Annotated in this window: 47 protein-coding genes and 1 riboswitch (1 of these 48 only partly in view); of the genes, 19 read left to right on the top strand and 28 right to left on the bottom strand. The window is 55.2% G+C overall.

The genetic code is table 11. The features are described from left to right. Positions 1–198 precede the first annotated feature (198 nt). Genes coaE through yacG form a run of 3 tightly spaced genes read left to right on the top strand, consistent with a single transcriptional unit; the run spans position 199 to position 1,766 of the window. Positions 199–819 (top strand): dephospho-CoA kinase, encoded by a 621-nt coding sequence (coaE, locus tag HV340_RS03560; RefSeq protein WP_059305749.1) that lies wholly within the window; start codon positions 199–201, stop codon positions 817–819. After that, positions 819–1,562 carry a cell division protein ZapD gene (gene zapD, locus HV340_RS03555; RefSeq protein WP_063925650.1) on the top strand — a complete coding sequence of 248 codons (744 nt, stop codon included), beginning with the start codon at positions 819–821 and terminating at the stop codon, positions 1,560–1,562. The genes coaE and zapD overlap by 1 nt, the downstream gene beginning before the upstream one ends. Before the next feature lie 9 nt (positions 1,563–1,571). Then, complete coding sequence (yacG, locus tag HV340_RS03550) at positions 1,572–1,766, top strand: DNA gyrase inhibitor YacG (RefSeq protein WP_020882580.1); 195 nt, start codon at positions 1,572–1,574, stop codon at positions 1,764–1,766. A gap of 1 nt (position 1,767) precedes the next feature. Here the strand turns inward: yacG and mutT are convergent, their stop codons facing one another. The 23 genes from mutT to leuO form a co-directional block, all read right to left on the bottom strand. Next, the gene (gene mutT / locus HV340_RS03545; protein ID WP_014168637.1) at positions 1,768–2,160 is read right to left on the bottom strand and encodes an 8-oxo-dGTP diphosphatase MutT; all 393 of its coding nucleotides are present in this window, start codon (positions 2,158–2,160) and stop codon (positions 1,768–1,770) included. A 57-nt stretch (positions 2,161–2,217) separates the two neighbouring features. Beyond that, positions 2,218–4,923 carry a preprotein translocase subunit SecA gene (gene secA, locus HV340_RS03540; protein WP_014168636.1) on the bottom strand — a complete coding sequence of 902 codons (2,706 nt, stop codon included), beginning with the start codon at positions 4,921–4,923 and terminating at the stop codon, positions 2,218–2,220. 60 nt (positions 4,924–4,983) lie between these two features. Beyond that, on the bottom strand, positions 4,984–5,487 hold the full coding sequence (gene secM, locus HV340_RS03535; RefSeq protein WP_073970991.1) for a secA translation cis-regulator SecM: 504 nt from the start codon (positions 5,485–5,487) through the stop codon (positions 4,984–4,986). Between the two features lie 283 nt (positions 5,488–5,770). After that, positions 5,771–6,688, bottom strand: a complete 918-nt coding sequence (gene lpxC / locus HV340_RS03530) for a UDP-3-O-acyl-N-acetylglucosamine deacetylase (protein WP_014168633.1) — start codon at positions 6,686–6,688, stop codon at positions 5,771–5,773. Positions 6,689–6,789: 101 nt separating this feature from the next. Further along, on the bottom strand, positions 6,790–7,941 hold the full coding sequence (gene ftsZ / locus HV340_RS03525; RefSeq protein WP_008501978.1) for a cell division protein FtsZ: 1,152 nt from the start codon (positions 7,939–7,941) through the stop codon (positions 6,790–6,792). A 63-nt stretch (positions 7,942–8,004) separates the two neighbouring features. Next, the gene (gene ftsA, locus HV340_RS03520) at positions 8,005–9,261 is read right to left on the bottom strand and encodes a cell division protein FtsA (protein ID WP_006173845.1); all 1,257 of its coding nucleotides are present in this window, start codon (positions 9,259–9,261) and stop codon (positions 8,005–8,007) included. After that, the gene (gene ftsQ / locus HV340_RS03515; RefSeq protein WP_014168632.1) at positions 9,258–10,100 is read right to left on the bottom strand and encodes a cell division protein FtsQ; all 843 of its coding nucleotides are present in this window, start codon (positions 10,098–10,100) and stop codon (positions 9,258–9,260) included. Before ftsQ ends, ftsA begins: the two co-directional genes overlap by 4 nt. A gap of 1 nt (position 10,101) precedes the next feature. Next, the gene (locus HV340_RS03510) at positions 10,102–11,022 is read right to left on the bottom strand and encodes a D-alanine--D-alanine ligase (RefSeq protein WP_068795209.1); all 921 of its coding nucleotides are present in this window, start codon (positions 11,020–11,022) and stop codon (positions 10,102–10,104) included. Further along, complete coding sequence (gene murC, locus HV340_RS03505; protein WP_014168630.1) at positions 11,015–12,490, bottom strand: UDP-N-acetylmuramate--L-alanine ligase; 1,476 nt, start codon at positions 12,488–12,490, stop codon at positions 11,015–11,017. The genes HV340_RS03510 and murC overlap by 8 nt, the downstream gene beginning before the upstream one ends. A gap of 58 nt (positions 12,491–12,548) precedes the next feature. Further along, on the bottom strand, positions 12,549–13,613 hold the full coding sequence (gene murG, locus HV340_RS03500; protein ID WP_059305750.1) for an undecaprenyldiphospho-muramoylpentapeptide beta-N-acetylglucosaminyltransferase: 1,065 nt from the start codon (positions 13,611–13,613) through the stop codon (positions 12,549–12,551). Beyond that, positions 13,610–14,854: a cell division protein FtsW gene (gene ftsW / locus HV340_RS03495; RefSeq protein ID WP_014168628.1), complete on the bottom strand. Its 1,245-nt coding sequence runs from the start codon at positions 14,852–14,854 to the stop codon at positions 13,610–13,612. The genes murG and ftsW overlap by 4 nt, the downstream gene beginning before the upstream one ends. Further along, the gene (gene murD / locus HV340_RS03490; RefSeq protein ID WP_059305751.1) at positions 14,854–16,170 is read right to left on the bottom strand and encodes a UDP-N-acetylmuramoyl-L-alanine--D-glutamate ligase; all 1,317 of its coding nucleotides are present in this window, start codon (positions 16,168–16,170) and stop codon (positions 14,854–14,856) included. The genes ftsW and murD overlap by 1 nt, the downstream gene beginning before the upstream one ends. 2 nt (positions 16,171–16,172) lie before the next feature. Beyond that, positions 16,173–17,255, bottom strand: a complete 1,083-nt coding sequence (mraY, locus tag HV340_RS03485; protein WP_008501985.1) for a phospho-N-acetylmuramoyl-pentapeptide-transferase — start codon at positions 17,253–17,255, stop codon at positions 16,173–16,175. Continuing rightward, positions 17,249–18,607: a UDP-N-acetylmuramoyl-tripeptide--D-alanyl-D-alanine ligase gene (murF, locus tag HV340_RS03480; protein WP_014168626.1), complete on the bottom strand. Its 1,359-nt coding sequence runs from the start codon at positions 18,605–18,607 to the stop codon at positions 17,249–17,251. The genes mraY and murF overlap by 7 nt, the downstream gene beginning before the upstream one ends. Next, entirely contained in the window at positions 18,604–20,091 is a 1,488-nt protein-coding gene (gene murE / locus HV340_RS03475) for a UDP-N-acetylmuramoyl-L-alanyl-D-glutamate--2,6-diaminopimelate ligase (protein ID WP_032679622.1), read from the bottom strand. Before murE ends, murF begins: the two co-directional genes overlap by 4 nt. Next, positions 20,078–21,844 carry a peptidoglycan glycosyltransferase FtsI gene (locus tag HV340_RS03470; protein WP_014168624.1) on the bottom strand — a complete coding sequence of 589 codons (1,767 nt, stop codon included), beginning with the start codon at positions 21,842–21,844 and terminating at the stop codon, positions 20,078–20,080. Before HV340_RS03470 ends, murE begins: the two co-directional genes overlap by 14 nt. Positions 21,845–21,859: 15 nt before the next feature. Next, positions 21,860–22,225 (bottom strand): cell division protein FtsL, encoded by a 366-nt coding sequence (gene ftsL, locus HV340_RS03465; RefSeq protein ID WP_008501989.1) that lies wholly within the window; start codon positions 22,223–22,225, stop codon positions 21,860–21,862. Next, complete coding sequence (gene rsmH / locus HV340_RS03460) at positions 22,222–23,163, bottom strand: 16S rRNA (cytosine(1402)-N(4))-methyltransferase RsmH (protein ID WP_059305607.1); 942 nt, start codon at positions 23,161–23,163, stop codon at positions 22,222–22,224. The genes ftsL and rsmH overlap by 4 nt, the downstream gene beginning before the upstream one ends. Positions 23,164–23,165: 2 nt before the next feature. Next, positions 23,166–23,624: a division/cell wall cluster transcriptional repressor MraZ gene (gene mraZ / locus HV340_RS03455; RefSeq protein WP_181216292.1), complete on the bottom strand. Its 459-nt coding sequence runs from the start codon at positions 23,622–23,624 to the stop codon at positions 23,166–23,168. A gap of 598 nt (positions 23,625–24,222) precedes the next feature. After that, positions 24,223–25,230 carry a catabolite repressor/activator gene (gene cra, locus HV340_RS03450; protein WP_014168621.1) on the bottom strand — a complete coding sequence of 336 codons (1,008 nt, stop codon included), beginning with the start codon at positions 25,228–25,230 and terminating at the stop codon, positions 24,223–24,225. Between the two features lie 179 nt (positions 25,231–25,409). Then, the gene (gene ilvN / locus HV340_RS03445) at positions 25,410–25,901 is read right to left on the bottom strand and encodes an acetolactate synthase small subunit (RefSeq protein ID WP_003856371.1); all 492 of its coding nucleotides are present in this window, start codon (positions 25,899–25,901) and stop codon (positions 25,410–25,412) included. A gap of 1 nt (position 25,902) precedes the next feature. Continuing rightward, entirely contained in the window at positions 25,903–27,627 is a 1,725-nt protein-coding gene (gene ilvI, locus HV340_RS03440) for an acetolactate synthase 3 large subunit (protein ID WP_014168620.1), read from the bottom strand. A 380-nt stretch (positions 27,628–28,007) separates the two neighbouring features. Beyond that, complete coding sequence (leuO, locus tag HV340_RS03435) at positions 28,008–28,952, bottom strand: transcriptional regulator LeuO (RefSeq protein ID WP_032669418.1); 945 nt, start codon at positions 28,950–28,952, stop codon at positions 28,008–28,010. A gap of 574 nt (positions 28,953–29,526) precedes the next feature. Between leuO and HV340_RS03430 the strand changes: the two genes are divergently transcribed. The 5 genes from HV340_RS03430 (at position 29,527) to leuD (ending at position 35,513) form a co-directional block, all read left to right on the top strand. Next, positions 29,527–30,450 carry an IS5-like element IS903B family transposase gene (locus HV340_RS03430; protein ID WP_001118619.1) on the top strand — a complete coding sequence of 308 codons (924 nt, stop codon included), beginning with the start codon at positions 29,527–29,529 and terminating at the stop codon, positions 30,448–30,450. Between the two features lie 381 nt (positions 30,451–30,831). After that, positions 30,832–32,403 carry a 2-isopropylmalate synthase gene (gene leuA / locus HV340_RS03420; protein ID WP_014168617.1) on the top strand — a complete coding sequence of 524 codons (1,572 nt, stop codon included), beginning with the start codon at positions 30,832–30,834 and terminating at the stop codon, positions 32,401–32,403. Continuing rightward, positions 32,403–33,494 carry a 3-isopropylmalate dehydrogenase gene (gene leuB, locus HV340_RS03415; RefSeq protein ID WP_020882572.1) on the top strand — a complete coding sequence of 364 codons (1,092 nt, stop codon included), beginning with the start codon at positions 32,403–32,405 and terminating at the stop codon, positions 33,492–33,494. Before leuA ends, leuB begins: the two co-directional genes overlap by 1 nt. Positions 33,495–33,496: 2 nt before the next feature. After that, positions 33,497–34,897 (top strand): 3-isopropylmalate dehydratase large subunit, encoded by a 1,401-nt coding sequence (leuC, locus tag HV340_RS03410; RefSeq protein WP_059306541.1) that lies wholly within the window; start codon positions 33,497–33,499, stop codon positions 34,895–34,897. Positions 34,898–34,907: 10 nt separating this feature from the next. Then, positions 34,908–35,513 carry a 3-isopropylmalate dehydratase small subunit gene (leuD, locus tag HV340_RS03405; RefSeq protein ID WP_014168614.1) on the top strand — a complete coding sequence of 202 codons (606 nt, stop codon included), beginning with the start codon at positions 34,908–34,910 and terminating at the stop codon, positions 35,511–35,513. Positions 35,514–35,714: 201 nt separating this feature from the next. On the opposite strand, the gene HV340_RS03400 is transcribed toward leuD, so the two are convergent. Both HV340_RS03400 and sgrT read right to left on the bottom strand, forming a co-directional pair. Further along, complete coding sequence (locus HV340_RS03400) at positions 35,715–36,893, bottom strand: sugar efflux transporter (protein ID WP_020882570.1); 1,179 nt, start codon at positions 36,891–36,893, stop codon at positions 35,715–35,717. A gap of 119 nt (positions 36,894–37,012) precedes the next feature. Continuing rightward, positions 37,013–37,165 carry a glucose uptake inhibitor SgrT gene (sgrT, locus tag HV340_RS03395; RefSeq protein WP_059306542.1) on the bottom strand — a complete coding sequence of 51 codons (153 nt, stop codon included), beginning with the start codon at positions 37,163–37,165 and terminating at the stop codon, positions 37,013–37,015. A gap of 88 nt (positions 37,166–37,253) precedes the next feature. Between sgrT and sgrR the strand changes: the two genes are divergently transcribed. The 4 genes from sgrR (at position 37,254) to thiQ (ending at position 42,332) form a co-directional block, all read left to right on the top strand. Further along, entirely contained in the window at positions 37,254–38,909 is a 1,656-nt protein-coding gene (gene sgrR / locus HV340_RS03390) for an HTH-type transcriptional regulator SgrR (RefSeq protein ID WP_059306543.1), read from the top strand. A gap of 36 nt (positions 38,910–38,945) precedes the next feature. Further along, a riboswitch (TPP riboswitch) is annotated at positions 38,946–39,046 on the top strand. Between the two features lie 31 nt (positions 39,047–39,077). Next, the gene (gene thiB, locus HV340_RS03385; protein ID WP_063925655.1) at positions 39,078–40,061 is read left to right on the top strand and encodes a thiamine ABC transporter substrate binding subunit; all 984 of its coding nucleotides are present in this window, start codon (positions 39,078–39,080) and stop codon (positions 40,059–40,061) included. After that, positions 40,037–41,647: a thiamine/thiamine pyrophosphate ABC transporter permease ThiP gene (gene thiP / locus HV340_RS03380; protein ID WP_063925656.1), complete on the top strand. Its 1,611-nt coding sequence runs from the start codon at positions 40,037–40,039 to the stop codon at positions 41,645–41,647. The genes thiB and thiP overlap by 25 nt, the downstream gene beginning before the upstream one ends. Further along, positions 41,631–42,332 carry a thiamine ABC transporter ATP-binding protein ThiQ gene (thiQ, locus tag HV340_RS03375; protein WP_020882567.1) on the top strand — a complete coding sequence of 234 codons (702 nt, stop codon included), beginning with the start codon at positions 41,631–41,633 and terminating at the stop codon, positions 42,330–42,332. The genes thiP and thiQ overlap by 17 nt, the downstream gene beginning before the upstream one ends. Positions 42,333–42,359: 27 nt before the next feature. Here the strand turns inward: thiQ and HV340_RS03370 are convergent, their stop codons facing one another. Together HV340_RS03370 and araC are read right to left on the bottom strand one after the other, a co-directional pair. Next, a complete protein-coding gene (locus tag HV340_RS03370; protein WP_063925657.1) occupies positions 42,360–43,127 on the bottom strand; it encodes a DedA family protein in 768 nt (255 codons plus the stop codon). 128 nt (positions 43,128–43,255) lie between these two features. Beyond that, positions 43,256–44,101: an arabinose operon transcriptional regulator AraC gene (gene araC, locus HV340_RS03365; protein WP_063925658.1), complete on the bottom strand. Its 846-nt coding sequence runs from the start codon at positions 44,099–44,101 to the stop codon at positions 43,256–43,258. 336 nt (positions 44,102–44,437) lie between these two features. Here araC and araB point away from each other — a divergent pair, with 336 nt between their 5' ends. The 6 genes from araB to rluA all read left to right on the top strand — a co-directional run bounded on the left by araB (position 44,438) and on the right by rluA (position 54,547). Continuing rightward, a complete protein-coding gene (gene araB, locus HV340_RS03360) occupies positions 44,438–46,147 on the top strand; it encodes a ribulokinase (RefSeq protein WP_181216291.1) in 1,710 nt (569 codons plus the stop codon). Positions 46,148–46,157: 10 nt separating this feature from the next. Continuing rightward, positions 46,158–47,660, top strand: a complete 1,503-nt coding sequence (araA, locus tag HV340_RS03355) for an L-arabinose isomerase (protein ID WP_059306547.1) — start codon at positions 46,158–46,160, stop codon at positions 47,658–47,660. 52 nt (positions 47,661–47,712) lie between these two features. Continuing rightward, positions 47,713–48,408: an L-ribulose-5-phosphate 4-epimerase gene (gene araD, locus HV340_RS03350; protein ID WP_032679615.1), complete on the top strand. Its 696-nt coding sequence runs from the start codon at positions 47,713–47,715 to the stop codon at positions 48,406–48,408. 74 nt (positions 48,409–48,482) lie between these two features. Then, positions 48,483–50,840, top strand: a complete 2,358-nt coding sequence (gene polB, locus HV340_RS03345; RefSeq protein WP_059306548.1) for a DNA polymerase II — start codon at positions 48,483–48,485, stop codon at positions 50,838–50,840. A gap of 128 nt (positions 50,841–50,968) precedes the next feature. Next, a complete protein-coding gene (gene rapA, locus HV340_RS03340; RefSeq protein WP_181216290.1) occupies positions 50,969–53,875 on the top strand; it encodes an RNA polymerase-associated protein RapA in 2,907 nt (968 codons plus the stop codon). A 12-nt stretch (positions 53,876–53,887) separates the two neighbouring features. Further along, on the top strand, positions 53,888–54,547 hold the full coding sequence (gene rluA / locus HV340_RS03335) for a bifunctional tRNA pseudouridine(32) synthase/23S rRNA pseudouridine(746) synthase RluA (RefSeq protein ID WP_014168600.1): 660 nt from the start codon (positions 53,888–53,890) through the stop codon (positions 54,545–54,547). Between the two features lie 29 nt (positions 54,548–54,576). Here the strand turns inward: rluA and djlA are convergent, their stop codons facing one another. Then, on the bottom strand, positions 54,577–55,392 hold the full coding sequence (gene djlA, locus HV340_RS03330; RefSeq protein ID WP_014168599.1) for a co-chaperone DjlA: 816 nt from the start codon (positions 55,390–55,392) through the stop codon (positions 54,577–54,579). A gap of 239 nt (positions 55,393–55,631) precedes the next feature. On the opposite strand from djlA, the gene lptD reads away from it, so the two are divergent. Then, positions 55,632–57,671, top strand: partial view of an LPS assembly protein LptD gene (gene lptD, locus HV340_RS03325; RefSeq protein WP_059306549.1) — the 5' portion only. The gene runs 312 nt beyond the window's last position; only the first 2,040 of its 2,352 coding nucleotides appear in the window; its start codon is at positions 55,632–55,634; the stop codon falls past the right edge of the window.

Below are 57,671 nucleotides of genomic sequence, written 5' to 3'. Positions count from 1 at the left end.
GTTAAAAGCACAACTCCAGTGACGTTATCATACGCACTAATACCTGCTCCGCAAGACTGCGAAATTCTCTTTTTTTACGCTACAATCCTATAAATTTACCTGGTAAAAAGCCGGTAAAGAGAGCTAAACATTGGCTGGCACACGTTTGAATTTCAACCAACTGATTTTAATAATGAATAATTCCCAGGATTTGATTTAATGGGGTATACCGTCGCATTAACCGGCGGCATCGGTAGTGGCAAAAGTACCGTTGCGGACGCTTTCGCTCGCCTGGGTATCGCGATTATCGATGCCGATATCATTGCCCGTCAGGTGGTAGAACCGAATACACCCGCGTTAAAGGCCATTGAAGAACATTTTGGCCCGGCCATCATCAATGCGGACGGCACGCTAAATCGCCGGCAGCTTCGCGAATGCATTTTTTCCGATTCTGCGGAAAAGGTCTGGCTTAATGCCCTGCTCCACCCCATTATCCACCAGGAAACCCAGCGTCAGATTGCCGCCGCCCGCTCACCGTATGTGCTGTGGGTAGTTCCGTTGCTGGTAGAAAATCAGCTGCAGAAGAAAGCCGATCGGGTTCTGGTCATTGATGTCCTTCCCGAAACGCAAATCCAGCGAACCATGACGCGCGATCGCGTCTCGCGCGTACATGCCGAACAAATTCTTGCCGCTCAGGCCACGCGCGATCAGCGCCTGGCCGTTGCGGATGATGTTATTGATAATAACGGCGCACCAGATGCCATTGCATCGGATGTTGCCCGTCTGCACGCGCAGTATTTGACCTTCGCCGCGCAGGCCGTTGCACAGGAAAAACCATAATGTCGACTCACATCCTTTTTGAGCATCCACTTAACGAAAAAATGCGTACCTGGCTGCGTATCGAATTTCTTATTCAACAACTCTCGCAACATCTGCCTGTCAACGATCACGCCACTGCGTTGCACTTCTTCCGCAATGTGGGCGACCTGCTGGATGTGATTGAGCGTGGAGATGTTCGCACCGAATTACTGAAAGAACTTGAGCGTCAGCAGCGTAAACTGCAGGCATGGGCGGAAGTCCCGGGTGTTGATCAAAGCCGTATCGATTCCCTGCGTCAGCAGTTAAAAAGCAGTAGCAGCACGTTAATGGCTGCCCCTCGCGTTGGCCAGTTTTTGCGTGAAGATCGCTTGATTGCCCTGGTACGCCAGCGCCTGAGTATTCCCGGTGGATGCTGCAGCTTTGACCTGCCGACGCTTCATATGTGGCTGCACATGCCGCAAACGCAGCGTGATGCGCAGGTGAATATCTGGCTGGAAAGCCTGGAGCCGATGCACCAGACGTTATCGCTGATCCTCGATCTTATCCGTAACTCTGCGCCGTTCCGCAAGCAGACCAGCCTGAACGGTTTTTACCAGGATAACGGGGACGATGCCGATCTGCTGCGACTGAACCTTTCGCTCGACGTGCAGCTTTACCCGCAAATTTCCGGGCATAAGAGCCGTTTTGCGATTCGCTTTATGCCGCTGGACAGTGAAAATGGCACCGTGCCGGAACGCCTCGATTTTGAACTGGCCTGTTGTTAAGGAGTGCCAATGTCTGACGTAACCATCGTAAACTGCCCAACCTGTGGCAAAAGTGTTGTCTGGGGCGAAGTGAGCCCATACCGCCCATTCTGCTGTAAACGCTGTCAGTTAATTGACCTGGGCGAATGGGCGGCGGAAGAGAAACGCATTCCGAGTGAAGGCACTCTTTCGGACAGCGATGACTGGAGTGAAGAACAGCAGTAAATTAAACGCCCTGCACTAACCGGGTAATCACAGGCTCATTTGCCGGCGGGAATTTGTCGGCATCGCTTGCCTGCAGTTCAACCCAGTTACCCGGTTGCCCCTCTTTGCCCCAGGGATCCCCCTCCCAGTTTTCCACCAGCCAGAACCAAAGCGTAATGTGACGGTCGGGAAACTGGTATTCGAGCTTGTCAAACAGCGTTGCGCCAAGCGGGGTGATCCCCACTTCTTCCTGAAGCTCACGGATCAGCGCCTGTTCCGGCGTTTCGCCTGACTCGATTTTCCCGCCCGGAAACTCCCATTTGTTCGCCATATGGGCGTCGGCGGCGCGCTGGGTGATAAAGAACTGGTTTTGCGGGTTGCGAATAATCCCGACGGCAATTTGCAGTATTTTCATATTGTCACTTCCATAAAAAAGGCGCAGATTTCTGCGCCTTTTTGTTTTGTTATGAATTTAGCTCAGACGACCGTGGCACGCCTTGTATTTTTTACCGGAACCACACGGACACGGATCGTTGCGGCCAACTTTACGATCGCCAGTCTGGGCCGCGATCGCTGCCGCAGCTTCGCTCTCGTCAGTCTGGTGGCTCAGCTGTTGCATCTGTGCCAGACGCTCAGCTTCTTCACGGCGCTGTTGCTCCATTGCTTCCACTTCTTCCGGCATGCGTACCTGAACTTTGCTCAGGGTGCTGATCACTTCATACTTTAGTGACTCCAGCATGGACGCAAACATGGCGAAGGATTCACGCTTGTACTCCTGCTTCGGATCTTTCTGCGCGTAACCACGCAGGTGAATACCCTGACGCAGGTAGTCCATCGCCGCCAGGTGCTCTTTCCACAGGGAGTCCAGCGTTTGCAGCATCACGCCTTTTTCGAAGTGACGCATCATCTCAGCGCCAACGACTTCTTCCTTACGCTTGTATACGTCCAGCGCAGTTTCGAAAATACGTTCACGCAGGGTCTCTTCGTGCAGCTCAGGCTCTTTGTCCAGCCACTCTTTGATTGGCAGTTCGAGGTCGAAGTCGTTTTTCAGGCGTTCCTGCAGACCTTCGATATCCCACATTTCTTCCAGAGACTGCGGTGGAATATGCGCGTCGATAGTCGCTTTGAATACGTCTTCGCGAATGCTGTTGATGGTGTCGCTCACGTCGGACACGTCCAGCAGCTCGTTACGCTGGGTATAGATGGCACGACGCTGGTCGTTGGCCACATCATCATATTCCAGCAGCTGCTTACGAATATCGAAGTTGCGGCTTTCCACTTTACGCTGGGCGTTAGCAATCGCTTTGGTGACCCACGGGTGTTCAATGGCTTCGCCAGGTTTCATACCCAGTTTACGCATCATGCCGGAAACACGGTCGGAGGCGAAAATACGCATCAGCGCATCTTCCATAGACAGGTAGAAGCGGGAAGAACCGGCATCGCCCTGACGACCCGCACGGCCGCGCAGCTGGTTATCGATACGACGAGATTCGTGACGTTCGGTACCAATGATATGCAAACCACCGGATGCCAGCACCGCGTCATGACGTACCTGCCAGTCCGCTTTAATCTGAGCAATCTGCTCCGGCGTTGGGTTTTCCAGCTCGGCAATCTCTGCCTGCCAGCTACCACCCAGCATAATGTCGGTACCACGACCCGCCATGTTGGTGGCGATTGTTACCGCTGCCGGGTAACCCGCCTGCGCAACGATATCCGCCTCTTTGGCGTGGAATTTCGCGTTAAGAACGTTGTGTTTGATGCCCGCTTTGGTCAACTCATTGGAAACCACTTCAGATTTCTCGATGGAGATTGTCCCCACCAGCACCGGCTGGCCATTAGCGGTACGATCGCGAATATCTTCAATGATCGCCTGAATTTTTTCCGCTTCGGTCATGTACACCAGGTCCGGCATATCCTTACGGATCATTGGACGGTTGGTTGGAACAACCACGGTATCCAGTTTGTAGATGGAGCTGAATTCAAATGCTTCGGTATCTGCAGTACCGGTCATCCCCGCCAGCTTCTCGTACAAACGGAAGTAGTTCTGGAAGGTAATAGAGGCCAGCGTCTGGTTTTCATTTTGAATATCAACGCCTTCTTTGGCCTCAACGGCCTGGTGCAGACCGTCAGACCAGCGACGTCCCTGCATGGTACGGCCGGTGTGCTCATCAACGATGATAACTTCACCGTCTTTCACGATGTAGTCGACATCGCGGGTGAACAGCGCATGGGCACGCAGCGCGGCAGTGACGTGGTGCATCAGCATAATGTTCGTCGGCGAGTACAGAGACTCGCCCTCTTCCATGATGCCTTCAGCCACCAGCAGCTCTTCAATTTTCACCAGACCGCGTTCGGTCAGGTTCACCTGGCGCGCTTTTTCATCGACAGAGAAGTGACCTTCACCCTGGAAGGTGTCGGAATCTTCTTTCTCCTGACGCAGCAGGTGCGGAATGATTTTATCGACTTTACGGTACATCTCGGAGCTGTCTTCAGCCGGGCCGGAGATGATCAGCGGGGTACGCGCTTCATCGATCAGGATGGAGTCCACCTCATCCACCAGCGCATAGTGCAATTTACGCTGCACGCGCTCTTCAGGGCTAAACGCCATGTTGTCACGCAGGTAGTCGAAGCCGTATTCGTTGTTGGTACCGTAGGTGATATCCGCGTTATAGGCTTCACGTTTGGCGGGTGCCGGCAGACCGGACATGTTGATGCCAACGGTCATGCCCAGGAATTCGAACAGGGGACGGTTGTTTTCGGCATCACGCTGTGCCAGATAGTCGTTGACGGTAACGACGTGAACGCCTTTACCGGTCAGTGCGTTCAGGTAGGCGGGCAGCGTTGCGGTCAGGGTTTTACCTTCACCGGTACGCATTTCCGCGATGCAGCGCTCGTTAAGCACCATACCACCCAGCAGCTGAACGTCGAAGTGACGCATGCCAAACACACGTTTACTGGCCTCACGCACAACGGCGAAGGCTTCCGGGATCAGGCTTTCCAGCGTTTCGCCTTTTTCAAGACGCGCGCGGAATTCTACGGTTTTCGCTTTCAGCTCGTCATCAGAGAGCTTCTCCATCGCCGGCTCCATGCCATTGATGACGGTAACAGCTTTGCGCATACGGCGCAGGGTACGATCGTTACGACTACCAAAAACTTTTGTTAACAATTTGATTAGCATAATAAATTCTCAAACGCCCCAGGTTGGGCAGATAAATTAAGGTATTGAAAAAAGGTTAATTTAGCTGAGGCGTTGAGGCCCGGCGCGGATGCCGTGAGCCTGGCTAATCCATGTCGAAACGGAGAAGCTCGCAGGAGGAACGTGCGCGATTTGCGTGGTCTGACGCACCATGACGGGTGGCTGACTGTCCTGCGTAAGCAGCGCGTTAAGCGTGTCCAGCAGAGCAAGATGCTGCGCCTGTACCGGCAGCGTCTCTTCAGCAACAGGCAGTGCCTGCGGAGCCATCGCAAATGACAGATGGCGAATAACGGTACGGATCGCATGCTGGTGCCAGTAATCCACCGAGAAATTCGGGCGGCGATTGGCTTCAAGCCATGCCAGGTTAGTAAAATTAACCCGCGTGTTGAGATCGTGTTTGGTTGTGGAGGTCTTCGTCGGCGTCGCCGCTTCCGCACTGTTGCTGAGCGCAGGCAAGCCGAAACTCGCCGCGACCATCCCTAATAAGAGATGCGGCCAGAAGTAACGTCTGCCAAATTGTCGCCAGCGCGTCAGTATTCCGCTCACTTGCTCCACCACATTAAGCCAGCCTTCAACAGGCTGAATTCAATTATTCTTTTAAGCGCCCAGATATTACCACTAAAGCCAATACACAGCAGCAGGAATGACGTATTGCTGCGGGGAAAAACGGTCAAGAATGCAGCTAACGCACAGATTTTCTGCACCGGGCAAACGAGAAGTGACGCTGGGGCAAATAAATGAAGAGGGGTAAAAATAAAAACGACTGGTCTCCCTGGTCGGAGAGAGTACCAGGTTAACCAGTCGATTTTTTACGAAACGGCTTTAACCGTTACGCCAGTACCGTGTTTGGTGCTTTGAAGGCCAGCGGCAGCTCAGCTTCGTCTTCAAAGGTCACATATTCCCAGGCTTCCTGTTTTGCCAGGACTGCCTGCAACAGTTTGTTGTTCAGTGCATGACCGGATTTAAACGCGGTAAATGCACCAATGATGTTGTGACCACACATAAACAGGTCGCCGATAGCATCCAGCATTTTGTGACGAACGAATTCATCTTCAAAACGCAGACCGTCTTCGTTCAGTACGCGATAATCGTCAACAACGATGGCACAATCGAAGCTGCCGCCCAAGCACAGGCCGCGGGACTGCAGATATTCGATATCACGCATGAAGCCAAACGTACGGGCACGGCTGATCTGGCGCATAAACGCATCAGCAGAGAAGTTCATCGCATAGCGTTGGGTGCTGGCATCAATCGCCGGATGGTTAAAATCGATGGTAAAGTCCAACGAGAAACCATTGTACGGTTTGAATTCAGCCCATTTGTCGCCATCTTCGACGCGAACGGTCTCTTTGATACGAACAAATTTTTTCGCGCAGTTCAGTTCTTCGATGCCGGCATCCAGCAACAGATAGACGAACGGAGCAGCACTACCATCCATGATCGGGATTTCTGGCGCATCGACTTCAACCATAATGTTGTCGATACCCAGACCCGCCAGGGCGGCGTTCAGGTGCTCTACGGTAGAAATCCGCACGTCATGCTCGTTCACCAGACAAGTACAGAGCATAGTATCACGCACAGATTTGGCATCGGCCGGAAAGTCTACCGGTGGATTCAAGTCGGTGCGACGATAGATGACCCCGGTATTGGCCGGCGCAGGGCGTAACGTCAGTGTGACTTTCTTGCCGGTATGTAAACCGACACCAGTCGCCTGAACGATACGTTTAAGTGTCCTTTGTTTGATCATCGTATAATCTCGCCAAATTAACTATCCAACCGAAAGTGTATATCACTGACGGTGGGCCAGTTTAGCACAAAGAGCGAAAATCCCCAAATTCCAGCCAATTCTTAGTCAGCTTGCTTGCGCAGGAACGCCGGGATATCCAGATAATCTGGCTCTTTCGCCGTTTGCGGAGTGGGGTCGTTAACCACTTTCGCGGCCGGTTTCTGCTCCTGAGTCAGAGGAGACATACCATGCTGCTGGTAACGATCCATAACCGGCTGCTGAGTCTGTTTGTTGGTCACCAGGGTGATCTCAGGACGCTTGTCCATACCGATACCGGTAGCAACAACAGTAACACGCAGCTCGTCGTTCATTTCCGGGTCAAGGGAAGTACCGATTACCACGGTAGCGTTGTCAGAGGCGAACGCACGGATAGTGTTACCCACGGTTTCAAACTCATCCAGACGCAGGTCGAAGCCAGCGGTAATGTTGACCAGCACGCCGCGCGCACCAGACAGGTCGATATCTTCCAGCAGTGGAGAAGAGATAGCCATTTCAGCCGCTTCTTCTGCACGGTCTTCACCGCTTGCCACGCCAGAGCCCATCATCGCGTAGCCCATTTCGGACATCACGGTACGAACGTCTGCAAAGTCAACGTTCATCAGACCCGGACGGGTAATCAGTTCAGCGATACCCTGCACCGCGCCTTTCAGCACGTCGTTGGCTGCGCCAAAAGCGTCCAGCAGAGAGATACCGCGACCCAGAACTTTCAACAGTTTGTCGTTCGGGATGGTAATCAACGAGTCCACGTGCTTGGACAGTTCAGTGATACCCTGCTCAGCGAAAGCCATACGCTTCTTGCCTTCAAAGTTGAAAGGCTTGGTCACGACAGCAACGGTCAGGATACCTAAATCTTTCGCTACTTCAGCCACAACAGGTGCTGCGCCGGTACCCGTACCGCCACCCATACCCGCTGCGATAAAGACCATGTCCGCACCTTCCAGTGCAGCGCGCAGGGCCTCACGATCTTCTTCAGCCGCATTACGACCGACTTCCGGGTTAGCCCCAGCGCCCAGCCCTTTGGTGATGCCACCGCCGATCTGGATAGTCTGGCCTACAGCCGTCTTACGCAGTGCCTGTGCATCGGTGTTAACTGCAAAGAACTCAACACCTTCAATGCGTTCACGCACCATATGCTCTACGGCGTTACCGCCGCCGCCACCGACGCCGATGACTTTAATCACCGCGTCGTTGGTCAGTTCCATAGGTTCAAACATAATTTCTCTCTCCGTTGTGCCTGTCGCCCGAGACCGCTAATTCTCTCCGGTCTCTTAAAAAAATTAAAACTCTTTTCGCAACCAGTTGTTCAGTCGTTTGACCCACGACCCAACTGAGACGCGTTTTTCCACTTCTGCTTCACCACTGAGATGAGATTCTTTCCCGTAGTGGAGCAGGCCCACGGCCGTTGAATAGTACGGCTCCTGAGCATAATCCGTTAAACCGGTGATATTCAGCGGAGCACCAATACGCACTTGCGTATGGAACACGCGCTGAGCGCAGGCCGCAAGACCTTCAATTTGCGCTGCCCCGCCGGTTAATACAATCCCCGCTGCAAGATGATGTTTCACGCCCTGCTGGCGAAGCTGTTCCTGTAACTGCAAAATCTCTTCGTTGACCAGGTTAAGCAGCTCGGTATAACGCGGCTCAATGACCTCTGCCAACGTCTGGCGCTGCAGGCTGCGCGGTGGACGTCCACCCACGCTCGGCACTTCAACGCTCTCATCTTTGCCAACGATAGACCCCAGCGCACAGCCGTGGCGTACTTTAATCGCTTCTGCATCACTCGGTGGCGTACCAAAAGCGTAAGCAATATCGCTGGTCACAACGTTCCCGGCATACGGGATCACTTTGGTGTGGCGCAGCGCACCGCCGGTATACACGGCCATGTCCATTGTACCACCACCAATATCGACCACACAGACACCCAGTTCACGTTCATCTTCGGTCAGCACGGAATAGCTCGCTGCAAGACCGGCGAAAATGAGTTGGTCAACTTTCAGGCCACAACGTTCAACGGCTTTTACAATGTTCTTCGCCATATCGTTGTGACATGTGATCAAGTGCACTTTTGCCTGCATACGTACGCCGGAAAGACCGACCGGGTTTTTGATCCCTTCCTGGTAGTCAATCGCATACTCCTGCGGGATCACGTGCAGCACGCGATGCTCATCGCGAACGCGCACGGATTTCGCCGTATGCACAACGTTTTCAACGTCTTCCTGCGTCACTTCTTCTTCGGAAATCGGCACCATGCCGATTTCGTTCTGGCAGCTAATGTGCTTACCCGAAAGCGCCAGATAAACAGAGGAAATCTGGCAATCTGCCATCAATTCAGCCTGATCGATGGCGCGCTGTACGCACTTCACCACCGACTCAAGATCGTTAACCCCACCTTTATCCATACCACGGGACGGGCAACTGCCCACGCCAATGATATTGACCATACCGTCGGGCAGAACTTCCCCTACTAAAGCGGCAACCTTCGCGGTGCCAATCTCCAGTCCAACTACCAGTTTTCTGTCCGTCGCCTTGATCATTGTTGTTCTGCCTGTACCTGTGCCTGATTCTGTTGCTGATTAGGTTCCTCGACCGGAGCCGGTTCCCAACCGACTGCTGCGCCTGAGTCATAGCGCAAATCAACGTAGCTTATCCGTTTGCCGTCAGTCTGTGCCTGCTGCTGTAAAACCGGGTAAAGTTCTACAAATCGCGCCAGACGTTTCATTGTGTCCCCGCGACCCAGGTTGAGCTTAATGCCATTCGTTAACGTCAGTTGCCAGGAGCGTCGCGCCGTCATTGCAGCATCTTTTAGCGTAAACCTGTCCTTCGCCAGCACCTGCCCCATTTCACGAAAACCTTGTAACACTTCGTTTTCGCTACCTTCCGGGCCATACAACATCGGTAAATTTTGCTTGTTGACACGATCGGCCGGGACGCTGAAGGAATTTCCGTCTACGTCAACCATGTGCTGATCATTCCAACGCGCAATGGGCACATATTCAACCAGATGAATCTTCAATTCATCAGGCCATTGCTTTCTGACACTCGCCTGTTTTATCCATGGCAGACGTTCAATCTGACTCTGGATAATATTGACGTCCTGCGTCATAAAGGTGCCAGGCGATCCCAGCGCCAGAATGGTCTGGCGAATGTCATCGTTACGGGTGTAATGACGCTCACCGGTGACCACCAGCTTCGAAAGCGGCAACCGTTGCGCATCTTCCATCCAGCCCAGAACCATCCAGCCGCTGATAAACACGGTGCACAGCACCCCGAGCAGGAAAATAATACCTGCAAGACGCGTTCCATTACTCCGGCGTGAAGAAGAGTATTCTTCTTCGTCATCGCGGTTGCGCGTGTTCAATGCAGCCTGAGACATATCAGCCCGCCTGGTCCAGAATACGTACGACTAATTGCGAGAAGCTCATCCCCGCCTGACGCGCTGCCATCGGCACAAGGCTGTGGCTGGTCATTCCCGGAGAAGTATTTGCTTCCAGCAGATAAAATTGTCCATCACTGTCGAGCATCACGTCGATGCGGCCCCATCCACGGCAACCCAGAACATGCCAGGCTTTAACCACCAGGGACTGTAAATCGGTTTCACGCTCAGCTTCAAGACCACTTGGGCAGAAATATTGCGTCTCATCAGAGAGATACTTCGCCTCATAATCATAGAAGGTTCCGGCCGGTTGGATACGAATTGACGGTAAAATTTCTTCGCCAAGCATCGCGACGGTAAATTCCGGCCCGCTGAGCCATTTTTCAATCAGAACTTCTTCATCATGTTGAAATGCCAGGGCTAAAGCGGAAGATAAATCCTCAGCTTTCTCAACTTTGGACATGCCAACGCTCGACCCTTCGCGGCTGGGCTTTACAATAACCGGTAAGCCCAGCTCAGCAATGCGTGCATTAACGCTATCGGAGAGGCCCATTTCAAATTCGCGACGCGTCAGGGCAATCCAGGGGGCAACGGGTAAACCCGCGCCCTGCCACAGCAGTTTGCTGCGCAGTTTATCCATAGAAATGGCGGAGGCCATCACACCGCTGCCGGTGTACGGCATGCCGGTGAGTTCCAGCAGCCCCTGAAGGGTGCCGTCTTCGCCACCACGGCCATGTAACGCGATAAAGACTTTATCGAAGCCCATCGCCTTTAACTGGGTTACGTCAGTCTCTTTCGGATCGACCAGGTGCGCATCCACACCCCCTTCACGCAGGCCCGCCAGTACAGCGGCACCTGAATTCAGGGAAACCTCGCGCTCGGCGGATGTGCCGCCAGACAGGACAGCAATCTTATCAGCCATGATGCTCATCCTCCTGAGTTTGCGGCTTCAGTTTGATTTCAGCTAAGGTACGGGCGATTTTGCCGATATTTCCCGCGCCCTGAATCAGTATTAAATCGTTGCCGGTCAGCACCGGGGCCAGAATTTCAGCCACCTGGGCAGGATCGGAAACCAAAATAGGGTCTACTTTACCGCGTCCGCGGATGGTACGACATAAAGAACGGCTGTCTGCACCAGGAATAGGAGTTTCGCCCGCTGCATAAACATCCAGCATCAGGAGCGTATCCACCTGTGACAGGACGCTGGCGAAATCGTCATACAGGTCACGGGTACGCGTGAAACGGTGCGGCTGGAAGATCATGACCAGATTTTTTTCTGGCCAGCCTGCACGCGCGGCTTTGATCGTCGCGTCCACTTCCGTCGGGTGGTGACCGTAGTCATCAACCAGCATGGCAGTACCGGGTTTACCGTTCACCGCCTCCAGCGGGTATTCACCGAGGAAGTCGAAGCGACGCCCGGTTCCCTGGAAGCTTTCCAGTGCACGAAGAATGGCTTCGTCATCAATGCCTTCTTCTGTCGCCACGGCCACTGCCGCTGCGGCATTCAGGGCGTTGTGACGCCCTGGTGCATTCAGGGTGACATGCAGCAGTTCTTTGTCCTGACGCGCCAGGGTGAAATGCCCCTGCGCACCCAGCTGTTTGTAATCTTCCACGCGGACATCAGCGTCTTCGCTGAAGCCGTAAGTCGTGATTTGACGTCCGACGCGCGGCAACAGCTCGCGAATCACCGGATCGTCTACACACATTACCGCGCGTCCATAGAACGGCAGGTTGTGCAGGAAATTAATAAAGGTCTGCTTTAAGTTCTCGAAGTCGCCCTGATAAGTATCCATATGGTCGGCTTCGATATTGGTGACGATGGCAACCATCGGCTGCAGATGCAGGAACGACGCATCGCTCTCATCCGCTTCGGCAATTAAATAACGGCTGTGTCCGAGACGCGCATGCACGCCTGCCGCTTTTACCAGACCACCATTGACGAACGTCGGGTCGAGGCCCGCTTCCGCATAAATGCTGGAGACCATCGCCGTGGTGGTGGTTTTGCCGTGGGTTCCGGCAATCGCAATGCCATGACGAAAACGCATCAACTCCGCCAGCATTTCCGCACGGCGGATCACCGGGATACGCGCTTCGTGCGCGGCCACGATTTCCGGGTTATCAGAGGAGATGGCGCTCGACACGACCACCACACTCGCATCGCGCACGTTTTCCGGGCGATGATTGAAATAGATAGTCGCCCCAAGCGACGCCAGCTGCTGCGTAACAGGGTTTGGCGCCAGGTCAGACCCGCTGATCTGATAGCCTTCGTTAGCTAACACTTCGGCAATACCGCCCATGCCAGCACCACCGATGCCAACAAAGTGAATGTGCCGGACGCGACGCATCTCGGGCACGATAGAACGCAGTTTTGCCAGTTGTTGTGTATTCATTCTCTAAACGCCATCGACTACTTAAAAAATTCGTGCAGCGCAACACGCGCTGCGAGGGTTAAGCCTGGGCTGCCAGGCTCACTTCTTTTGCCACCCGTTCCGTTGCATCAGGAATAGCGGTCGCGCGTGCGCGTTGCGCCATCTCCAGTAATGCCTCTCTGTTCCAGCCCGCCAGGGTGGTGGCGACCGCATCGGCGGTAAATTGTGGCTGTTCAAATATTTTCGCGGCGCCGGCTTTCTCAAGCGGCAGCGCATTCCAGTACTGCTGTCTGTCTTTGTGCTGGAACGGCACAAACAGAGCCGGCAACCCGGCGGCGGCAATTTCGCTCACCGTCAATGCGCCAGAGCGGCAGACCACGACATCGGCCCAGGCATACGCTGCGGCCATGTCGTCGATAAATTCCGTCACTTTATGCTGCGGCTGGCCTTCATCGGCGTAAGCCTGCTCAACCATCTGCTGAGCACCTTTTCCGCTTTGGTGCCAGATTGTCACCGCATCACCCAGCTTTGCTGCAACCTGCGGCATCGTCTGGTTTAAAATGCGTGCGCCCTGAGAACCGCCAACGACCAGCACACGGACCGGCCCTTCACGACCAGGCAGGCGCGCATCCGGTAATGGCAGCGCCAGCACGTCTACGCGCACCGGGTTACCCACCACGTCCGCCTTCGGGAAGGCTCCCGGGAAAGCCTGCATCACTTTGGTGGCAATTTTCGCCAGCCATTTATTGGTCAGACCGGCAATGCCGTTCTGCTCATGCAACACCACGGGGATGCCCAATGACCAGGCCGCCAGCCCACCCGGGCCAGAAACATAGCCGCCCATCCCCAGCACCACATCAGGCTTAAAACGCTTCATGATGGCGCGCGCCTGACGCCAGGCGTTGAAAATACGCACCGGTGCCAGAAGCTGGGCCGTAATGCCTTTTCCGCGTAAGCCGGAAATGCGAATAAAGTCGATCTCGATACCATGCTTCGGTACCAGGTCGGCTTCCATGCGGTCCGCGGTTCCCAGCCAGCGTACCTGCCAGCCCTGATCCATTAAATGGTGCGCAACTGCGAGACCCGGGAACACATGTCCACCGGTACCGCCTGCCATCACCATTAACCGCTTCGGTTGATTCATCGTGAACCTCGTGTAAACGCCTGGGCTTTTTCCAGACGCGTTTCATAATCTATGCGTAACAACATCATGATGGCCGTCGACATAATCAGCAGACTGGAACCACCATAACTGATCAACGGCAACGTCAGGCCTTTGGTCGGCAGCATACCTGCTGCGGCCCCGACGTTAACCAATGCCTGGAAACTAAACCAGATACCTATTGAGCAGGCTAAGAAACCTGAAAAGCGGTGATCGATCTCCAGCGCTTTCCGCCCAATCGACATGGCGCGGAAAGCGACGAAGAATACCATTAATAGCGCTAATACCACACCGATATAACCCAGTTCTTCCCCAATAATGGAGAAGATGAAGTCAGTGTGCGCTTCGGGTAAATACTCCAGTTTCTGTACCGAGTTGCCCAGGCCCTGACCCCAGACTTCACCGCGACCAAAAGCCATCAGCGACTGCGTCAGCTGATAACCGCTGCCAAACGGGTCTTCCCACGGGTTCCAGAATGAGGTCACACGGCGGATACGGTAAGGCTCGGCGAGGATCAGCAGCACAACCGCTGAGATACCCATTCCGATGATGGCGATGAACTGCCACAGCTTCGCCCCGGCCAGGAACAGCATTGCCAGCGTGGTGACAAACAGCACGACCACGGTACCAAGGTCAGGCTGCGCCAGCAGTAAGACCGCCAGCACCAGAATAACGCCCATGGGTTTTAAGAAGCCGCGCAGGTTATTACGCACTTCATCCACTTTACGTACCAGGTAGTTAGCCAGGTAGCAGAACAGGGAGAGCTTGGTAAATTCCGCGGGCTGAATACGCAGTGGGCCAAAGGCAATCCAGCGCGATGCCCCGTTTACGGAGCTCCCCACCACCAGTACGATCAGCAGCATAATGATGGAGGCGATCAGCATCGCGGTACTGTGCCGCTGCCAGAACTCCATCGGCAGACGTAATGTCACCAGCGCCAGACAGAACGCCAGGATGATGTACAGGCCATCACGTTTCGCAAACAGGAACGGATCGTTCGCCAGTCGCTGCCCGACAGGCATTGACGCCGAGGTCACCATGATAAAACCAACCGCCGCCAGCCCCAGCGTGAGCCAGAAGAGCGTACGGTCGTACATGACCAGGCTGTCGTTATCTTTTTGACGAGAGCCCATCACCCAGCCTTTGAGTGCCGCAAACACCCACGCCAGAACGCCAAATCCTGGCAGGCGCGGCATTTTCAGGCGAGGGAGAGATAAACGCATCAGCCTAACTCCTTCGCCAGACGGGTAAAGAGATCGCCACGCTGTTCGAAATTCTTGAATTGATCGAGACTGGCGCAGGCCGGAGAGAGCAGGACCATATCACCCGGCTTCACGCGAGGGGCAATCAGCCGCATCGCCTGCTCCATGGTCTCGGTTTGCTCGGCAATGTCAGGACGCAGCTCAGCCAGCTCACTGCCGTCGCGACCAAAGCAGTACAAGCGGATATTATTCCCGGCGAGATACGGTCTCAGCGTGGAGAAATCCGCCGATTTACCGTCGCCGCCCAGCAGTAAATGCAGGGTCCCTTCAACGTGCAGGCCGTTCAGGGCGGCCTCGGTACTGCCGACGTTGGTGGCTTTTGAGTCGTTAATCCAGCGCACACCGTTGTGCTCCAGCGCCAGCTGGAAACGGTGCGCCAGGCCGGTAAAGGTGGTCAATGCTTGCAGGCTGGACGAACGCGGCAGCCCTACGGCATCCGCCAGCGCCAGCGCCGCCAGAGCATTGGTGTAGTTATGCTGGCCGGTAAGCTTCATCTCTTTCACGTTCAGCACTTTCTCGCCCTTCACGCGCAGCCAGGTTTCGCCCAGTTGACGGTTAAGATGATAGTCACCCATGGTGATGCCAAAGCTAATGCAGCGATCGTCCGCCCCGCGCACCGGCATGGTCAGGGCGTCATCCGCGTTGACGACGCAGACCTTCGCATTTTCATAAATGCGCAGTTTGGCAGCGCGGTACTGCTGCAGACCAAACGGATAGCGATCCATATGATCTTCAGTAACGTTAAGGATCGTCGCCGCAGCCGCACGAAGGCTGGAGGTCGTTTCCAGCTGGAAGCTGGAAAGCTCGAGGACGTACAATTCACAGCCCTTATCCAGCAACATCAGCGCTGGCAGGCCAATATTGCCTCCCACACCCACGTTCATGCCCGCCGCTTTCGCCATCTCCCCCACAAGAGTGGTGACGGTGCTTTTACCGTTAGAGCCGGTAATCGCGATAACGGGTGCCTGCGCTTCACGGCAGAACAACTCAATATCACCGACAATCTCAACGCCCGCATCGGCCGCGGCGCTGAGTGAAGGATGCGCCAGCGCCATACCGGGGCTGGCGACAATCAGATCGGCTGCCAGCAGCCAGTCATCATTCAGACCACCAAGGTGGCGTTCAACCTGTTCCGGCAGTTTATCCAGACCCGGCGGAGAAACACGCGTATCCATTACGCGCGGCGTCACGCCGCGCGCGAGGAAAAAGTCCACGCAGGAGAGGCCTGTCAGCCCCAACCCGATGATAACGACTTTTTTGCCCTGGTAATCTGCCATGATTAACGTACCTTCAGCGTTGCCAGGCCAATCAGCACCAGCATCAGCGAAATAATCCAGAAGCGCACAATCACGCGCGGTTCCGGCCAGCCTTTCAGTTCATAGTGATGGTGAATCGGTGCCATACGGAAGATGCGCTGACCGCGCAGCTTGAAGGACCCGACCTGCAAAATCACTGAAAGGGTTTCAACCACAAATACCCCCCCCATAATCACCAGCAGGAACTCCTGGCGCAGCAGTACGGCAATAATGCCCAGCGCGCCGCCCAGAGCCAGTGAACCGACGTCACCCATAAAGACCTGCGCCGGGTAGGTGTTGAACCACAGGAAGCCCAGTCCCGCCCCGACAATCGCCGTACAGACGATAACCAGTTCGCCTGCGTGTCGCAGGTATGGAATGTGCAGATAGTTAGCAAAGTTCATATTACCGGTGGCCCACGCCACCAGCGCAAAACCGGCGGCGACGAAGACGGTTGGCATAATCGCCAGGCCATCCAGACCGTCGGTCAGGTTTACGGCGTTACCGGTGCCCACGATGACGAAGTAGGCCAGCAGAATGTAGAACAGCCCCAGTTGCGGCATCACATCTTTAAAGAACGGCACCACCAGCTCGGTGGCGGGGGTGTCTTTTCCTGCCAGATACAGCGCGAAGGCCACGCCCAGCGCAATCACCGACATCCAGAAGTATTTCCAGCGGGCGATCAGGCCCTTGGTGTCTTTACGCACGACCTTGCGGTAATCATCAACAAACCCAATGATGCCGTAGCCCACCAGCACGGTAAGTACGCACCAGACGTACGGGTTAGAGGGATAAGCCCACAGCAGTACGGAAACAACGATCGCGGTCAGGATCATGATCCCGCCCATGGTCGGCGTACCTCGCTTGCTGAAGTGCGACTCCGGACCGTCGTTACGCACAACCTGACCGAAGGAGAGTTTTTGCAGACGGGCAATCATGCGCGGGCCCATCCACAAAGAGATGAACAGCGCAGTCAGCAGGCTGACAATGGCGCGAAACGTCAGATAGGAAAAGACGTTAAAGCCTGAATAATATTTGACCAAATGTTCGGCCAGCCAAACTAACATGTCCCGTTCTCCTGTAATGCGTGCACAACCTCTTCCATGGCGGCACTACGTGAACCTTTCACTAACACAGTCACAATTTGTTTTTCTGTCATCAATGCCTTAAGGCGTTCAATCAGCGCGGCTTTATCGGCAAAGTGCTCGCCAACACCGCTGGCATGGCTAATCGCCTGGCTCAGTTTTCCAGCGCTCAGCACGCAATCAATACCTGCCGCTTTCGCCGCGTCCCCCACCTGGACATGGCAGGCTTCGCTTTCATCACCCAGCTCAGCCATATCGCCCACCACCAACACGCGATAACCTGGCATCTCAGACAACACCTGCACCGCCGCGGTCATTGAGCCGACGTTCGCGTTATAGGAGTCATCCAGAAGCAGTTTGTTTTCCGCAAGCTGGATCGGGAACAGACGCCCCGGCACGGCTTTTAAATTTGCCAGACCGGTTTTAATCGCCTGATGCGACGCACCAACCGCCATCGACAGCGCCGCTGCCGCGAGCGCATTGGCGATATTATGACGACCCGGCAATGGCAGAAGCACCTCAATGCCCCCGGTTGGGGTATTAAGGGTGAATTCCGTGCCATGCGAAGTCACATGAATATTGGTCGCGGTAAAATCACTGTTGGCCGCGTTCGGCGAGAAGCGCCAGGTCTTGCGGGAACCAATGATCTGTTGCCAGTTCAGCCAGTCATTGTTGTCGGCATTCATAATGGCGATACCGTCTTCCGGCAGGCCGGTATAGATCTCGCCTTTAGCTTTCGCCACGCCTTCCAGCGAACCAAAACCTTCCAGATGTGCAGCGGCCAGGTTATTCACCAGCGCTGCTTCCGGGCGCGTCAGTCTCACGGTCCAGGCGATTTCGCCCTGGTGGTTTGCCCCTAACTCGATCACGGCAAATTCATGCTCTTTGGTCAGGCGAAGTAATGTCATCGGCACGCCGATATCATTGTTAAGGTTGCCTGCTGTATAAAGCGTATTTCCGCACTGGCTCAGGATGGCCGCAGTCATCTCTTTCACAGAGGTTTTGCCTGATGAACCGGTCAGCGCGACGACGCGCGTCGGCACCTGCTGACGAACCCAGGCCGCCAGCTCGCCGAATGCCAGACGGGTATCTTTCACCACGATCTGCGGCAGATCGACCGCGAGTTTACGGCTGACCAGCAGCGCCCCTGCACCATTCTCCCTGGCCTGTTGTGCAAAATCATGCGCGTCAAAACGTTCGCCCTTCAGCGCCACAAACAGACAACCCGGGGTCACTTTGCGGGTATCGGTCGTCACGGCCTCGATGGTCAGATCGTGACCCAGCAGCTCGCCCTGCAGTACCGCAGCGGCCTGACTTAAGGTGATGCTAATCATGCCACGACTCCCAGCAGACGCGCGGCCGTGACGCGGTCCGAATAATCGAGACGACGGTTGCCAACAATCTGATAATCCTCATGGCCTTTCCCGGCCAGCAGCACAACGTCGTTTTCCTGAGCCTGCATGATGGCGTTGGTCACGGCTTCCGCACGGCCTTCCACCACGCGGGCGCGGCCTGCATCCAGCATGCCCGACAGAATGTCGTTAATAATGGCGCGCGGCTCTTCAGTACGCGGGTTGTCATCGGTCACAACCGGAATATCCGCGAACTGTTCAGCAATGGCACCCATCAGTGGACGTTTGCCCTTATCACGGTCGCCACCGCAGCCAAACACACACCAGAGCTTACCGGTGCAGTGCAGACGCGCCGCTTCCAGTGCTTTTTCTAGTGCGTCCGGCGTGTGGGCATAATCGACCACCACGGTCGGTTTGCCCGGCGCGCTGAACACTTCCATACGGCCGCATACCGGCTGCAGACGCTCAGCCGTTTCCAGCAGCGCGTTCATCGGATAACCCAGCGCCAGCAGCGTCGCCAGCGCCAGCAGCAGGTTGCTGACGTTAAACGCGCCCATCAGACGGCTTTCAATTTCACCGTCACCCCATGAGGAGGTAAAACGAATGGTGGCGCCACTGTCGTGATAATCCACCGCAACCGCCTTCAGCCAGCGGCCGTGGCAGTTCGGGTTGATATGATCTTCCATCGACACCGCAACCGCATCCGGCAGCTTCGCCAGCCAGCGGCGACCGACTTCGTCGTCAGCGTTGATGATGGCCTGTCCGCTATGGTGGGTGGAGTAGAGCAGCCATTTCGCCGCTTCGTAATGCTCCATATCACCATGATAATCAAGGTGATCGCGGCTCAGGTTAGTGAATACCGAGGCGGCAAACTTCAGCGCCGCCACGCGGTGCTGCACCAGACCGTGGGAAGAGACTTCCATCGCGGCAAAGGTTGCCCCCTGCCCTGCCAGGCCGGCCAGCACATGCTGTACGTCGACTGCGGAGCCGGTGGTGTTTTCGGTCGGGCTCACTTTGCCCAACAGACCGTTACCGACAGTTCCCATGACCGCACCGGTTTCACCCAGCAACTGCGCCCACTGCGCCATGAGCTGCGTGGTCGTGGTTTTGCCGTTTGTACCTGTCACGCCCACCAGACGCAGCCGATCGGACGGTTCGTGATAGAAACGTCCGGCCAGCGCAGAAAGACGCTCGTTTAACTGGCTGAGATAGATGACCGGCACCCCGTGCATTTCACGGATTTCACCGTCGGTTGCCTCATCTTTGGCCTCAGCAATAATGGCAGCAACACCTTGCGCAATCGCCTGCGGGATATAACGACGCCCGTCCGCCTGATGACCGACCACCGCCACAAAAAGATCGCCAGAAGCAGCCGCACGGCTGTCCAGTACCATCTCTCGCAGTGCTCGCTCCGGTGCATTAGGCACCCACGGAGCGAGAAGGTCGCGCAAATTACGATCTGCCACCTGTACCCTCGCCTTGATTAATTACAAATTCACTTTTCTCGCCCGTTGCCAGCGCATCCGGTTCGATGTTCATGGTGCGCAACACGCCGCCCATGATGGCCCCGAACACAGGCGCGGAAACGGCGCCGCCGTAGTATTTACCCGCCTGTGGATCGTTAATGACGACCACCAGCGCAAAACGCGGATTACTGGCAGGCGCAACGCCTGCGGTATAGGCAATGTATTTGTTGATGTAACGGCCGTCTGGCCCCACTTTTTTCGCGGTACCGGTTTTGATGGCGATGCGATAGCCTTTGATCGCCGCCTTCACGCCGCCGCCGCCAGGCAGCGCCACGCTTTCCATCATATGAACGACGGTACGAACGATGGATTCCGGGAAGATACGCTCACCCGGAACCGGTGGATCAACTTTGGTAATGGACAGCGGACGATAGACGCCATAGCTGCCAATCGTTGCGTAGACTCGCGCTAACTGTAACGGCGTTACCATTAGCCCGTAGCCGAAAGAGAAGGTGGCCCTCTCTATGTCAGACCACCGTTGTTTTTGAGGATATAAGCCACTGCGTTCTCCGACCAACCCCAAATTGGTCGCCTTTCCAAGCCCAAAACGTGAGTAAGTCTCTACTAACGCTGAGGACGGCATCGCTAACGCCAGCTTTGAAACGCCAACGTTACTCGACTTCTGTAAAACCCCGGTCAGGGTCAATTCGCTGTAGCGCGCCACGTCTTTAATCTCGTGGCCGTTAATACGGTAAGGGATCGTGTTCAGAACCGTGTTTTCATTGACGATGCCACGCTGGAGCGCCGTCATGACCACCATCGGTTTCACCGTGGAGCCCGGTTCGAACACGTCGGTAATCGCCCGGTTACGCATCGCATCTTTTGCGGTGCCGGTAAAGTTGTTCGGGTTATAGGACGGGCTGTTGGCCATCGCCAGCACTTCGCCCGTACTGACGTCCACCAGCACAGCGCTGCCGGATTCCGCCTTGTTGAAGGCGACGGCGTTGTTCAGCTCGCGGTAGACCAATGCCTGCAGACGCTCATCAATACTCAGCGCCAGGTTGTGTGCCGCCTGACTGTCCGTGGAAGAGATATCTTCGATAACGCGGCCGTAGCGGTCTTTACGAACAATTCGCTCGCCAGGCTGGCCGGTGAGCCATTTATCGAAGCTTTTTTCAACGCCCTCAATCCCCTGGCTATCAACGTTGGTAAAGCCAATGAGGTGAGCGGTTACTTCGCCGGAAGGATAGTAGCGGCGGGATTCTTCACGAAGGTGAATACCCGGCAGCTTCAGCTTACGAATGTAGTCCGCCATGTCAGGGTTGACCTGACGCGCCAGATAGATAAAACGCCCTTTTGGATTGGCGTTGACGCGGGAAGCGAGCTGATCCAGCGGCATTTTCAGGGCATCCGAGAGCGCCTTCCAGCGGTTATCAAGCGTAATGCCACCCGCATCGTGCAGCTCTTTCGGATCGGCCCAGATGGCTTTAACCGGTACGCTCACGGCCAGTGGACGGCCTGAGCGGTCGGTGATCATCCCGCGGGACGTCGACACTTCCTGAACGCGAAGGGAACGCATGTCGCCCTGTCGAACCAGCATGTCAGGGGCGATGATTTGCAACCATGCCACGCGTCCCAGCAGGAAACCCAGCGCCAGTAAAATGCAGCCGCAAAGCAACGCAAAACGCCAACTGATAAAGTTGGCCTGTTCTTCCTGACGTTTTGGTTTAAGCGTTTTTGCCGCTGCTCTCATGCGTCGCGTTTTCCCTTATTTTTGTACTACAATATTTTCCTGAGAAGGATCAACATGCTGCAATTGCAGCTTTTCCGTTGCGATCCGTTCAACCCGGCTGTGATCGCCGAGCGCATTTTCTTCAAGGATCAGGTTTCGCCATTCAATATCCAGCGCATCGCGTTCCAGTACCATCTGCTCGCGTTGCGCAGTTAATAAGCGTGTGTGGTGGGCAGTCGTGACCACCGTGACGGCCGTGACAATGATGCAAATGAACAGACAGAGTGGCAGTTTCCCAAACCGCAAAAGATCGTCGCCGATCACGCCAGGCAAGGCATGGCGCTCGTTGCTTCCTAACGAATCCTTAACTTTGCTTAGGGTCTCTGTCACTCTGCCGATCATGCGTTCGTCCTCTCTGCAACACGCAGCACTGAACTACGGGCGCGTGGATTCTGTGCCACTTCTTCTTCGCCCGGCATCAACTTGCCTAATGCTCGCAACTGACGGCCACCCAGCTTCCTGAGTTGTTCTTCCGTCATCGGCAGCCCCGCTGGAACCTGTGGACCGCGGCTTTGTTCACGCATAAAGCGCTTCACAATGCGGTCTTCCAGCGAATGGAAGCTGATGATGGATAACCGCCCACCCGGGGCCAGCACGTCGAGCGAGCTTTTTAGCGCCAGCTCTATTTCCTCCAGTTCACTGTTTACCCAGATGCGAACCGCCTGGAAGGTACGGGTCGCGGGATGTTTGTGCTTATCCTTCACCGGCGTCGCCGCCACGATCACCTCGGCCAGCTCTTTCGTGCGGGTCATCGGCTCGATGCGGTTACGCTCAACGATGGCGCGCGCGATACGCTTGCCAAAACGCTCCTCGCCGAAGGTTTTGATCACCCAGGCAATATCCGCTTCGTCCGCGGTCTGTAACCACTCGGCGGCAGACTGACCGCGAGTAGGATCCATGCGCATGTCCAGTGGACCATCGCGCATAAAGGAGAAGCCGCGTTCAGCATCATCAAGCTGGGGTGAAGAGACGCCAAGATCGAGAAGGATTCCGTCGATCTTGCCCGTCAGGCCGCGCTCGGCAACATAATCAGCGAGCGCAGAGAAAGGTCCATGCACGATGGAAAAGCGTGGGTCATCGATGGTTTGCGCAACGGCAATCGCCTGCGGATCGCGATCGATTGCCAGCAGACGCCCTTCCGCTCCAAGCTGGGAGAGGATTAAGCGCGAGTGGCCACCGCGACCAAAAGTGCCATCAATGTAGATGCCGTCCGGACGAATATTCAGGCCGTTAACGGCCTCATCCAGCAGCACCGTTTTATGTTTGTAATTTTCCATCATATTTATAGAGACAAGTCCTGCAGCCGTTCCGATAATGTCGCGGAATCAGACTGCTCAGCGTCGATATCTTCCTTGACCTGTTGATACCAGGTCGTTTCATCCCACAGTTCAAACTTGTTGAACTGCCCGACCAGCATCACTTCTTTGGTCAGACCGGCATGTTGCCGTAACACAGGGGCAATCAGTAACCGGCCTGCGCTATCCATCTGACATTCACTGGCATGTCCCAATAACAACCGCTGCACGCGGCGTTCCTGCGGGTTCATGCTCGACAGTCGCGACAGCTTTTGCTCAATAATTTCCCATTCAGGTAAGGGGTAAAGCAGCAGGCAGGGGGAGTTGATGTCAATGGTGCAAACCATTTGACCCGTAGCGTTCTTAATCAGCTGGTCGCGGTATCGGGTTGGTACCGATAAACGCCCTTTGCTGTCGAGATTGACTAACGTAGCTCCACGGAACATGCCAGTCTCACCTCTCCTCACCACTTTAACCCACAAATTCCCACCTAAAGGAGTTTACGGAGCGAGGGAAAAGCTTGTCAAGCCAGGACTCTCCCTATACAGGCCCGAAAGGCCTCTATTTACAGAGATAAACAGCCCTGGTTAATAACTGCACAACTGGCGAGGCAAAATTAACGTTATGAATATTTGTAAGAAAAAAACCGAATATGCACACTAGCGTTAAGGCTCACTCAATATCATCGCAGATAAATATAAAGTGTCAGTTTGCGACGCGGGCAGCATTTTATGACAGATTCTCAGGGGATAACAGCGCCAGATTCACCCCAGGGCTCGCGAAACGCGGCGGTTGCCGTGCAAGCTGGCACAGGAGAAGGAAAAACGTCTGAATATTCATCGCCGGAAGAGGGTTTGTAACAAAATAATACAAAGACGAGCATTTAAAATCGTTTAAACGTCCTTTAAAGGAACCCTTAAACGCCAAAATGAATTAAGAAAAATAGCAGAAGGTAAATTCGCAAGAATTATCCTAATTTCTCTACGGGAATTATCCCGGCGAATTATTTCGTCAAAAGGGGGCAGATTTCTCCGCCCCGTCATTTCATTTATGGCGGCTCAGAATTCCGCGATGGTAAAGATTACGTTTAATTCGCGTCAGACCCGGCTTCGGTTTACGCGGCTCGTCCAGACTTGCCAGCACAATTTCCAGCACGCGTTCAGCCACATCACGATGGCGTTGAGCCACCGCCAGAACCGGGCACTGGAGGAAGTCGAGCAGCTCGTTATCACCGAAGGTCGCGATGGCCAGGTCGGAAGGCAGTTTACCCTCACGGCGTAAGGTCACATCCATCACCCCCTGCAGCAGAGCAAATGAGGTGGTGAATAACGCCTGCGGCATCGGGTGCGTTTCCAGCCATTTCTCGAAAAGCTGTGCGGCCGCTTCACGTTCATAGCTGTTGGCATAGAGGTAGTGCACCTCACGGGGATCGTCTTTCCAGGCGGTTCTGAACCCCTGTTCACGCAGGAAGCTGACTGACAGTTCAGGCAGCGCCCCCAGATACAGCACCGTTTCAGCCGGGAAGGTTCTCAGCTCTGCCGCCAGCATCTCGGCATCATCCTGATCGGCACCGACGACGCTCGTGAAATGCTCCCTGTCGAGCGCACGATCCAGCGCCACAATCGGGAATGGGTCGTTCGCCCAGCGTTGATAGAATGGGTGTTCAGGCGGTAAAGAGGTGGAGACGATGATGGCATCGACCTGACGCTGGAGCAGATGCTCAATACAGCGCATCTCGTTGTCGGGCTGGTCTTCCGAGCAGGCAATCAGCAACTGATAGCCACGCTGGCGCGCCTGACGTTCAAGATAGTTGGCGATACGGGTATAGCTGGTGTTTTCCAGATCCGGGATCACCAGGCCAATAGAGCGGGTGCGTCCGGCACGCAGGCCAGCTGCGACAGCATTCGGATGGTAGTTATGTTCACGAACCACCGCCATAACTTTTTCAACGGTCTTATCGCTGACACGGTACTGCTTTGCTTTACCGTTAATCACATAGCTGGCCGTTGTTCGCGACACGCCGGCTAGCCGGGCGATTTCATCCAGTTTCACAATTGCCCCTTAAAAAATGAAAAGAGTCCATGGCCTTGGCAAGGTTATGGTTAAATCTTTTAACATCTAAACGCAGAATAGCCTTCGCGGCAACCGCTTTTATCTCTGTTGTCGGCTGATTACACAAAAAAAAGCCCGGCTTTGGTGACCGGGCAGAAAGAGGCGAACCTTTTAGACAACTAACGCATGATCTTATCGCCGCGTGACAGGCCAACAACGCCCGATCTCGCAACCTCAACAATTTTTGCCACATCCCGTACAGATGCCAGGAAGGCATCCAGCTTGTCACTCGTTCCGGCCAGCTGAACCGTATATATAGAAGGCGTGACGTCTATAATCTGCCCACGGAAGATATCCGTGTTACGTTTCACTTCCTCGCGCCCGTAACCGCTGGCCTGGATTTTCACCAGCATGACCTCTCGCTCAACGTAGGCACCCTGGCCCAGCTCGCTGACGCGCAGAACATCGACCAGCTTATGCAGCTGTTTCTCGATCTGCTCAAGCACTTTGGCATCGCCGACGGTCTGGATGGTCATGCGCGACAGCGTCGGATCGTCAGTCGGCGCGACGGTCAGGCTTTCAATGTTATAGCCGCGCTGTGCAAAAAGGCCAATGACGCGCGACAGTGCGCCAGACTCGTTTTCCAGTAAAACAGATAATATCCGGCGCATATCAGGTTCTCTCCGTTTTGCTTAACCACATTTCATCCATACCACCACCGCGAATATGCATCGGGTATACGTGCTCGGTGCCATCAACAATGACATCCATAAAAACGAGGCGGTTATTTTTAACGTGCTCAAGCGCTTCACCGAGCTTCGTTTCCAGCTCTGCCGGATCGGTCACTCGCATCCCAATATGGCCGTAGGCTTCAGCCAGACGAACAAAGTCCGGCAGTGACGTCATGTAGGACTGAGAGTGACGACCAGAGTAGATCATATCCTGCCACTGCTTCACCATCCCGAGATAACCATTATTCAGGTTCAGCACCAGTACCGGCAGCTCATACTGAAGGGCCGTCGACAGCTCCTGGATGTTCATCTGAATACTGCCGTCTCCCGTCACGCAGACGACGGTTTCGTCAGGCAGAGCCAGCTTGACGCCCAGTGCGGCAGGCAAGCCAAAGCCCATCGTTCCTAACCCTCCGGAGTTAATCCAGTGGCGCGGTTTATCAAACGGATAATAAAGGGCGGCAAACATCTGATGCTGACCCACGTCAGACGTCACGTATGCCTCGCCTTTCGTCAGCCGCCAGATAGTTTCGATCACCGCCTGCGGCTTAATGCTGTCGCTTTGCGTGTCATACTTCAGGCACTGACGCGCGCGCCATTGTTCGATCTGCTGCCACCAGTCACGGATCTCATCCAGCGGCTGGGAAGGCGGCTCCTGTGCCAGCAGATCCAGCATTTGCTCCAGCACCTGGCGGGCATCACCGACGATCGGCACATCCGCAGACACCGTTTTCGAAATAGAGGTGGGATCGATATCAATATGAAGCACGGTGGCGTTCGGGCAGTATTTCGCCAGATTGTTGGTGGTGCGATCGTCAAAGCGCACGCCGACGGCAAAGATCACATCGGAATGGTGCATCGTCATGTTGGCTTCATAGGTGCCGTGCATACCCAGCATCCCCAGAGCCTGACGGTGAGTTGCCGGGAAAGCGCCCAGCCCCATCAGCGACGACGCAACGGGAAGATTGAGTTTCTCGATAAGCTCCCGAAGCTGCCCTTCACAGGCAGAATTGATTGCCCCACCACCGACATAGACTACCGGTTTTTTGGCGGCCAGCAGCGTTTGCAAGGCACGTTTGATCTGCCCCTTGTGGCCCTGCGTCGTTGGGTTGTATGAGCGCATGCTCACCGACTCCGGCCAGACATAAGGAAGCTTGTTCGCCGGGTTCAAGATATCTTTCGGCAGATCGACCACCACCGGGCCGGGACGCCCGCTTGCTGCCAGCCAGAAGGCTTTTTTCAATATCCCCGGGATGTCTTCAGTTTGCTTAACAAGGAAGCTGTGCTTCACAACGGGACGCGAAATTCCCACCATGTCGCACTCCTGAAACGCGTCGTAGCCAATCAGTGACGTCGCCACCTGGCCGGAAAGAATAACCAGCGGGATAGAGTCCATATACGCCGTGGCAATGCCGGTGATGGCGTTTGTCGCGCCGGGACCGGACGTCACTAATACCACGCCTACTTCACCTGTCGCGCGGGCCAGCCCGTCAGCCATATGCACCGCCGCCTGCTCGTGGCGTACTAAAACATGGTCAATGCCGCCTACCGTATGAAGCGCATCATAAATATCCAGGACTGCGCCTCCGGGATAACCGAACACTTGCTTCACGCCCTGATCGATTAACGATCGGACGACCATTTCCGCGCCAGACAACATCTCCATGCTTTGCCTCCAGGCATTTTGTTATAGACGAGCTGCAGAATTCATTTCCGCACCGTCTTACGACTGGGTTAAACCAATCTTATATTTTGCAGAGTGATCGTTACCTTAACCGCTCGTTATGAGGCAGGCAATTAGCAGACCGGGTGAGCTAAACGGTTCGCAAAGCAGAAAAAACAGGTATTAAGGAAGGATATGGTCAATTCATCTGGTATTAGAGGATGAGATGATTAATCATCGCTGAAAAGCGCGTCGATTCAGGAAATCATCTATTTTTGCGAGCCAGAGAGCAGTAAGAAAAAATTCACAACAGAATAAAATAACAATAACAGAGAAAAAACCAGGATAAATCACACGCGAAGATGCAATTTATCCTGATGCGCTTATCGACGGCAAATACTGATCAGCAACTCTTCCATCCACTGATGCCCTTTATCCCGACCGGCGGCTTCATGCCAGGAGAGATAGCAGGTACGGCTATTCAGCTTGAGCGGCAACGGCAACATTTGCAGTTGTAGTTGACCGGAAAACTCTTCAGCCAGCCAGCGTGGTGCAATAGCCACCAGATGTGTCTGCGAGACCACGTTTAATACGCTGACCATTGCCATTCCCTGATAAGCAACGCTTGCCTGTTTATCCGCCGTGTCATACCACGGCAGGCTAAAGGAAGCATATCTGTCGAGCGCAACAACAGCATGCTGCTCGCTATAAACGTCACTTTCCCGAAGCGGAGAATTGAGTCGGGGGTGTTTTTTACTGGCGACCAACACCATTTCATCTTTAAACAGCGGAACGCAAGAAAATTCAGGACGTCGAAATTCTTCATATCCCAGAACGAACTCGGTCTCCTGGTAGCGTAACTGATGCTCTGTGTTTTGATTTAAGGATGATTTAAAAACCAGATGGATATTGGGAGCGATCTCTTCAACTTTATTATAAATAATCGACGTCAAATAATTATCTAACGGACTGCAAACACAAAGATTGAATACACGCTCACTGCTTAAAGGTTCAAAGCCTGACCCTGGCAGCTCGTTCTGAACCAGCTGCAACGCCTGACGGATAGAGCCGAATAACTGGAATGCCCGTGCGGTAGGCTGTATTCCCCTCCCGTAACGAACGAATAACTCGTCGTTAAACATAACCTTAAGTCTGGCGACAGCATTACTGACCGCGGGCTGAGACATCCCCAACGTATGGGCCGCCCGGGTGATATTCTGCTCCTGCATGACAGCATCAAATACCGTGAGCAGATTAAGGTCCACCGTACGTAACTGCGGTTTAATCCCATCAGTAGTTTGAGGTTGTTTAATATTAATTTCTGGCACTTCTGACTCCACTGTCACGCTACACTCCCTTTGCCAACGTACTGTAATAATTCCGAAGAATATGATTTACCATGCATATACAATCAGCGAAAGAGAATTATTTTAAATTCGGAAAATATAAAGAACAGTTTAGCGAAAATGACTTTTCGCCGCTGACAAACGATAAAATAAACACCACTGCAAATGATATGCTTCACTTTAGGATTTGAATGAAACCATAAACTAGACCAATATACAATCGCCAGCGAGTTAATGATGTCTTAAGTATTATTAAACTGTTATTGCAACCCCGATTAAATAAGTTAACAATCTGTAATAACCATTAGATATCCGAAGTGATAAAAAACATCCACCGCATTTATAACTTAATGATATCAAACCCATTTGCGTCCCATACAATTGGGTAGCGAACTTTTAATTTATTCATCACAATTATATTCAATTATTTCTGCAACCTTTTTCTCAGTCCAAAATTAGACAATTTGTAGGGTCGGAAAGGCTTTGTTGAATAAATCGAACTTTTGCTGAGTTGAAGGATCAGATCACGCATCTTCCCGACAACGCAGACCGTTCCGTGGCAAAGCAAAAGTTCAAAATCACCAACTGGCCCACCTACAATAAAGCCCTCATCAACCGTGGCTCCATAACTTTCTGGCTGGATGATGAAGCTATTCAGGCCTGGTATGAGTCAGCAACACCTTCTTCACGAGGCAGACCTCAGCGCTATTCTGACCTTGCCATCACGACTGTGCTGGTCATTAAACGCGTATTCAGGCTGACCCTGCGCGCTGCGCAGGGCTTTATTGATTCCATTTTTTCTCTGATGAACGTTCCGCTACGCTGCCCGGATTACAGCTGTGTCAGCAGGCGGGCAAAGTCGGTTAATGTCAGTTTCAAAACGCCCACCCGGGGTGAAATCGCACACCTGGTAATTGATTCCACCGGGCTGAAGGTCTTCGGTGAAGGCGAGTGGAAAGTCAAAAAGCATGGCCAGGAACGCCGCCGTATCTGGCGTAAGCTGCATCTCGCCGTTGACAGTAAAACACATGAAATCATCTGCGCTGACCTGTCGCTGAACAACGTTACGGACTCAGAGGCCTTCCCCGGGTTAATCCGGCAAACCCACCGGAAAATCAGGTCAGCCGCCGCCGATGGCGCTTACGATACCCGGCTATGTCACGATGAACTGCGGCGTAAGAAAATCAGCGCGCTTATCCCTCCCCGAAAAGGTGCGGGTTACTGGCCCGGTGAATATGCAGACCGTAACCGTGCAGTGGCTAATCAGCGAATGACCGGGAGTAATGCGCGGTGGAAATGGACAACAGATTACAATCGTCGCTCGATAGCGGAAACGGCGATGTACCGGGTAAAACAGCTGTTCGGGGGTTCACTGACGCTGCGTGACTACGATGGTCAGGTTGCGGAGGCTATGGCCCTGGTACGAGCGCTGAACAAAATGACGAAAGCAGGTATGCCTGAAAGCGTGCGTATTGCCTGAAAACACAACCCGCTACGGGGGAGACTTACCCGAAATCTGATTTATTCAACAAAGCCGGTCGGAAAAGCAAAACCCAGCACAATTAGCTAAAGCACATATCCTGTCAACCAGGCCAGCCGGGTGCGTTTTTGCCTGCAGGGGTTGACATGCACAGTCGTATCCAGTACCACTAAAAGCATATTGAATTTAACGGAGCACGATTCATGATTCGCACCATTCGTTTCACCGGTCTACTACTACTAAACGCATCCACTGTGCGCGGTAGACTGGCGGGCGAAATTCAGCGTTGAATCGTCACCAGTAAGACTAAAAACCCGCGCCACTGCGCGGGTTTTTTTATGCTCGTAGCAAGGCGCCCTAAGACTGACAAGGACCTAACCCATGAGCCAGCAAGTCATTATTTTCGATACAACTTTACGTGACGGTGAACAGGCATTACAGGCAAGCCTGAGTGTGAAAGAGAAACTGCAGATCGCGCTGGCTCTCGAACGTATGGGTGTCGACGTGATGGAGGTCGGTTTCCCTGTCTCTTCTCCGGGTGACTTCGAATCCGTGCAGACCATAGCGCGTACCATTAAGAACAGCCGCGTCTGTGGCCTGGCACGCTGTGTGGAAAAAGATATCGATGTTGCGGCCGAGTCGTTGAAGGTTGCCGAAGCATTCCGTATTCATACCTTTATTGCTACCTCTCCTATGCACATTGCCACCAAGCTGCGCAGCACGCTGGATGAGGTCATTGAGCGCGCGGTCTACATGGTCAAACGTGCCCGTAACTACACGGATGACGTTGAATTCTCCTGTGAAGATGCTGGCCGTACGCCGATTGAAGATTTGGCGCGCGTGGTGGAAGCTGCCATCAATGCGGGCGCTAAAACCATCAACATCCCGGACACTGTCGGCTACACCATGCCGTTTGAGTTCTCCAACATCATTACCGGTCTGTATGAACGCGTACCAAACATTGATCAAGCGATTATCTCCGTACATACCCACGATGACCTGGGGCTGGCCGTTGGCAACGCCATCGCTGCGGTGCACGCCGGTGCACGTCAGGTAGAAGGCGCGATGAACGGCATCGGTGAACGTGCAGGTAACTGTTCACTGGAAGAAGTGATCATGGCGATCAAAGTGCGCAAAGACATCATGAATGTGCATACCCGCATCAATCACAACGAAATCTGGCGTACCAGCCAGACCGTCAGCCAGATCTGCAACATGCCCATCCCGGCTAACAAGGCGATTGTGGGTACCGGCGCCTTTGCGCACTCCTCCGGTATTCATCAGGATGGCGTACTGAAAAACCGTGAAAACTACGAAATCATGACCCCGGAATCCATCGGCCTGAACCAGGTTCAGTTGAACCTGACCTCCCGTTCCGGTCGTGCGGCGGTGAAACACCGTATGGAAGAGATGGGTTATAAGGACAGCGATTACAACATGGATCAGCTGTACGACGCCTTCCTGAAGCTGGCCGATAAAAAAGGTCAGGTATTCGACTATGACCTGGAAGCGCTGGCCTTCATCAATAAACAGCAGGAAGAGCCTGAGCACTTCCGCCTCGATTACTTCAGCGTGCAGTCAGGCTCCAGCGACATTGCGACTGCCTCGGTCAAACTGGCCTGTGGCGAAGACATTAAGGCCGAAGCGGCAAACGGCAATGGCCCGGTTGATGCCATTTACCGCGCAATTAACCGCGTCACCGAGTACGACGTAGAGCTGGTGAAATATGACCTGACGGCCAAGGGCCATGGGGAGAATGCCCTGGGTCAGGTTGATATCGTGGTCACCCACAATGGCCGTCGTTTCCACGGTGTGGGCCTGGCGACGGATATTGTTGAATCCTCCGCGAAGGCGATGGTCCACGTGCTGAACAACATCTGGCGCGCCGCTGAAGTTGAAAAAGAGTTGCAACGCAAAGCTCAGAATAAAGAGAACAACAAGGAAACCGTGTAATGTCGAAGAATTACCATATTGCTGTGTTACCGGGTGACGGTATTGGCCCGGAAGTGATGGCACAGGCGCTGAAAGTACTGGAAGCCGTTCGTTCGCGTTTTGCGATGAAAATCTCCACCAGCCACTATGATGTGGGCGGTATCGCCATCGATAATCACGGTACTCCGCTGCCAAAAGCGACCGTTGAAGGGTGTGAAAATGCGGATGCAGTGCTGTTTGGCTCCGTGGGTGGCCCTAAATGGGAACACCTGCCGCCCGCCGGGCAGCCTGAGCGCGGCGCGCTGCTGCCACTGCGTAAACATTTTAAATTGTTCAGCAACCTGCGTCCGGCGAAGCTGTACCAGGGGCTGGAAACGTTCTGTCCGTTGCGTGCAGATATCGCGGCTAACGGCTTTGACATCCTGTGCGTGCGTGAACTGACCGGCGGGATCTACTTCGGGCAGCCTAAAGGGCGCGAAGGCAGCGGTCAGCATGAAAAAGCCTTTGATACCGAGGTCTATCACCGTTTTGAAATTGAACGTATCGCCCATATCGCCTTTGAGTCGGCGCGCAAACGTCGTCATAAAGTGACGTCTATCGATAAAGCGAACGTTCTGCAGTCTTCTATTTTGTGGCGTGAAATCGTCAGTGAAGTCGCGAAACAGTACCCGGATGTCGAACTGTCCCATATGTACATCGACAACGCGACCATGCAGCTGATTAAAGATCCGTCGCAGTTTGACGTTCTGCTGTGTTCCAACCTGTTCGGCGATATTCTCTCGGACGAGTGCGCAATGATCACAGGCTCTATGGGGATGTTGCCATCAGCCAGCCTCAATGAAGAGGGATTTGGCCTGTACGAACCTGCTGGCGGCTCCGCGCCCGATATCGCCGGCAAAAACATTGCCAACCCGATTGCGCAGATCCTCTCCCTGGCCTTGCTGTTGCGCTACAGCCTTGATGCCGGTGATGCAGCAACCGCAATTGAAAACGCCATTAACCGTGCGTTAGAAGAAGGTGTCCGTACCGGTGATTTAGCACGCGGCACGGCGGCAGTCAGTACCGATGAAATGGGCGACATTATTGCCCGCTATGTCGCTGAAGGGGTGTAATCATGGCGAAAACGTTATATGAAAAATTGTTTGATGCGCACGTAGTCTACGAGGCACCAAACGAAACCCCACTGTTGTATATCGATCGCCATCTGGTGCACGAGGTTACCTCCCCTCAGGCATTCGACGGACTGCGTGCGCATAAGCGCCCGGTGCGCCAGCCAGGTAAAACCTTCGCGACAATGGATCACAACGTTTCCACGCAAACCAAAGATATCAATGCGTCGGGCGAAATGGCGCGTATCCAGATGCAGGAGCTGATCAAAAACTGCAACGAATTTGGCGTCGAGCTCTACGATCTGAACCACCCGTATCAGGGTATCGTCCACGTAATGGGGCCAGAACAGGGCATCACCCTGCCCGGCATGACCATTGTCTGCGGTGACTCCCACACGGCCACCCACGGCGCGTTTGGGGCCCTGGCGTTCGGTATTGGTACCTCTGAAGTTGAACATGTTCTGGCGACGCAGACCCTGAAACAGGGCCGCGCCAAAACCATGAAGATTGAAGTGAAAGGCAAAGCGGCCCCGGGCATTACCGCCAAAGACATCGTGCTGGCCATCATCGGTAAAACCGGCAGCGCAGGCGGCACCGGTCACGTGGTTGAATTCTGCGGTGAAGCCATCCAGGCACTGAGCATGGAGGGCCGAATGACGCTCTGCAACATGGCCATTGAGATGGGGGCAAAAGCGGGCCTGGTTGCACCAGACGAAACAACCTTCAGCTATGTGAAGGGCCGTCTGCACGCGCCGAAAGACCAGGATTTTATTGAAGCAGTCGCGTACTGGAAAACCCTGAAAACCGACGATGGTGCGACGTTTGATACCGTGGTTACGCTGCAGGCGGAAGACATTGCGCCACAGGTGACCTGGGGAACCAACCCGGGCCAGGTGATTTCCGTTAACGATAACATTCCTGACCCGGACTCTTTCAGCGATCCGGTCGAGCGCGCCAGTGCGGAAAAAGCGCTGGCCTATATGGGTTTGAAGCCAGGCATTCCGTTGACTGACGTGACCATTGATAAAGTGTTTATCGGCTCCTGCACCAACTCCCGTATCGAAGATTTGCGCGCGGCGGCCGAGATTGCCAAAGGCCGTAAAGTGGCACCGGGCGTTCAGGCGCTGGTCGTGCCGGGTTCCGGCCCGGTGAAAGCCCAGGCGGAAGCCGAAGGCCTGGATAAGATCTTTATCGAAGCGGGCTTCGAATGGCGCCTGCCTGGCTGCTCCATGTGCCTGGCCATGAACAATGACCGCCTGAATCCTGGCGAGCGTTGTGCCTCCACCAGTAACCGTAACTTTGAAGGCCGTCAGGGCCGCGGTGGGCGTACTCACCTGGTCAGCCCGGCAATGGCCGCCGCTGCGGCAGTGACCGGTCATTTCGCCGATATTCGCAGCCTGAAATAAGGAGACAATCATGGCAGAGAAATTTACCCAACATACGGGCCGGGTTGTCCCACTGGACGCCGCTAACGTCGACACTGACGCCATCATTCCAAAGCAGTTTTTGCAGAAGGTGACCCGTACCGGGTTTGGCGCGCATCTGTTTAACGACTGGCGCTTCCTGGATGACAAAGGCGAAGTGCCCAATCCCGAGTTCGTGCTGAACTTCCCGGAGTTTAAAGGCGCATCGATTCTGCTGGCGCGTGAAAACTTTGGCTGCGGCTCTTCCCGTGAACATGCACCCTGGGCGCTCACCGACTACGGGTTCAAAGTGGTTATCGCCCCAAGCTTTGCCGATATCTTCTACGGCAACAGCTTTAATAACCAGCTGCTGCCGGTGACGCTGAGCGATGCGCAGGTAGACGAATTGTTCGCCCTGGTGAAGGCAAATCCTGGGATTTCGTTTGAAGTGGATCTGGAAGCGGAAGTGGTGAAAGCGGGTGATAAATCCTACAGCTTCAGCATTGACGCCTTTCGTCGTCACTGCATGCTGAATGGCCTGGACAGTATTGGCCTGACGCTGCAGCACGAAGATGCCATCTCCGCCTATGAGCAAAAACAGCCTGCGTTTATGGGGTAGGCTGCGTACCATCCCGGTGAAGATCAACATCGTCCAACAAAATGGTGCAGTACACCATCAGTGTTAATTGATGTGGGCCTCATCACTGTTTGCCTCTTGCGTCAGCCTGAGGCAAACAGCCTCGGCTGACGCCACGCGCTCTATGCGCCTTCTCAGACCCTGTCAGAAAATCGTTTTATTGCGTGAAGCCGCCTTCCAGAATCACACATCTTTTACCCGGCAGGTTAGCACCAGCGTCACCACGGAAATGGCCGCAATCATCCAGTACACTGACGCGTGACCGTAGGTTTGTGACAACGCCCCCTGAATCACCCCTGCCAGAATAACGCCCGTTGAAATGCTGTTGGTAAAGAGCGTAGTGGCAGAGCCTGCCCGTCCCGGCATTAAGTCCTGGAACCAGAGCATCCCAATCCCGGCCACGATGCCAATAAACACGGCATTAAACAGCTGCAGCGCAAGCAGTGCTTCGCGCGAATGGAAGACGATCAGCCCCAGATAAAAAAGCACTCCCGCCGCCACGGCGACGATCATCATGCGACGCTTTCCAAAACGCTTAACGTAATAACCCGCCAGGATCATCGCCGGAATTTCCAGGCCGGCAGCCGTCCCCATCAGGATCCCCGCAAGCTTGTCCGGCAACCCCAGATCGCTGCTGATCCACAGCGGCATATCAATGATGTACATGGTGTTGCAGGTCCACATCAGCATGGACGCGATAAACAGCATGCGGACGTTTTTATCCTGCCAGCCGCTCACCTGGGTGATGGGTTTATCGGTCGTCTGCTCCACTCGCGCCACCGAGGGTAGCGCAAAGGCAATCAGTATCAGGCTGATGACAAAAATGCCGGCAGCGATAGAAAACATGGTGGTAAAGCCATAGTTCAGCGCCAGCATAAACGCCAGCGGCGGGCCGATCACCCAGGCCAGAGAGAGCTGCGCACGCATGACCGAGCTGAACATCACCACTTCCCGCGCCGAGTTATCCGCGTATTCACGGGCCAGCGCGAACAGCTGCGGCATGGCGGTATTGGCGAGGGACGCCAGAAGCACGCCGCAGGTAATCAGCGTCAGGTAATGGCGATTGAAGGCAAACAGCAGCGCGTTACCCACGGCCATGGCGCAGCAAAAGAGGATCAGTTTGCGACGATCGCCCCGATTGTCCGATCGTTTTGCCAGTGCCAGACTGACCAGGATCCCGGCGATGGCGTTCACGGTATAAAACAACCCCACCCAAAACGGCTGCGCCCCCACCTCACGGCTGAGAAACAGACTCAGCGTCGGAGCCTGCAATGCCCCCGCCACGCCCATCATAAAGGCCACCAGCATAAAAGCGGCATACACGCCGTTCAGGCGTCGCCCCATCGTCATCAACCAGAGCATGCGCAAGTCCTTGTGAAAGCGAATCGAAAGTGGGTGAATAGTAAACGAAAAAAGCCAGCAAAAACATTTTGCTGGCGGGTGATAAGCACCAATACTCAGTCACACATGATCGAGGCGAGTTAGCAAGAAGAGGTCGGTTTCGTAACGTCCCACTGCATCAGATCTTCCAGGATTTTCAACCGTTGCTCTGCACACTGGCGGGCCAGCCAGGACGCTCCCTGCGTCGATGAAAAATAACGCTGATAAAACTGACGTGCGGTAGACCTCTTCATAATTTACCTCCTCACTTCATCGGGAAGAATTATTGGCCTAATATAGGGATTAATAAATTGCTGATTTTTTGTCAGGAGTTCCCCTTTTATGCCATCTGGTCGTCTGCAACAACAATTTATCCGCCTCTGGCAATGCTGCGAGGGGCGATCGCAGGAGACCACGCTGAACGAGCTGGCGGACCTGCTCAGCTGTTCGCGCCGGCACATGCGCACGCTGCTTAATACCATGCAGCAGCAGGGCTGGCTCAACTGGGAGGCAGAGGCGGGTCGCGGAAAACGCTCGCGCCTGACCTTCCTGTATACCGGGCTGGCGTTGCAGCAGCAGCGGGCGGAAGACCTGCTGGAACAGGACCGCATCGACCAGCTGGTGCAGCTGGTGGGGGACAAAGCGGCAGTACGCCAGATGCTGGTGTCGCATCTCGGGCGCAGCTTTCGTCAGGGTCGCCACATTCTGCGGGTGCTCTACTATCGACCGATGAAAAACCTGTTACCCGGCACGGCGTTACGCCGCTCTGAAACCCATATGGCCCGACAAATATTCAGCGGCCTGACGCGCATAAATGAGGAAAATGGGGAACTGGAAGCGGATATTGCGCACCACTGGCAGCAACTTTCTCCTCTTCACTGGCGCTTCTTTCTACGTCCTGGTATTCATTTCCATCACGGCCGCGAGCTGGAGATGGTCGATGTGATTGCCTCTTTAGAGCGCGCCTGCACGCTACCGCTCTATTCCCATATTTCACGCATTCACTCCCCTACGGCATGGACACTGGATGTTGAACTGTCTCAGCCGGACAAATGGCTTCCGTGGCTGCTGGGCTATGTGCCGTCGATGATTTTGCCCGGTGAATGGGAATCGATGAATAATTTTGCCAGCCTGCCGATCGGCACCGGCCCCTACTCTGTATCGCGCAATAACAACAACCAGCTGAAAATCCGCGCTTTTGATGACTATTTTGGCTACCGGGCGCTGATCGACGAAGTGAACGTGTGGGTATTACCGGATCTCAACGAAGAGCTGAGCGCCGGGCTGACGCTGGAAGGGCCTACCACGGGCGAAAAGGCCGTGGAGAGCCGGCTCGAAGAAGGGTGCTACTACCTGCTGTTCGACAGCCGTACCCATCGCGGGGCAAACCATGAAGTGCGCAAATGGATAAGCCACGTGTTGTCGCCCTCCAGCCTGATTTATCATGCGGAGGAGCAGTACCAGACCTACTGGTTCCCGGCGTATGGTCTGCTTCCTCGCTGGCATCACGCCCGCCCGACATACTGCGACAAGCCCGCCGGACTGGAGTCCATCACCCTGACCTACTATCGCGAGCACGTTGAACACCGCTTTATCGCCAGAATTATGACCCGACTGCTGGCCGCCGTTGGGGTGAGGCTGGATGTCAAAGAGGTGGATTACGATGAATGGCATCAGGGAGAGATCGTCAGCGACATCTGGCTCAACAGCGCCAACTTTACCCTGCCGCTTGATTTCTCGCTCTTCTCTCACCTGTATGAGGTCCCGCTTATCCAGCACTGCATAGACCGGGACTGGCAGCAGGACGCGGCACGCTGGCGCGCCGGCGACATGAATCTGGCCTCATGGTGCCAGCAGTTGCTGGCTGAACAAGCGATCGTGCCGTTGATCCACCACTGGCTGATGATCCAGGGGCAGCGTAGTATGCGCGGTGTCAGAATGAATACGCTGGGCTGGTTTGATTTTAAATCCGCCTGGTTTTCGCCGCCGGAGCCATAACACTTTCGTAATATTTGCCAAATCATTACAATAGCGCCGTTCTCAACGGGGTGCTGCATCACTGATGTGCGCTGAGATAATACCCGTCGAACCTGATCCGGATAACGCCGGCGAAGGGATTTGAGGCTGTCACTCAAAATCCTTTGCCACTCAACCTTGAGGTGCAAAGTGTTAAAAAAAGTTCTCCCCCTTCTGGCGCTGTTTGCGCTGCCTGCTGTCGCGAAGCCCGTCCTGACGGTCTACACCTACGACTCCTTCTCAGCCGACTGGGGGCCGGGTCCGGTGGTGAAAAAAGCCTTTGAAGCTGACTGTCAGTGCGAACTGAAGTTCGTGGCGCTGGAAGATGGCGTCTCGCTGCTTAACCGCCTGCGCATGGAAGGCAAAAACAGTAAAGCCGATGTGGTGCTTGGGCTGGATAACAACCTGCTGGAGGCCGCCTCGAAAACCAGACTGTTTGCCAAAAGCGGCGTCGCCACCGATGCCGTCAGCGTCCCGGGCGGCTGGCAGAACGACACCTTTGTGCCGTTCGATTACGGTTACTTCGCGTTTGTTTACGACAAAAACAAGCTTAAAAACCCGCCGAAAAGCCTGAAGGAACTGGTCGAAAGCGAGCAGAAATGGCGCGTTATTTATGAAGATCCTCGCACCAGTACGCCAGGACTGGGGCTGCTGCTGTGGATGCAGAAAGTCTACGGCGATGACGCTCCGCAAGCGTGGCAGAAACTGGCCGCCAAAACCGTCACCGTGACAAAAGGCTGGAGCGAAGCCTACGGTCTGTTCCTGAAAGGGGAAAGTGATCTGGTTCTGAGCTACACCACCTCCCCGGCTTACCACATCATCGCCGAGAAGAAAGACAATTACGCCGCCGCCAGTTTTGCTGAAGGGCACTATCTGCAGGTCGAAGTGGCAGCCCGCACGGCATCCAGCAAACAGCCCGAACTGGCCGAGAAGTTCCTGAAATTTATGGTCTCCCCGGCATTCCAGAACGCGATTCCAGCGGGTAACTGGATGTACCCCGTGACCAGCGTGGCGTTGCCAGCGGGCTTTGAGAAACTGACCAAACCGCAAACCTCGCTGGAGTTTACGCCTCAGCAGGTTGCCGCACAGCGAGCAGCATGGGTAAGTGAATGGCAACGCGCCGTCAGCCGTTAATTCCCGGCTGGTTAATTCCTGGGCTGCTCGCCGCCGTATTGATGGTGGCGGTCAGTCTGGGCGCATTCCTTGCCTTGTGGTTTAACGCGCCAGAGAGCGACCTGTTCGCGCTCTGGCACGACAGCTATCTCTGGCACGTTATCCGTTTCTCTTTCTGGCAGGCCTTTCTCTCTGCGCTGCTGTCGGTTATCCCCGCCATTTTCCTGGCACGCGCGCTTTATCGCCGCCGTTTCCCCGGCAGGCAGGCCCTGCTGCGCCTGTGCGCCATGACGCTGATCCTGCCGGTCCTGGTGGCCGTGTTTGGCATCCTGAGCGTCTATGGTCGTCAGGGGTGGCTGGCTTCACTATTCGGCCTGTTGGGTCTGGAGTGGCGCTTCTCGCCCTACGGACTGAAGGGCATTCTGCTGGCGCACGTCTTTTTCAATATGCCGATGGCGACCAGACTCTTTTTACAGGCACTGGAAAACATCCCCGGTGAACAGCGCCAGCTTGCCGCCCAGTTGGGCATGCGCGGCGTATCCTTCTTCCGCCTGGTCGAATGGCCGTGGCTGCGTCGTCAGATCCCGCCGGTTGCGGCTCTGATCTTTATGCTCTGTTTCGCCAGTTTTGCCACCATGCTTTCACTCGGCGGCGGCCCGCAGGCCACCACCATCGAACTGGCAATTTACCAGGCGCTCAGTTACGACTATGACCCCGGCCGCGCCGCGCTGCTGGCGATGGTGCAGATGGTTTGCTGCCTGTGCCTTGTGCTGCTGAGCCAGCGTCTGAGCAAAGCCATCCCGCCGGGCAGTAATCAGATAACCGGCTGGCGCGACCCGCAGGACAGCATGCATAGCCGAATTGCTGACCTGCTGCTTATCACGCTGGCGCTGCTGCTTCTGCTTCCGCCACTGATGGCCGTCATCGTCGATGGCCTGAACCTGAATCTCGTTACCGTGTTGCAGCAGCCCGTTCTCTGGCAGGCAACGTGGACCTCGTTACGGATCGCGCTGGCCGCCGGGCTGCTGTGTGTCATGCTGACCATGATGCTTTTATGGAGCAGCCGCGAGCTTTACGCGCGTCAGGCTCGTAAAGCCGGGCATGCCCTGGAGCTGACAGGCATGCTGATCCTGGCGATGCCCGGCATTGTACTGGCGACGGGGTTCTTTTTACTGTTCAACAGCACTATTGGCCTGCCGGAAAACGCCGACGGCATCGTGATTTTCACCAATGCCCTGATGGCGATCCCCTACGCGCTGAAGGTGCTGGAAAATCCGATGCGAGACATCAACAGCCGCTACGCGCTGCTGTGCCAGTCGCTCGGTCTGCAGGGCTGGCAGCGGCTAAAGATTATCGAACTGCGTGCGCTGAAACGCCCGCTGGCCCAGGCCCTGGCCTTCGCCTGTGTGCTCTCAATTGGTGATTTTGGTGTCGTGGCGCTCTTCGGTAATGAAGATTTCCGCACCCTGCCGTACTGGCTGTACCAGCAAATTGGCTCCTATCGTAGCCAGGAGGGAGCCGTCACGGCGCTGCTGTTACTGGTGCTCTGCTTTGCCTTATTTACCGTTATCGAAAAACTTCCGGGGCGTAATGTTAAAACTGACTGATGTAACCTGGCTCTACCAGCATCTGCCAATGCGCTTCTCCCTTTCGGTTCGTCAGGGAGAGATGATTGCGGTTCTGGGTCCGAGCGGGGCCGGAAAGAGTACTTTGCTCAATCTGATTGCCGGTTTTCTGCAACCGGCCAGCGGGTCGATAGTGATTGAAAACCGCGACCATACGCGCACGCCACCCGCCCGACGTCCGGTGTCGATGCTGTTCCAGGAAAACAATCTGTTCATGCACCTGACAGTGCGGCAAAACATCGCCCTGGGTATGGATCCTGGCCTGAAACTCAACGACGGTCAGCGCCAGAAGCTGGAGCTGATTGCCGCTCAGATGGGCATTACCGCGTTTATTGACCGCCTCCCCGAAGCCCTCTCCGGCGGGCAGCGTCAGCGGGTAGCGCTGGCGCGCTGCCTGGTGCGCGAGCAGCCCATACTGCTTCTGGATGAGCCCTTCTCTGCACTCGATCCTGCCTTGCGTCAGGAGATGCTTACCCTGGTGCAGGACGTGTGCCAGCGTCAGCAGCTGACAATGCTGATGGTTTCACACAGCATCGAGGATGCCGCGCGGATTGCGCCACGATCGGTGGTCATTGCAGAAGGGCGAATTGCATGGGATGGCGGCACAGAGGAACTGCTCAGTGGTCACGCTGGGGCGTCGTCATTGTTGGGCATCAGTGCGGGCTGACCCTCTCCCACGGGAGAGGGAAACAGATTAACGGCTCACCACCTTCAAGAGGATTTCACCGTACACCGGCATCAGCGGGTGGCGAATCAGGGCGACCAGCGCCACCACGGCAACCCCCAGCATTAACGGCGCGAGCCACAACAGGCGCGAGCGTGGCAGATAACGCGTCAGGCGATCAACATTCGCTTTCGCGCTGCGCCACAGTCGCCAGCACAACCAGGCAGCGATCCACAACAGCAGGGCCGTAGCCAGCAACAACCACTTAAACTCACTGCTTTGCATTCCGTCAGGAATATCAACGGTCGCCCCCGCCAGGATCCCCGGCAGAAAGTAGAACGGCGGCCAGAAAACACAGCCGATGATGTTCGGCACCACGAATTTCGCAACAGGCAGATCCAGCATCCCCGCGACCATCGGCACCAGCGGACGCGTTGGTCCAACAAAGCGACCCACGAGGATAGTGAACATGCTGTGCTGATGCAGCGCGTGTTCGGTTTTATCCAGCAAGGCTTTGTTCTTTTTCATGAACGACCAGCGGTGCAGCGGTTTCTTAAAGCGCCAGCCCAGCCAGAAGGAGATCCAGTCGCCAAGTAAACAGCCGATAATCCCCGCCATCCACGCCTGCCAGAAATTCACTTCACCGCTGCCAATCAACGCGCCCAGCCCCGCCATCATCACCGTGCCGGGGAGGATCAACCCAACAAGTGCAAGCGATTCCAGAAACGCCACCAGCGCAACGGCGATAAGCGAATACATAACGGACTGGGTGATAAAATGTTCCAGCAATGCCTGCATAACTATTCCGGTCAGAAAACGAATCAGGGATTCTGCTTAGCGCCCTGCACCGCGTCAAGACAACAATTGTCTGAATAGTTTACAGGTTGCTTCCACAGTTCACCTGCTTGTTTATCTTTTTTTACCGTTTATTCACATCCTGCCCGGAATTCACTGGGGCTGGCACCGGTGCATTTTTTAAATACTCGGGAGAAATAGAGCTGATCTTCAAAGCCCACATTGCGCCCCACGGTGGCAATGGGCATGCGGGTGGTGCTGAGCAGGAGCTTCGCCTGGCTGATACGCTGGTCCTCACGCCAGCTCAGAACGCTAACGCCCAGCTGCTGACGGAACAGATGTGACAGCCGCGACGGTGAGAGACACACATGCTGGGCGACGCTGGCGATATCGAACTGGCTGTCGGCCAGATGGTCGCTGATGTACTGGCAGGCGTCGCGCACGCGGTTGTCCAGCGGAGGATTAAGTGACGCGTTTATCGCCTCCATCCGGCGCAACAGCACCTGTTCAAGCAGGTTAATCGCCAGCAGTTCGGCATACCGGCCACCCGCCTGCCCCGCTTCAATAATTTGGGCAAAGAGTTCGCGGAACTGAGCCAGATGAACCTCGTCCGGGCGATAAAAACCGGTGTGCGCAAAAATAGCCGGCCACGAGAGCCACTCCTGCCAGTAGGCGCGCGGGCGGAAGTAGACCCACTGGTGATACCACTCTTTGGCCTCCGGGTGACGCCCGTAGTGGTGGATCTCCCCCGGCGGAAACAGCAGTATATCGCCCGGACGGCAGACAAACTGCTGATCGTTATTTTTGATAATCCCTTCCCCACGCACCGTCAGGTTCAGAATATACCCTTTCATCCCGAGCGGTCGGTCGACGTAAAAATCGAGATATCCCTCAGCCTCGATAGGGGTCAGCCCCGCCACCAGGTGAGCATTAAACGAGTAGCCCGGTAATAAGGGATCGTTTTGCGTTTCGGCCATAGATTCAGTTCTCCCAAGGGTCCTGAAGGAAACCAATTGTCCATATCGATAAAAGCAGTATAAAAATGGCCCGCGAAAAGATCCAAAAAGCATCACGCCTCTTTTACGTCCGCCATGTTTCAGCCTTTCCCCCTGATTTGTCTGCCCACGGGGGCAGATCAGCAGTAACAAAAGTGTCTATAAGTGCGGCAGAAATGTCCACATTGATTATTTGCACGGCGTCACACTTTCTATTGCAACAGCAATTTAGTCCATAAGATTAGCGGATCCTGCCTGACGATTTTCGCCTCCAGTCTCTAATGTTCTCTCATACCTGTTTTTTGATGGAGCAACACCATGGCAATTGCGATTGGCCTCGATTTTGGCAGCGACTCGGTTCGCGCTCTGGCAGTGGACTGTACAAGCGGCCAGGAAATAGCAACCAGCGTTGAGTGGTACCCGCGCTGGCAAGAGGGGCGCTACTGCGATGCGCCAAATAACCAGTTCCGTCACCATCCACGTGACTACATTGAGTCGATGGAAGCGGCAATCAAAACCGTACTGACTGAACTGACCGACGCCCAGCGGGCAGAAATCGTCGGGATTGGCGTCGACAGTACCGGCTCAACGCCAGCCCCTGTGGATGCCGAAGGCCATGTTCTGGCGCTGCGTCCGGAGTTTGCTGATAACCCGAACGCCATGTTCGTGCTGTGGAAAGATCACACCGCCGTTGAAGAGGCCGAAGCCATTACCCGCTTGTGTCACCAGCCCGGTAAAACGGACTACTCGCGCTACATCGGCGGTATTTACTCCAGTGAATGGTTCTGGGCCAAGATCCTCCACGTAACCCGCACGGACGCATCCGTTGCGCAGGCCGCGGTATCCTGGATTGAACTGTGCGACTGGGTACCAGCCCTGCTCTCCGGTACCACGCGTCCGCAGGATATCCGCCGCGGACGCTGCAGCGCCGGACACAAATCCCTGTGGCATGAAAGCTGGGGTGGCCTGCCACCGGCGGCGTTCTTCGATGAACTCGATCCCGTCATCAACACGAGTCTGCAATACCCGCTGTTCACCGACACCTTCACCGCCGATATTCCGGTGGGTACGCTTTGTGAAGAGTGGGCGACGCGCCTGGGTCTGCCGCAAAACGTGGCCATCTCCGGCGGGGCGTTTGACTGTCACATGGGCGCGGTGGGTGCCGGTGCCCAGCCAAACACGCTGGTGAAGGTTATCGGCACCTCCACCTGCGACATTCTCACCGCGGATAAAGCCAGCGTAGGCGATCGGGCGGTAAAAGGCATCTGCGGCCAGGTTGACGGTAGCGTCGTACCGGAGTTTATCGGTCTGGAAGCGGGTCAGTCCGCCTTTGGCGATATCTACGCCTGGTTTGGCCGCGTGCTGGGCTGGCCGCTGGATCAGCTGGCCGCGGCACATCCTGAGCTGAAGACCCAGATTGCCGAAAGTAAAAAGCAGCTTTTGCCGCAGCTCACCGCCGCGTGGGCAAAGAATCCTTCTCTCGATCACCTGCCGGTGGTGCTCGACTGGTTCAACGGTCGCCGTACGCCATTTGCCAACCAGCGCCTGAAAGGGGTGATCACCGATCTTAACCTCGCCACCGACGCGCCAGCGCTGTTTGGCGGCCTGATTGCCGCAACTGCCTTTGGGGCGCGCGCCATTATGGAGTGCTTCACCGAGCAGGGCATCGACGTCAACAACGTGATGGCACTGGGCGGCATCGCCCGTAAAAACCCGGTAATCATGCAGGCCTGTTGTGACGTGCTGAACCGTCCGCTGCAGATTGTCGCCTCCGATCAGTGCTGCGCCCTCGGTGCAGCGATCTTCGCGGCCGTTGCGGCAGGCGTTCATGCCGATATCCCGACCGCGCAGCAGCACATGGCGAGCGCTTTCGAAAATACCCTCCAGCCGCGTGCTCAGCAGGCGCAGCGTTTTGAACAGCTTTATCAGCGCTATCAGCAATGGGCAAAAAGCGCCGAACTTCACTATCTCCCTGTCGCCGCCCCGGCCAAACACACCGCGGACACTACGGCAACCCTGACACATTAAGGACACAATAATGACCATTTTTAATAATTATGAAGTGTGGTTTGTCATTGGCAGCCAACATCTGTACGGGCCGGAAGCGCTGCAACAGGTGACGAAACATGCTGAGCACGTGGTCAACGCGCTCAATGCAGAGGCTAAACTGCCGTGCAAACTGGTGCTCAAACCGCTCGGCACGACCCCGGATGAGATCACGAACATCTGCCGCGACGCGAACTACGACGATAAATGCGCTGGCATGGTGGTGTGGCTGCACACCTTCTCGCCGGCCAAAATGTGGATCAACGGTCTGGCCATCCTCAATAAACCACTGATGCAGTTCCATACCCAGTTCAACGCGTCCCTGCCGTGGGACAGCATTGATATGGACTTTATGAACCTGAACCAGACCGCGCACGGCGGCCGCGAGTTCGGCTTTATCGGCGCACGTATGCGCCAGCAGCATGCGGTCGTCACCGGCCACTGGCAGGATCAGCAGGCGCAAAAACGTATCGGCTCCTGGATGCGCCAGGCGGTGTCACGACAAGATACTCGCCACCTGAAAGTGGTGCGTTTCGGCGACAACATGCGTGAAGTGGCGGTCACCGACGGCGATAAAGTTGCCGCACAGATTAAATTTGGTTTCTCGGTGAATACCTGGGCCGTGGGCGACCTGGTGCAGGTGGTGAATGAAATCAGCGATGGCGACGTAAGCGCGCTGGTCGACGAATACGAAAGCAGCTACCGTCTGACCCCTGCGGCACAAATTCACGGTGACAAACGCCAGAACGTGCTGGATGCAGCACGTATCGAACTGGGCATGAAACGCTTCCTGGAACAGGGTGGCTTCCATGCTTTTACCACCACCTTTGAAGACCTCCACGGTCTGAAACAACTGCCCGGCCTGGCGGTACAACGTCTGATGCAGCAGGGCTACGGCTTTGCCGGCGAAGGCGACTGGAAAACTGCCGCTCTGCTTCGCATTATGAAAGTGATGTCAACCGGTCTGCAGGGCGGCACCTCCTTTATGGAGGACTACACCTACCACTTCGAAAACGGCAACGACCTGGTACTGGGCTCGCATATGCTGGAAGTGTGTCCTTCCATTGCCGTTGAAGAGAAACCGATCCTCGACGTGCAGTACCTTGGCATTGGCGGAAAAGCCGACCCGGCACGTCTGATCTTCAACACCCGTACCGGTCCTGCCATCAACGCCAGTCTGATTGACCTGGGCGACCGTTTCCGCCTGCTGGTGAACTGTGTGGATGCAGTTGAAACCCCGCATTCTCTGCCAAAACTGCCGGTCGCCAACGCCCTGTGGAAAGCGCAGCCTGACCTGCCAACCGCCTCGGAAGCCTGGATCCTGGCCGGTGGCGCGCACCACACCGTCTTCAGCCACGCGCTGGATCTGAACGACATGCGTCAGTTCGCCGAACTGCACGACATCGAACTGACCGTCATTGATAACGATACCCGCCTGCCCGCGTTCAAAGACGCGCTGCGCTGGAACGAAGTCTATTACGGTTCAAAACGTTAACAGGGGAATCTTTGGCCTGCCGCAGGGTGGGCCTCTTTTCCTGGAGGATTGCATGTTAGAAGATCTCAAACGTCAGGTACTTGAAGCCAACCTGGCGCTGCCCAAACACAATCTGGTGACGCTGACCTGGGGCAACGTCAGCGCCGTTGACCGCGAGCACGGCGTCTTCGTGATAAAGCCGTCAGGGGTGGATTACACGGTAATGACCGCAGAAGATATGGTTGTCGTCAGCATCGCCACGGGCGAAGTGGTGGAAGGAAAGAAAAAACCCTCCTCCGACACGCCAACGCATCGCCTGCTCTACCAGGCCTTTCCGACCATTGGCGGTATTGTGCATACCCATTCGCGTCATGCGACCATCTGGGCGCAGGCCGGCCAGTCCATTCCGGCGACCGGAACCACGCACGCAGACTACTTTTACGGCACCATTCCCTGCACCCGTTTGATGACTGATGAAGAGATCAACGGCGAGTATGAGTGGGAAACCGGCAACGTTATCGTCGAAACGTTTGAAAAACAGGGTATCGACGCTGCGCAAATGCCCGGCGTGCTGGTGCACTCCCATGGACCTTTTGCCTGGGGCAAAAACGCCGAAGATGCGGTACATAACGCGATTGTGCTGGAAGAGGTCGCGTATATGGGCATTTTCTGCCGCCAGCTGGCTCCGCAGCTTCCGGATATGCAGCCAACCCTGCTGGATAAACACTACCTGCGTAAACATGGCGCAAAAGCCTATTACGGGCAGTAAACTGTATATATACCCAGCATAAAATATTCAACCAGGCTATAATCAAGCCTGGTTTTGTTTTATGGGATAGCGGCGTGGCGCAGGCGCAAGAAGGTTTTTTACTTACCCGACACTGGCGGGATACTCCTCAGGGCACCGAGGTGGCATTCTGGCTGGCGACGGACAACGGCCCGCTGCACGTGACCCTGCCGCCGCAGGAGTCCGTGGCTTTTATCCCGAACGATCATGTTGAGAAAGTAAAGCAACTGCTGCGCGGTGAAAATGGCTGGCGCCTGACGCCGCTTGAACTGAAAGATTTCCACCGTCAGCCCGTACATGGCCTCTACTGCCGCGCCCATCGCCAGCTGATGCGTTATGAAAAACTGCTGCGCGACGCTGGCGTGACCCTGTACGAAGCCGATATCCGCCCGCCAGAACGTTTTCTGATGGAGCGGTTTATTACCGCCCCCGTCTGGGTCGACGGCACCGTGCAAAACGGCAGCCTTATTAACGCCCGTCTCAAACCCAACCCTACCTACCGGCCGCCGTTGAAATGGGTCTCGCTGGATATCGAAACCACTCGCCACGGTGAGCTGTACTGTATCGGCCTGGAAGGCTGCGGGGATCGGGTTGTTTATATGCTTGGCCCCCCGAATGGCAACGCGTCCGCGCTGGATTTCCGGCTGGAGTATGTCAACAGCCGGCCACAGCTTCTGGAAAAGCTTAACCAGTGGTTTGCCGATCGCGATCCCGATGTGTTGATCGGCTGGAACGTGGTGCAGTTCGATCTGCGCGTGCTGCAAAAACATGCTGAACGTTACCGCATCCCCCTGATGCTGGGGCGCGGAAACAGCGAGCTGGAATGGCGCGAGCACGGTTTTAAAAACGGTGTGTTTTTCGCGCAAGCCAATGGCCGCCTTATTATCGACGGCATTGAGGCGCTCAAATCTGCCTTCTGGAATTTTTCCTCTTTCTCTCTGGAAGCGGTGGCGCAGGAGCTGCTCGGCGAAGGGAAATCCATCGACAACCCGTGGGACAGAATGGATGAAATCGACCGGCGTTTTAACGAAGACAAACCGGCGCTCGCCACCTACAACCTGAAAGATTGTGAACTGGTGACGCAGATTTTCCACAAAACGGAGATCATGCCCTTCCTGCTCGAGCGCGCGACGGTGAACGGCCTCGCCGCTGACCGGCACGGTGGCTCCGTGGCCGCCTTTAGCCACCTCTATTTCCCGCGTATGCACCGGGCGGGCTATGTCGCCCCCAACCTCGGTGACGTGCCGCCGCAGGCAAGCCCAGGCGGTTACGTGATGGATTCCCGGCCCGGGTTGTATGACTCCGTGCTGGTGCTGGACTACAAAAGCCTCTATCCGTCCATTATTCGCACCTTCCTGATCGATCCCGTCGGGCTGGTGGAAGGGATGGCGCAGCCTGACGATTTGCACAGCACAGAAGGTTTTCTCGGGGCCCGCTTCTCACGGGAAAAGCACTGTCTGCCGGAAATCGTGGGAAACATCTGGCACGGTCGCGACGAGGCTAAGCGTCATGGCAACAAGCCCCTTTCTCAGGCGCTGAAAATTATCATGAACGCGTTTTACGGGGTTCTGGGGACCAGCGCCTGCCGCTTCTTCGACCCACGACTGGCGTCATCTATCACCATGCGCGGGCACGACATCATGCGCCAGACCAAAGCGTTGATTGAATCCCAGGGTTATGACGTTATTTATGGCGATACGGATTCCACCTTTGTCTGGCTTAAGGGCGCGCATTCTGAAGAGGATGCCGCGCGAATCGGCAAATCGCTGGTGACTTTTGTGAACGCCTGGTGGCAGGAAAGTTTGCAAAAAGAGCGGTTAAGCAGCGCGTTAGAACTGGAGTTTGAAACCCATTTCAGCCGCTTTTTAATGCCCACCATTCGCGGTACCGACCAGGGCAGTAAGAAGCGCTACGCCGGACTTATTCAGGAAGGTGACAAGCAGCGAATGGTCTTTAAAGGGCTGGAAACCGTACGCACCGACTGGACGCCGCTGGCACAGCAGTTTCAGCAAACGCTTTATCTGCGTATCTTTCGCAACGAGCCTTATCAGGACTACGTGCGTGAAACAATTGCCAGCCTGATGGCCGGTGAACTCGACGCCCAGCTGGTGTACCGCAAGCGCCTGCGCCGCCCGCTGGCGGAATACCAGCGCAACGTTCCGCCGCACGTCCGCGCGGCGCGTCTGGCGGATGAGGAGAACGTGCGCCGGGGGCGTGCCCCGCAGTATCAGAACCGGGGAACCATCAAATACCTCTGGACCACCAGCGGCCCGGAACCCGTGGATTACCAGCACTCGCCTCTGGATTACGAGCACTATCTTACGCGTCAGCTTCAGCCGGTCGCGGACGGAATTTTGCCCTTCATCGACGACGACTTTGCTACACTAGTGACAGGGCAACTTGGCCTATTTTGACACGTGACGAAATGGCTGCCATCCAGTACCATAGCGCCCTTTCCATTCCCGGACCCATTTTTCAATGACTGTCTTTTTTGACGGTGGTTGAACTATTGCCTGCAATTTACGATTAGAGCCGAACAAATATGCCTTTTACACTTGGTCAACGCTGGATCAGCGATACAGAAAGCGAACTTGGATTAGGAACCGTGGTTGCCGTGGATGCACGAATGGTTACCCTCCTTTTCCCTGCTACCGGTGAAAACCGCCTGTACGCCCGCAATGATTCCCCTGTGACCCGCGTGATGTTCAACCCGGGTGACACCGTGACCAGCCACGACGGCTGGCAGCTAAAGGTCGAAGACGTAAAAGAAGAGAATGGACTGCTCGCCTACATCGGGACTCGCCTGGACACCGACGAGGCCAATGTCATCCTGCGTGAGGTGCTGCTCGACAGCAAACTGGTATTCAGTAAGCCGCAGGATCGCCTGTTTGCCGGGCAAATCGACCGTATGGATCGCTTCTCCCTGCGCTATCGTGCGCGCAAGTTCCAGAGTGAACAGTACCGTATGCCGTGGAGCGGCCTGCGCGGTCAGCGTACCAGCCTTATCCCCCACCAGCTGAACATCGCCCATGACGTGGGCCGCCGTCACGCACCTCGCGTACTGCTGGCAGATGAAGTGGGCCTGGGGAAAACCATTGAAGCGGGCATGATCCTGCATCAACAGCTGCTTTCCGGCGCAGCCGAGCGCGTGCTGATTGTGGTACCCGAAACCCTGCAGCACCAATGGCTGGTCGAGATGCTGCGCCGCTTTAACCTGCGTTTCGCTCTGTTTGATGACGAGCGCTATGCAGAAGCCCAGCACGATGCGGACAACCCGTTTGAAACGGAACAGCTGGTGATCTGCTCTCTGGATTTCGTACGCCGCAGCAAGCAACGTCTTGAGCATCTGTGCGACGCCGAATGGGACCTGATGGTGGTCGATGAAGCGCACCATCTGGTCTGGAGCGAAGATGCACCAAGCCGGGAATACATGGCCATCGAACAGCTTGCCGAGCGCGTACCAGGCGTCCTGCTGCTGACCGCAACGCCGGAGCAGTTAGGTCTGGAGAGCCACTTCGCCCGTTTGCGCCTGCTCGATCCAAACCGCTTCCATGACTTTGAGCAGTTCGTTGAAGAGCAGAATAACTACCGTCCGGTCGCCGATGCCGTTGCCCTGCTGCTGGCGGGTAAACATCTCTCGAATGACGAGCTCAACACCCTGAGCGATCTGATTGGCGAGCAGGATATTGAGCCTCTGCTGCAGGCGGCCAACAGCGACAGTGAAAACGCGGATTCCGCGCGTAAAGAACTGATCGATATGCTGATGGATCGCCACGGCACCAGCCGCGTCCTGTTCCGTAACACCCGTAACGGGGTGAAAGGTTTCCCGAAACGCGAATTGCATACCATCAAATTGCCACTGCCGACGCAGTACCAGACGGCCATTAAAGTTTCCGGCATTATGGGCGCGCGCAAAACTGCTGAAGAGCGTGCACGCGACATGCTCTACCCGGAACAGATTTACCAGGAATTTGAAGGCGATACCGGCACCTGGTGGAACTTCGACCCGCGTGTTGAGTGGCTGATGGGCTATTTGACCGCGCACCGTTCTCAGAAAGTGCTGGTGATCTGCGCCAAAGCAGCCACCGCGCTGCAGCTGGAGCAGGTCCTGCGCGAACGCGAAGGTATTCGCGCCGCCGTGTTCCACGAAGGGATGTCCATCGTCGAGCGTGACCGTGCCGCGGCATGGTTTGCAGAAGAGGACAGCGGTGCCCAGGTTCTGCTGTGCTCTGAAATCGGGTCTGAAGGCCGTAACTTCCAGTTTGCCAGCAACCTGGTGATGTTCGATTTGCCGTTCAACCCGGATCTGCTGGAACAGCGTATCGGTCGTCTGGATCGTATTGGCCAGGCGCATGATATTCAAATCCACGTACCTTACCTGGAAAAAACCGCCCAGTCCGTACTGGTGCGTTGGTTCCACGAAGGTCTGGATGCGTTTGAGCATACCTGTCCGACCGGCCGCCCGATTTACGATCAGGTGCACGCCGATCTGATCGGCTATCTGGCCGCGCCAGAGAATACCGACGGGTTTGATGAACTGATCAAAGCCTGCCGTGATAAGCATGAAGCGCTGAAATCTCAGCTGGAACAGGGTCGTGACCGCCTGCTGGAGATCCACTCCAACGGCGGTGAAAAAGCCCAGGCGCTCGCTGAAAGCATTGAAGAGCAGGATGATGACACCAGCCTGATCAGCTTCTCCATGAACCTGTTCGACATCGTTGGCATAAACCAGGACGATCGTGGCGAGAATTTGATTGTCCTGACCCCGTCCGACCATATGCTGGTCCCGGATTTCCCTGGCCTGCCGGAAGATGGATGCACCATCACCTTTGAACGTGATGTGGCGCTGTCGCGCGAAGATGCGCAGTTCATCACCTGGGAGCACCCGCTGATCCGCAACGGTCTGGATTTGATCCTCTCAGGCGATACCGGCAGCAGCACCATCTCGTTGTTGAAAAACAAAGCGCTGCCAGTGGGTACCCTGTTGCTGGAACTGATTTACGTTGTCGAAGCGCAGGCGCCGAAACAGCTGCAGCTCAACCGCTTCCTGCCGTCAACGCCTGTGCGTCTGCTGCTGGACAAAAACGGCACGAACCTCGCCGCTCAGGTTGAATTCGAGAGCTTTAACCGCCAGCTGAGCGCGGTGAACCGCCATACCGGCAGTAAGCTTGTCAACGCGGTACAGCAGGATGTGCACGCTATTCTGCAACTGGGTGAAACGCAGATCGAAAAAGCGGCCCGGGCGCTGATTGATGCCGCACGTCAAGAAGCCGACGACAAACTGTCCGCGGAGCTCTCCCGTCTGGAAGCGTTGAAAGCGGTAAACCCAAACATCCGTGATGACGAGCTGGCGGCGATCGAGAGCAACCGTCAGCAGGTGCTGGAAAGCCTTAATCAGGCAGGCTGGCGTCTGGATGCCCTGCGTCTTATCGTTGTGACGCATCAGTAAACGGAGCGCAAGATGGTGATGGAGCCTTACAATCCACCTCAGGATCCCTGGCTGGTGGTGCTTTATCAGGATGAGCACATTATGGTGGTCAACAAGCCCAGCGGCTTGTTGTCCGTGCCAGGGCGTCTGGATGAGCACAAAGACAGTGTGATGACGCGTATTCAGCGTGATTATCCTCAGGCGGAGTCTGTCCATCGTCTGGACATGGCCACCAGCGGTGTGATTGTAGTGGCGCTGAATAAAGCGGCGGAACGCGAGCTGAAACGCCAGTTCCGCGATCGCGAGCCGAAAAAGCAGTATGTCGCACGTGTCTGGGGGCATCCTCAGCCGGCGGAAGGGCTGGTGGATTTACCGCTGATCTGCGACTGGCCGAACCGACCAAAACAAAAGGTCTGTTACGAAACCGGCAAAGCAGCACAAACCGAGTATGAAGTGCTGGAGTACGCGCCAGATAACACTGCGCGCGTGCTGCTTAAGCCGATTACCGGGCGCTCGCACCAGCTGCGTGTCCATATGCTTGCGCTGGGGCACCCGATTCTGGGGGACAGATTTTACGCGCCGCCCGATGCACTGGCGCTGGCGCCACGCCTGCAGCTGCATGCGCAGACGCTCACCATCACCCATCCGGTTTTTGGCAATGCAATGACGTTTAAAGCCCCAGTCGACTTCTGAAAAAAAGGCCCGACAGTGTCGGGCCTTTTTTATTTGAAACTTTTCTTCTCTTTAATCAACTCGTACGCTTTCTGAATTTCCTGCGCTTTTTGCTTCGCCATCTCCATCATCTCCGGCGGTAAACCTTTCGCGACCAGTTTGTCCGGGTGGTGCTCACTCATCAGCTTACGATAGGCACGCTTGATGGTGGTTACATCGTCCGATGGCTTCACCCCCAGCACGTTACAGGCATCCTCCAGCGTCGGCCCCCGCTGCGCCTGCTGCCAGGCACCGCCAGAGGACTGCTGGTGATAGCCGCCGCCAAACTGCGCACCGCCCTGCATCATGCGCAGGAACTGGTCGAACTGCATACGGGAGATGCCCAGCTCTTCCGCAATAACGTATAAAACATCGCGTTCATTAGGATGAAGTGAACCATCGGCAAACGCCGCCTGGATTTGGATCTCCAGAAACATCCGAATTAAATCAAAACGGCCGAAGCAGATGCTGCGGAACTGACGCATTTTATCGCGCAGCGGATAGTTATCCGCTTTACCGATGCGAAACGCATTTTGTGCCGCGAGACGGGAGTCACCATGCAGATTCATGCGGTCCATAAAGACGCTGGCTATCTGAATATCGGCTTCCGTCACACGCCCTTTTGATTTGGTTAAGTGCCCCATCACCTCAAACGTGGTGGAGAAAAAGAGGGACTGACGCTCACGCTGATTGGCAAACCAGGCCATTTTGCGGCTGCGAGCCTTATCAAACATATGGCCGATAATAAGCCCCAGTACGATCCCCCAGAACCCGGCACCCATGATGATGGCGAACGCAACGCCGATTATTTTACCCCAATACTGCATATACTCCCCGGTTAGTCATGTTCCTGGCCGACGCAACGTCATCATCACAGTGTTCAAGCCACGGTCAATTGAAGGACATCGCCTATAATTTGCTTTATCATACTCGTCATTCGATAGCGAGCCTAACACTCTGGCGCGCAAACGGGCAGGATTAACGCTGGTACTGCGCTGATGAGTAAGATAGTCTCTGAGCGTTTGTAAGCCGTAGCCACTGATGACGGAACAATAAAATACAACGTATGAAAAAACGTATCCCCACCCTCCTGGCCACAATGATTGGCACCGCCCTGTACAGCCAACAGGGACTGGCGGCCGATCTCGCCTCGCAGTGTATGCTTGGCGTCCCAAGTTATAATCGTCCACTGGTAAAGGGCGATACGAATAGCTTGCCGGTAACCATTACTGCCGATAGCTCTAAAGGCACATATCCTGACAATGCGACATTTACTGGCAATGTGGATATTAACCAGGGCAACAGCCGTCTGCAGGCAGATGAAGTGCAATTACACCAGAAGCAGCCGGAAGGTGCGGCCGAGCCGGTACGAACGGTGGATGCGCTGGGTAATGTGCACTATGACGACAATCAGGTCATCCTGAAAGGTCCGAAAGCCTGGTCAAACCTGAATACCAAAGACACTAACGTCTGGGAAGGTGATTACCAGATGGTAGGTCGCCAGGGGCGCGGTGATGCAGACCTGATGAAGCAGCGCGGCGAAAACCGCTATACGATTCTCGAAAACGGCTCTTTCACGTCCTGTCTGCCCGGGTCTAATACCTGGAGCGTGGTCGGAAGTGAAGTCATCCATGACCGTGAAGAGCAGGTTGCCGAGATCTGGAACGCCCGCTTCAAGCTCGGTCCGGTACCCGTTTTCTACAGCCCTTACCTGCAGCTTCCTGTGGGTGACAAACGCCGCTCAGGTTTCCTGATCCCGAATGCCAAATACAGCACCACGAACTACTTTGAGTTCTATCTGCCGTATTACTGGAACATCGCGCCCAACATGGACGCCACGATCACGCCGCACTATATCCATAAGCGCGGCAACGTTATGTGGGAAAACGAGTTCCGCTACCTGACGCAGGCGGGTACTGGCCTGATGGAACTGGATTATCTGCCGTCGGATAAAGTCTTCCAGGATGAGCATCCAACAGAAGGCGATAAACACCGCTGGTTGTTCTACTGGCAACATGCCGGGGTAATGGACCAGGTCTGGCGTTTTAACGTTAACTACACCAAGGTTAGTGACCCATACTATTTCAACGACTTTGACTCCAAATACGGGTCCAGTACAGATGGCTACGCCACGCAGAAATTCAGCGTGGGGTACGCTATTCAGAACTTCGACGCCACGGTCTCTACCAAGCAGTTCCAGGTCTTTAGCAGCCAGAACACAAGTACTTACGGTGCAGAACCGCAGTTGGACGTTAACTGGTACCAGAACGATGTTGGTCCGTTTGACACCCACGTGTATGCCCAGGCCGTGCACTTCGTTAACACGAACTCGGATATGCCGGAATCCACGCGTGTTCACCTCGAGCCAACCATCAATTTGCCGGTGTCAAATGACTGGTCGAGCCTGAATACCGAGGCCAAACTGATGGCCACCCATTACCAGCAGAAGAATCTCGACTGGTATAACAACCGTTACGGCACCGATCTCGAAGAATCCGTGAACCGCGTCCTGCCGCAATTCAAAATGGACGGCAAACTGATCTTCGAACGCGATATGGGTCTTCTGGCGGAGGGTTATACCCAGACGCTTGAGCCACGTATGCAGTATCTGTACGTCCCGTATCGCGATCAGAGCAACATTCAGAACTATGACTCCTCATTCCTGCAGTCTGACTACAGCGGTCTGTTCCGCGACCGTACCTACGGTGGCCTCGACCGTATTGCGTCAGCAAACCAGTTAACGACCGGCGTCACAACGCGCGTTTATGATGATGCCGCCGTTGAACGTTTTAACGTTTCTGTTGGTCAAATCTACTATTTCACCGAGTCCCGGACCGGTGATGACGACATTAACTGGGAAAAAGACAACAAAACGGGTTCTCTGGTGTGGGCAGGTGATACCTACTGGCGTATGACCGATCGCTGGGGTTTACGCGGGGGTGTGCAGTACGATACGCGTCTCAACAACGTTGCGACAAGCAGTGCGGCGATTGAATACCGTCGTGATGAAGACCGTATGCTGCAGTTGACCTATCGTTACGCCAGCCCGGAATATATTCAGGCCACGTTGCCAAACTATGCGAATACGGATCAGTACAAAGACGGC

Source organism: Enterobacter sp. RHBSTW-00975, assembly GCF_013615235.1.
Taxonomy (GTDB): Bacteria; Pseudomonadota; Gammaproteobacteria; order Enterobacterales; family Enterobacteriaceae; genus Enterobacter; species Enterobacter ludwigii.
The sequence above is the reverse complement of the archived record's forward strand: the minus strand, read 5'-3'. Positions and strand labels throughout refer to the sequence as shown.

Coding starts and splice junctions, on each gene's coding strand:
- coaE (WP_059305749.1), top strand. CDS start 199: ATGGGGTATACCGTCGCATTAACCGGCGGCATCGGTAGTGGCAAAAGT.
- zapD (WP_063925650.1), top strand. CDS start 819: ATGTCGACTCACATCCTTTTTGAGCATCCACTTAACGAAAAAATGCGT.
- yacG (WP_020882580.1), top strand. CDS start 1,572: ATGTCTGACGTAACCATCGTAAACTGCCCAACCTGTGGCAAAAGTGTT.
- mutT (WP_014168637.1), bottom strand. CDS start 2,160: ATGAAAATACTGCAAATTGCCGTCGGGATTATTCGCAACCCGCAAAAC.
- secA (WP_014168636.1), bottom strand. CDS start 4,923: ATGCTAATCAAATTGTTAACAAAAGTTTTTGGTAGTCGTAACGATCGT.
- lpxC (WP_014168633.1), bottom strand. CDS start 6,688: ATGATCAAACAAAGGACACTTAAACGTATCGTTCAGGCGACTGGTGTC.
- ftsZ (WP_008501978.1), bottom strand. CDS start 7,941: ATGTTTGAACCTATGGAACTGACCAACGACGCGGTGATTAAAGTCATC.
- ftsA (WP_006173845.1), bottom strand. CDS start 9,261: ATGATCAAGGCGACGGACAGAAAACTGGTAGTTGGACTGGAGATTGGC.
- ftsQ (WP_014168632.1), bottom strand. CDS start 10,100: ATGTCTCAGGCTGCATTGAACACGCGCAACCGCGATGACGAAGAAGAA.
- HV340_RS03510 (WP_068795209.1), bottom strand. CDS start 11,022: ATGGCTGATAAGATTGCTGTCCTGTCTGGCGGCACATCCGCCGAGCGC.
- murC (WP_014168630.1), bottom strand. CDS start 12,490: ATGAATACACAACAACTGGCAAAACTGCGTTCTATCGTGCCCGAGATG.
- murG (WP_059305750.1), bottom strand. CDS start 13,613: ATGAATCAACCGAAGCGGTTAATGGTGATGGCAGGCGGTACCGGTGGA.
- ftsW (WP_014168628.1), bottom strand. CDS start 14,854: ATGCGTTTATCTCTCCCTCGCCTGAAAATGCCGCGCCTGCCAGGATTT.
- murD (WP_059305751.1), bottom strand. CDS start 16,170: ATGGCAGATTACCAGGGCAAAAAAGTCGTTATCATCGGGTTGGGGCTG.
- mraY (WP_008501985.1), bottom strand. CDS start 17,255: ATGTTAGTTTGGCTGGCCGAACATTTGGTCAAATATTATTCAGGCTTT.
- murF (WP_014168626.1), bottom strand. CDS start 18,607: ATGATTAGCATCACCTTAAGTCAGGCCGCTGCGGTACTGCAGGGCGAG.
- HV340_RS03470 (WP_014168624.1), bottom strand. CDS start 21,844: ATGAGAGCAGCGGCAAAAACGCTTAAACCAAAACGTCAGGAAGAACAG.
- ftsL (WP_008501989.1), bottom strand. CDS start 22,225: ATGATCGGCAGAGTGACAGAGACCCTAAGCAAAGTTAAGGATTCGTTA.
- rsmH (WP_059305607.1), bottom strand. CDS start 23,163: ATGATGGAAAATTACAAACATAAAACGGTGCTGCTGGATGAGGCCGTT.
- mraZ (WP_181216292.1), bottom strand. CDS start 23,624: ATGTTCCGTGGAGCTACGTTAGTCAATCTCGACAGCAAAGGGCGTTTA.
- ilvN (WP_003856371.1), bottom strand. CDS start 25,901: ATGCGCCGGATATTATCTGTTTTACTGGAAAACGAGTCTGGCGCACTG.
- ilvI (WP_014168620.1), bottom strand. CDS start 27,627: ATGGAGATGTTGTCTGGCGCGGAAATGGTCGTCCGATCGTTAATCGAT.
- leuA (WP_014168617.1), top strand. CDS start 30,832: ATGAGCCAGCAAGTCATTATTTTCGATACAACTTTACGTGACGGTGAA.
- leuB (WP_020882572.1), top strand. CDS start 32,403: ATGTCGAAGAATTACCATATTGCTGTGTTACCGGGTGACGGTATTGGC.
- leuC (WP_059306541.1), top strand. CDS start 33,497: ATGGCGAAAACGTTATATGAAAAATTGTTTGATGCGCACGTAGTCTAC.
- leuD (WP_014168614.1), top strand. CDS start 34,908: ATGGCAGAGAAATTTACCCAACATACGGGCCGGGTTGTCCCACTGGAC.
- HV340_RS03400 (WP_020882570.1), bottom strand. CDS start 36,893: ATGCTCTGGTTGATGACGATGGGGCGACGCCTGAACGGCGTGTATGCC.
- sgrT (WP_059306542.1), bottom strand. CDS start 37,165: ATGAAGAGGTCTACCGCACGTCAGTTTTATCAGCGTTATTTTTCATCG.
- sgrR (WP_059306543.1), top strand. CDS start 37,254: ATGCCATCTGGTCGTCTGCAACAACAATTTATCCGCCTCTGGCAATGC.
- thiP (WP_063925656.1), top strand. CDS start 40,037: ATGGCAACGCGCCGTCAGCCGTTAATTCCCGGCTGGTTAATTCCTGGG.
- thiQ (WP_020882567.1), top strand. CDS start 41,631: ATGTTAAAACTGACTGATGTAACCTGGCTCTACCAGCATCTGCCAATG.
- HV340_RS03370 (WP_063925657.1), bottom strand. CDS start 43,127: ATGCAGGCATTGCTGGAACATTTTATCACCCAGTCCGTTATGTATTCG.
- araC (WP_063925658.1), bottom strand. CDS start 44,101: ATGGCCGAAACGCAAAACGATCCCTTATTACCGGGCTACTCGTTTAAT.
- araB (WP_181216291.1), top strand. CDS start 44,438: ATGGCAATTGCGATTGGCCTCGATTTTGGCAGCGACTCGGTTCGCGCT.
- araA (WP_059306547.1), top strand. CDS start 46,158: ATGACCATTTTTAATAATTATGAAGTGTGGTTTGTCATTGGCAGCCAA.
- araD (WP_032679615.1), top strand. CDS start 47,713: ATGTTAGAAGATCTCAAACGTCAGGTACTTGAAGCCAACCTGGCGCTG.
- rapA (WP_181216290.1), top strand. CDS start 50,969: ATGCCTTTTACACTTGGTCAACGCTGGATCAGCGATACAGAAAGCGAA.
- rluA (WP_014168600.1), top strand. CDS start 53,888: ATGGTGATGGAGCCTTACAATCCACCTCAGGATCCCTGGCTGGTGGTG.
- djlA (WP_014168599.1), bottom strand. CDS start 55,392: ATGCAGTATTGGGGTAAAATAATCGGCGTTGCGTTCGCCATCATCATG.